Below are 57,443 nucleotides of genomic sequence, written 5' to 3' on the forward strand. Positions count from 1 at the left end.
CTACCACCGGCGCCGACGACAACGGTCGCTGGCCCGGTTGACCCCTATCGAGTACGAGACCATCATGACTCCACCGGCCAGTCAGGCCGCCTGACTAGAACTGTCACCAGTTGGTGCAGCAGACCCTTTTCCGGCTCGGATGTCAAGTAGAGGCGCTGGCAGCCCCAGCCGCGGGCTTGGTCCCCAACCCCTGTGAGCAGTGCTGATGCGATGCCGTGGCGGCGGTGGTCGGGGTGGACCATGACGTCCTGGATGTAGACGTCGGTGGGATCGTCCTGGCTGCGGAAGGCAAAGACCGCGCCGGCCAGCTGGTCGTTGACGAACGCGAGCGGGCAGGTCGAGGAGAACAGCTTCGCGTAGAGCCAGTAGTCAGAGGCCGTGCGAGGCCGGATGTAGGGCTCACCGAGGCTCATCAGCTCGATGACCTCCGCGATGTGCTCCTGACGCATAGGCGAGATCTTCATCGGGCTCCTCGGTGATGGGCGGCGACGTGTTGGGCGAAACGGGCCGCGGCAGCGGCGGGGTCGACGGCCTCGGTGACGCTGCGGCCGACGATCAGGATGTCCCAGTCGGGGCTGGCGAGCGCGGCGTTGTCGGCGGGGCTGAACCCACCGGAAACAGAGACCGGCAGCTGCGTCCATGCTCGTAGCGTTCGGGCGGCGGCGAGCGGGTCGACGCCTCCGACGCCGAGGTCGATGTTCGTGGTCACGGCCAGGCCGTCGACCGCAGCTCGTTCCATGTCTCGGATCCAGGATGAGCTGACGTTCGGTGGGACGTCCAACACGATCGGGACGCCGAGACGCCGGCCGGCGCCGACCGCCGCGGCGACGCTGGCGACACTCGCTGGGCCGATGAGCAGGACCACGTCCGCGCCGGCCTCAGCCGCCAGCACTACCTGGTCCCGGCCCCAATCGGCGGACATCATCTCCACCACCACCGTCGCGTCCCCGGCTGCCTTGATCGCACGGACGGCGGCCATGCCAACCGCCTTGATCAGGGGGTCGCCAACCTCGATGAGCGGCAGGGTTGCGCTGGCGGCGGCACGGGCGACGCGAATCGCGTGGTCCAGGTCCGTGGTGTCAAGCGCCACCTGCACCGCCCGGGCGCCACGAAGTCGTCGGTACGCCGAGCTGCGAGTGCGAAGGTCGCCTCCCAGCAGCTCGGCGGTCTCGCGCGGCGGGTGAACGTCGAGGGCGAGTACCTCGGCCCTGGCCACGGGGTCGGTGCTGGCATGCCCGTGTTGGATTACCTGATCATGAATCGCCGGTGGCAGCGACGTCCATCCGGTGCGGATCTCGCGGAGGAGCCCGAACAGGGCTGCCTCAGTCGGGCCTGACGGATGGCTACCCGCCGCGAGGGCGAGGCGGTTGGCAAGGACGGCGGAATGGAAAGGCGCGTGCCGCCATGACGTGTCGGCGCCGATCGCCGCGAGCACGGCTTCGACAGTTCCGCCGCCACCGGCGGTCATGGTGCTGGTGAGGCCCTGCATGAGCCCGCGAAGCACGCACGAGCGCACATGCCAGTTCTCGTCGCCGACGAGTTCCAGGGCCAGTCCTGGCTCGGCGCTTGCTGCGGCGGCACGCACCTTGTAGTCGGCGTCTCGTGCCAGGGCCAGCATCAGCGCTTGACGGTGTTGGGTGCGGCGAGTCCGGCTGTCGCAGAGGCCGTCGGCGAGCGCTGCCCGGACGCGCCAGGCCGAATGGCCGGCGAGGCCGTCGGCATACGGCGGCAGTTCGTCGGCGGCAAACAGATAGCAGAAGCGGGCGAAGAAGCTGGCCTCGTCGGCGTTGTCGAACTGCGCTGCCCCGAGTAGATCCTGAGATAGGGCAGCGTCCGGGCGACTCTCGATGAGCGTGAGGATGTCGGACCAGATTGCGGTACGGAATCGTCGCAGCAGGCCGAGCAGCCAGCGCGGGAAGTCGCCTCCGAGCGCCTCGATCACGGCCGGGTTCCGCATGAGCGCGTGGACGAGGTCCGGTGCGTCCTCCTGCGCGCATCGCTGGGCGCATCGGCGGAGGACTTCGGCGGTGGTGAAGCCGGACCCCGGCATCGCGGATTCCAGCAGGAGCGGAAGGGCCGTGGTCGTCGAGATCGCGCCAGAGAGCGCGGCATCAACAAGCACGCTGCGCTCCACCGCGTCGAGTTGGTGGACCAGCAGCCCGAAGACGCTGCGGGCGGTCGCTGACGCGGAAGCCGCGTCGGCAAGGCGGTTCAGAAAGTTGATCAGCTCCACCGCACGGTTGGCGGTGACCAGCTCGCGAACCGCGCCGCGCGTGAGGAAGTACTCGCGCATGAGGTCGTGGGCGAAGTCGAGTCTGTCTCCGGGGTTCCGTCGGGTGAGCGGTGGGTGTTCCTCCTCCTCTTCACGCGGCCCGGCGGGCGGCGGACCACCAGGCGTCAGGTCTGGGAGCTGCGACATCGCCAGAGCCGTCAGAGCGTCGAGTTGCCGCGGGGTGTCGTCGGCGGTGCGGCGCAGAATTGCCCGACTGCAGAAGTCGAGCAGCATCGCCGGGTTCGCCGGGTACGGCCCGTCGCGGTCAGCAGCGAGCATGAGGTGTAGGTACAGCGGCAGGCGGGCAAGCTCCTGAATCGGCTTGGGTAGGCGCCTGAAGGCAGGCGCCGTCTCGCTCCTGCTTCTGTCCCACACCTGTGCTGCGTCGTCGAGCCCCCACGAGTCGATACCGTGGCTCGAGGCCCCGCCAGGATTCGACTCGTAGGTCGACGCGGCGAGCACTGGATGCGAGGACAAGTCGATACCCGGCGGGGTGCGTACGAGCAGGAGAAACCGCAGCCTCGGATCGAGCACCTGGCGCAGTATTCGGTCGATCTCGCGGGCGACACCGTCGAGTTCGTCGTGCGTGCCGATGGCGTCCACCACGACCACCATCGGCTGCTCGAGCCGACCGCACTCCGACTCCAGCGTCAGCAGCGCATCGGGCCCGGCGGGGCAGGAGCCGAAGCGAAGGATCTCGACCGCGAGGTCGGTTTCACGGCGGCCCCATGCGTGGGCCGAGTGCAGCTGCACGTCCGCCCGCCCACGCAGATGGGCGGCGGCGTGCCGACCGAACATCGTCTTCCCACATCCTGCTGGCCCCTGGACCACCAGCACCCGCGACGGCGACACGATGAACCCGTCGAGGCTGGCGGTCGCGTGCGTCGGTGCCAGGTAGTGCGGGTGGGGTGTCTCGGCGTTCATCAGGTCCAGCAGCTGTCGGGTCCGGGCGGCCGAACAGGTCCCCAGCGTTTCCTTGCCCACCGTTTGATCGTCGCTCTGCCGGGCCGCCGGCACGGTCGGTGGCCCGGCGGCGTCTAACGCCGCGACAAACCGCCGCTGCACCTCGGCCGGGGCCTGACCGAGGTCTGCGTCCAAGATCTGCTGGGTGTTGTAGCGCAGCCGGGCCTGCGTACCACGGCGTTCCCAGTTCGAAACGGCGGCGTCGTTCACGCCGAGGTGGCCGGCGAACTCGCGGACGCTCATCCGCCGAGCCTGCCGCAGCAGCCGCGCCTCGTGGCCAGACCACTTGATGATCGCGGTCACCGGTCAGCGCCCCTCCGGATGTGTCATCGCTCCGCCACCCGTGACGGCGGCGCCATCAAGACTAGGGCAACAGTAGGTCAGCACTCCGTTTCTAGCCGTCCCGCCAGCCGCGAGGCTCGAAGGCGTCCGGCGGCGCGACCCGCCCGCCGGTTCTGACAGCTCGACGGAGGAGCCAGCATGGCGACACTCGACACGGTGCTAGAGCGGTTCGACGCCTCCAAGGCGAAGGTGCGCAAGGAGATCCGGGAGGGGTTCTTCCACCCGGACGGCAGCCTGGCGATCTCGGAGACTGAGCTGCGGTCCTGGATCGGCGACCGGGCCGTTGACGAGCTGAAGGTCGTTCTGCAGCTCTCGGCGGTCCTGGCGCGGGGCGCGCACCTGATCCCGGCACACATCCTCGCCCAGGTGACCGAGCAGGTCTCGGATGAGGCCCGGCACTTCGACATCCTGCGGGCGCTCGTGCCGGCGGACATGCAGGCCGACATCGACGCCAAGGTCGCCCAGCTGCCCGAGGTGCTCGCCAGCGACGCTCACTGGGCGAGCCTCATGGCGGCGGTCGACGAAGGTAACCCGTTCGCGGCGCTGCTGGACATCAACATCGTGCACGAGGGCTACTCCGCGGCGGCGATCGAGGAGCTGGCGGACATCCCGTTCGGCGACATCCGCGAGGCGTACGCGGGGATCGGCGCCGACGAGGAGAAGCACCACGAGTCGGGCCGTGAGCTTCTGGAGTGGCTGGCCCGCGCCTCGGCAGGCGGAGCGGCCGCCGATTCGGTCGTCGCCGGAGCCCACGAGCGGGCTTCGGGTGGGGCGATGAGCTGGAGCTGGCCCGCCGCGGCGACCGCGGTCGTCTCGGGCGCGCACGAGCGCGCCGCCGGCGGGGCCATGAGCTGGAGCTGGCCCGCCAAGTAACCCCGCCAACCGCCGCTGCTGCGCGTTCGCCCGAGCCTCGGGCGGAAAGGGACTCCACCGTGCCTGGACTGACTGACCAACAGCGGCGCTCGTTCTCTGAGCGCGGATACCTAGCCGTGGGGCGGGTATCCGCGCCGGAGCACGCCCGGATGCTCAAGGAGGTCGCTGGGCGGCTCCTCGGCCTCGACGGCAAGCCGCCCTCGCTTCCGGAGACGCACCTGCTCCGCGCGACTGGCGCCGACCCGCACGTGCGGGTGGCGCTGCACCTGTGCCACATGAACCCGGCGTTCCGGCTCAACGCCACCAGCGCCCGCGTCGCCGGCTTGGTGGCGGACCTGTTCGGCGAGGAGCCGGCGGCCCTGACCAGCCTGTTGTTCCACAAGCCGCCCACGGTGGGGCTGGAACTCGGCCTGCACCAGGACTTGCCCTACTACCCGTACCTCGGGGATCAGCAGCTCATCACCTGCTGGACCGCCCTCGATCCGGTGGACGCCACGAACGGCGGCGTGCAGTACGTGCCCGGCTCGCACCGAGGGCGGCTGCCACACCGCCAGACCGGGCAGCAGCAAGCGTTGGACCTCCCCGAGGACCTGGTCGACGCGTCCGCAGCGCACACGGTGGCCCTGACGCCCGGCGAAGCAGTGCTGCACCACGGCCTGACGGTGCACCGCAGCGCAGCCAACACCAGCGACCTGCCCCGCATGGGCCTGGCAACCCTCTACATCCCGGCCGGCGTCTCGGTGCACCAGGACGACTTCCCATACCCGCCGCTGACCCCGAGGAGCAGATGATGGCCGCCACCGTCACGCTCGCCGACCTGGACGCACTGGCCGCGACGGCATTGGTGCCCCTGCGTGCTCGCGCGGAAGACGCCGCCTCGCCGTCACCGATCCTGGGCGACCGCGCCGCCGCCGACCTGGCGCAGCGGCTGGATGCCGTCATGCCCGGCGGGTCCGTGGACGCCTCGACCCGGGCCGGCTGCTGCATCCGGGGAAAGGTCATCGACACCTGGCTGGCCGCGCTCGCCGAGCGCCTTGGCCAGCCGCTGGGCGCCGTCATCGACCTCGGCGTCGGGCTGAACACCCGCGCCGAACGCCTGCCCAGCCTGGCGCGCCGCTACCTGGAGGTGGACGCGCCCTCGATCATCGACCTGCGTCGCCGATGGCTGCCGAACGACCAGGTCATCCGCGTCGCCGGTGACGCGCTGCGCGTCGAGAACTGGATCGGCGACGCCCTTCCCGCCGACGGGCCAGTCGCGGTGGTGTGCGAGGCGCTCCTGGCCTACCAGCGGCCCGCGGCGGTCGGCGACTTCCTCGACGCGCTCGGATGCGTCCTGCCCGGCGCATACCTGCTCTTCGACAGCCTGTCGCCGCTGGCGGCCCGGCTGGCCAACCGCCCGCCTGCGCTCGCCGGCGGCCGCCCGCCGTACGTCTGGACGACGAACAGAACCCGCAGCCTGCGCGCCAACGGCCGACGCATGGAAGTACTCGCCGAGGTCTCGCTGCTGGATCAGCCGACCGCCTGCACCCGACAATTTCCCGCCGGGCAACGGCTCCTGTTCAGCCTGCCGGGGCTCCGCCGCGCCTTCCGGCTTACCCATGCCCGCCTGCCCGGGGCAACGGCATGAACACCGACGCCGAGCGGCTACTGTCGGCCGCTCAGACCGCTTTGCAGGGTGGCCGCCGAGCCGAGGCTGCGGAGATCTTGCGCGCCGCCGTCCCATCCGCCGAGCAGCGATACGAGGTGGGCGTAGAACTGCTCCGCGCCACCGGCTGCCGGGAAGGCTGGGACCTCTACGACCTGCACCCTTCCCGACCGGTGGACACGCTGCCGGGTGTAACCCGCTGGGAAGGCAGCCGCTGCGAGCAACTGGTCCTCGTCGCCGAGCAGGGATTCGGCGACGCCATCCAGTTCCTGCGCCATGTCCCGGCGGCGGCCGCGCTGGCCGACCGCACCGTGCTCGCCATCCACGACGAGCTACTTCCCGCCGTGCGAAAGGCGCCGCCGCTGGCCGGCGTGACAGTGCTCGCCAAGTCACGCGCGCGGGCCGCCATCTGGGGACCAGGCACGAGGTGGGAACGCCTCATGTCACTCCCGGCACGCCTACCGTCCCTGCGCCCGGAGCCGGCCGACGCGTACCTGGCCGCCCCGGCGGTCGCGCGGGCGCCCGGACGGCTGACCGTGGGCGTGGCCTGGCGCAGCACACCACGTCGCGGATTCCCCGGACGATCCTTTCCCGCTCGGGCATGCCGCCTGCTCACCCGGCTTCCGGGCGCCGACGTGGTCACCATCCACCGTCGCCGAGACATCCGCGCCCTACCGCCAGGCGTCCGCGACCCCGGCATCACCGACTTCACCGACACCGCCACGGTCATCGCCGCCTGCGATGTCGTCGTCACCGCAGACACCGTCACCGCCCACCTGGCGCGCGCTCTCGGCGTGCCCACCCTGATCTGCCTCCGGCACGAACCTGACTGGCGGTGGGGAACATCCCATGCCCCGACCGACTGGTACGCCGCAGCCCACCTGCTGTTCCAACCCGAACCCGACCAGTGGGAACCGGTACTGCGCGCAGCCACCGAACGCATCGCCACCGGTCAGCTCCCCACGCGCCAGGTACCGCCTCCCGAAGGAGCGACCGCATCATGATCCCCACCCAGCCCGCACGGCCGTACGACATCGTCGCCGGCCTCGCCGCCGAGTTCGACCTCGGTCGGCACCTCCTCGCCGACCTGAATACCGTGCACCGGCGCCAGTGGCGGCTGGAGGACGCCAGTCGCGACCGCGACGCCGCACCCGAACGCCTCGCTGTCCTCAAGGCCGAGATCGACAGCAGCAACGCCCGGCGCCACCGCCTCATCACCGCCATCGACACCCGCGTCGACTACCGCCCCGGCGACGGCGCCAGCCGCTACTACAGCGAGACCATCGGCGAACTCTGCGACCGGCTGATCATCCTGGACCTCAAGCACGAGGCCGTCGCCGCCACCGATCCCGGCCACCTCGCGGCGCTCTCCAGCCACCTCGCCGAGACGGCCAACCAGCTCATCGCGCACGCCCGCCGCGGCGTCGCGGTCCTGCCCCCACGCGTGGGCATCAAGGTCTACCGACGCGCTGACCAGGCGGACCTGCCACGCCAGCGCCGCAGGCTGCGCGCCCTCGTCACCTCGACCCGAAGGAGCCAGCCGTGACCACCGCGACGACAGATCCACTCACCGCCTTCGGCGAAGCCTTCCGGGCCGACGGCTTCGGCGTTATCCGCGGCGCCTTGGACCCGGCGGCGGTCGAGCGGCTGCGTCGTGCCCTCGTGGCGCAGCTCCCGCCGCCGAGCGCACCTGTGCCGAACCAGCTCATGGTGGGGCGCCTCGTGCAGCGGGATCCGCTGTTCGCCGACCTCGCCGCCCAGCCCGCCCTCGTCCGCAGCCTGCGCGAGGTCTTCGCCGGCACCACGCCACGCCTGATCTGCTCCTACGGCCACGTCAAGCCGGCCCGCACGGCAGCGCACACCGGCCCGCACTCCGACGTCGCCCATCTGCCCGGCGTCCCTCACCACCAGTCCACCCTGATGGTCAAGGTCACCTTCGCCCTCACGCCGACCCGCGCGGGCAACGGCGCCACCCGCGTCTTCCCCGGAACCCACCGCGCGCACGACGGCGGCGAGCCCGACGGCGTGCCGGTCGAGCTGGATCCTGGCGACATGCTGCTCTTCCACGCCAACCTGCGGCACACCGCGACCGCCAACCCGTCGGTACATCCGCGGCTGGGCCTGTGGTTCGTGTACGCCGTGCCGTGGATGCGCACCTTCCCGGGCGAGGAGTTCTCGCCGGAGTTCCTCCGGTACGTCCGGTCGCGCGCTGCCGCCAGGCCAGAACTCAACGCGATCTTCGGCCTCACCGACCCCTACGCCACCGGCTGACGCCACCCGAGGCGGAACCTGCGCCCGGCCGCCGCCGATTACGATTGCGCTACAGCTCAGCTCCCTGACAATTCCGTCTGACGATGCGGATGTGACACCCGATGACCAGCCCCGACGCCGACCTGCTGACACGGCTCGCCGCCGTGCGCGAGCAGGCCATGGCCGCCGCCGCCGAGGCCACCACCATGGCCGCGCTGGACGACGTGCGCCGGGAGTTTCTGGGCCGCTCGGGCACCCTGCTGGCGTTCAGACGCACCATCGGCTCCCTGGCACCCGCCGAACGCAAGACCATCGGCGCCGCGGTCGGCGCCGCCCAAGGCGAGCTGGAGGAGGCCCTCGCCGCGCGCCAGGAGGCGCTACTGGACTCCGAGCCCGCGCTGACCGAGCCATTCGACGTCACCGTGCCCGGCCTGCTGGTCGCCGGCGGTGAGGGTGGCCTGCACCCGACCGTGCAGCTGATGTACGACCTCAACGACGCCTTCGCCGCGCTCAACTTCGAGGTCTACTCCGGTCCGGAGATCTCCTCCGAGCTGTTCGAGTTCGACTACATGAACTTCCCCGCCGACCATCCCGCGCGCGAGTCCATGGACACGTACTGGCTCGCCGGCTCCGATGGCAAGACCGGCGCCCAGCGGCTCTGTCTGCGCCCGCACCTCACTGGCGCGAGCATCCGCTACATGCGTGAGCACGAGCCGCCGTTCCGGTTTGTCTACCCCGGCCGCGTCTACCGCAATGAGTCGACCGACGCCCGGCACGAGCGTGCGTTCTTCCAGTACGAGGTCCTCATCGTCGACCGGGACATTCCGCTGACGGCCGGCAAGTTCCTGGTCGACACCATCCTCGACACCGTCTTCGGCAAGCCCGTCGAAACCCGCATGCGCACCGGGTTCTTCCCGTTCGTCGAACCCGGCTTCGAGATCGACATGCGCTGCCAGGTCTGCGACGGACAAGGCTGCCGCACCTGCCGACAGGTCGGCTGGCTGGAGGTCATGCCCGGCGGCGCCCCGCACCCCAACGTGCTGCGCGCCGGTGGCCTGGACCCCGACGAGTGGACCGGCTTCTACGTCAACGTCGGCCTCGACCGGCTGGTGATGATGCGCTACGGCATCGACGACGTCCGCCTGTTCCACTCGGCAGACCTGCGCTTCCTGACCCAGTTCGCCTGAGAGAGGCCCTCGTGAAGATCTCCCTGGACTGGGTACGCGACTACGTCGACCTGCCCGCCGACCTCGACATCAAGACCCTCGCCCACGACCTCACCCTCAAGACCGTCGAGGTCGAAGCCTGGACCAACCCCAGCGAACGACTCCACCAGGTCGTCGTCACCCACGTCAGCGATGTCGTCCCGCTGGGCGACAAGGGCGTGCGGCTGACCTGCGACATCGGCACGGGCACGCCGCTGAGCGTGGCCAGCCGGGTCACCGACCTCATGCCGGGTCGGGTCCTGGCCCTCGCGCTGCCCGGCGCCCGCCTGACGCCACGCGGCGGCGACCAGTTCCGCGAGGTCGCCGTCCCCCAGGTGATGGGCATCGACAGTCAGGGCGTGCTCGTCTGTCCCGCAGACCTCGGCGTGCAGAACCTATTCGCCGGCGGCGACACTGCCTTGCTCGACGCCGCCGATCTCGACGTACCGGCCGGCACTGCGCTGGCCGAGGCGATCGGGTACGACGACTGGGTCCTGGAGATCGACAACAAGTCGCTCACCAACCGCCCCGACCTGTGGGGCCACTACGGCATCGCCCGCGAGCTGGCCGCCATCTACGGCCTGTCGCTGAACCCGCTGCCCACCCACGCGCTGCCACCAGCGACCGACGGCCTGCTGGGCGACTTCGACCCTGCACTGTGCCGGCGCTTCCTCGCCGTGTCCTTCGACCTCGACCAGCTCGGACCCGCGCCGCTGTGGATGCGCTCCCGGCTCGCCCGCATCGGCGAGAACCCCCGCAACCTGTGCGTCGACCTGACCAACTACGTCATGCTCGCCGTCGGCCAGCCCACCCACGTCTATGACGCCGACGGCATCACTACCCCGCTGGGTGTTCGGGCCGTTGACGCCCCGATCAAGGTCGACCTCATCGCGGGACACACCCGCGAACTCGACCCTGGCACCCCGATCGTCACCGACGCCAACGGCCCTGTGGCAGTCGCCGGGGTCATCGGCGGCGCCGCCAGCGCCGTCACCGACGACAGCCGCCACTTCGTCCTCGAAGTCGCGAACTTCCTGCCCCAGCCAATCCGGCGCGCATCCCAGCGGCTTGGCATCCGCACCGAAGGCTCGGCGCGCTTCGAGAAGGACCTCGACACCCCGCGCGTTGACGCCGCCACCGGACTGTTCTTGCGCCTGCTCACCGACACCGCACCGGACGTCCGCCTGCACGCCAGCCAGGACGTCGCCCACACCACCACCAACCCCGCCACTGTCGCAACCGACCTCAACTACCTGTCGACCCGCATCGGGCAACCACTGAGCGCCCACGAAGTGGCACGACCGCTGGAGGCACTCGGGTTCCAGGTCCTCGAACTCGACGGACACCTGCAGGTCACCGCCCCCACGTGGCGTTCCACCGGCGACATCAGCGGACCCCACGACATCATCGAAGAGGTCGCCCGGATCCGCGGCTACGACACCATCCCAACCGCCGGCCTAGCTGTCGCCCTGCGACGAGTTCGGGACCTGAACGCCAAGCCACTCGACCGCGTCGTACGCGAGCAGCTCGCCCGCGCCGGCCTGCGCGAGGTCGTCACCTACCCGTGGACCAGCGACGCGCTGCTAGCCGCCACAGGCCACGACAAGCAGGCAACCGTCAGGATCGAGGGTGCTCCAGCTCCGGACCGCGACAGCCTTCGCCCGTCACTAATCCCCGGCCTGCTCGAAGCCGTCGCCAGCAACCTGCGCTACCGCAGCGAGTTCGGCGTGTACGAGGTCGGCACGGTCTTCCGCACTGACAGCGCAACCCAGGACGGCAGGCCGGCCGAACACCTGCCGCCCACGCAGGGCCACGTCGCGGCGGCGCTGACCGGCAGCGACGGCGTGATCCTGTTCCGCCGTGCCAAAGGCATCCTCGATTCCCTCGCTCGGCACGCCCACCTCACCGACCTCGACCTGGACCTGGCTCCCGGTACCGACACCTGGGCCGACCAGTCAGCGCGCCTGGCGATCATGAGCGGTCGCCGTCAGGTCGGCACGCTGGGGCTTCTCACCAATCGGGTTCGCCGCACCGCCGGCATCGACGTCCACGTCGCGGCCTTCGAGATCAACCTCGGTGCCCTGACCGCGTACACCACCCGCGAGAATGCATACCGGCAGCTACCGGAACACCCCGACTCCGAGTTCGACCTTTCCGTCGTCGTCTCAGACACAGTCACCTGGCACGGCATAGCCGCCACGACTCGCGCCGTCGGCCCGCCGGTTCACAGCGTCGCCTACCTCGACGAGTTCCGCGGCGAATGGGTCCCCGCCGATCACCGCTCGCTGAGCCTCCGCGTGGCGATTCAGGTGCCGGACCGTACACCGACCGCTGACGACATCGGGAGAGCCCGTCAGAAGGTCCTCGATGCGCTTGCAACGAACCACGGCGCCCGCCTGCGCGAGAGCTAATTCCCGGTGGCTGTCTCAAGCAAGAGTACGGCGCGCGGCCAACGGCAGAGGCCGGCCGTTGCGCCCGAAAGCTGGAGGTCAGATCACCGCGACATGCTGGCGAGAAAGTCAGCGGCGAGGACGACCGGGGTGCCGCATTTGATGGCGGCTTTGGCCTTACCGGACTGGGTACCAGCCTCGGCGACAACGAGGACGTCACACTTCTTCTTGGTCACTGACTCAACCCAGATCAGGCCACAGGCTTCGGCCAGCTTGCGCAAGTCGTCTTTGGATAGTTTGGTGCCGCTGCGGTCGATGACCGTGCCGGTGAAGCACACCCGGGCGCCAGGCACGAACAGCGTGGCGTGGTCGGCACTGGCGCCCATCCGACCCTCGGCGATGCCCGCGACGGCGGTTCCGAGGAGGCGGTCAACGGCTCTGAGTCGTGTGGCTAGGTCTGATGGGATGCTGACCGCGGCGTTGATCGCCGAGGTCAGCTGCTGTTCGACCGCGTGCCGAATCGGCTCGGGAAGGGCCGCGCCAGCGCTGTCGGGTGCTGGTTCCGCCGTGGTGGCGCCGTCACGGAGGACAGCGCCGACCGCACGTCCGATGTGCAGCAGCGCGGACAGATTCGGCAGGGTGGGTGAGTTCGGTGATGTCACAGCCGAGTCACGGGTCAGGAGGAGACAGCCGCAGGCGTCGCCAGCACCATATTCACCGAAGCCCCCATCGTCGGAATCGGTGTCACCCACCCTCGTGAAGACGGACAGAGCTGCCCTGGCCCGGTCGAGTGCGTTGCCAGCCTGAAGGCCGAGGCGTTCCTGAGATGTGAGGACGCCGGGTGGGAGGTCGATTCCGACCGGGAACGGCTCCACGACGTCGAAATGCTTGAGTTCGCCTTCGAGCGCGGACAGCACCTCGTCCGTGCCGACACCCACTGGGGTGAAGCCTTCCAGCAGCGGACCGAGGGTCGCCCATGCTTGCGCGAGTGTGGGTGCAAGCAGGATGTCGGTGACACCGATGCCGTAGGCCGTGCGCGCGTCGCCGAGGTCGCGTTGGGGGTTGATGAGTGTGCTGATCGCGGTGCCGTCATCGAAGGCAACGGCTACTTCTATCGGGCGGCGCCGGTCGACGATCCCGTCCCGGCCAACCGTGAGGACTCCGATGCCGCAGTACCGCTGCCGGCCGCTCCGATTGGAAGTTTCACGGAGAAAGCGTCGTACTCGGCGGTCTGTCTTCAGGTCCCGGGCGCGCACGGGCCGAGTGAGGACGAGCCCGTCGAGCGAGGTGCAGCGGCTAAGTGCCACATACACCTGCCCGAAGTCGAACGCGCCGCCGGCCAGGTCTACGACCAGGTGGTCGAGCGTCTGGCCTTGACTCTTGTGGATGGTGATGGCCCAGGCGAGCTTGAACGGAAGCTGAGTGAAGGTTCCGACGGTTTCATTGCGCAAGGAGCCAGCGTCGGCGACCGGCCTGGTGACCTCCCACGTGTGCGGCCCGAACTCCGCGGATGTACCGTCGCGAAACTGGGCACTGACGACGAGTTCACCGTTGTGGTAGCTGACGGTTTCGATTCGACCGATGGTGCCGTTGACCCAGCGGCCGCCCGAGTCGTTGTTGAGCATCATGATCTGGGCGCCGACCTTGAAGGACAGCTCCTCGTCGGCGGGTGGTTCGAAGTCGTCCAGGTCTCCGGCCCGGACCGCATGTACGGTGTACTTCTCGCCTTCCAGGCGTACGAGACGTTCGTGGTTACGGGCCCGCACGCTTCGGTTTGTCGGGGCGAGCGTCAACCAGAGGTCGTCATCGGGTGGCTCGAACCCGGGATCGGTTCGTGCGTTGAGCAACGCCTCCACATCCGTCAGCAGGCTGCCTTCGCGGATGGCGTTGAGGGCATCGGTGAGACGCCGGTCGCCCACCTGCCGAAACACAGTCGTCAGGGCGATCGTCGGAAAGGCTTCTCGATCGAAGCTATCAGCGGAAAAGAAGTATGGAGTGGCGTAGCGGGTGGTGAAGTGCTCAGTCTCTGCCTCGAGGACCACCGGTGGTAGCTGCAGCAGGTCACCGACAAGTACGATCTGAACGCCCCCGAAAGGCTCGCCCGGTTGAGGGCCGTACCGTTCCAGTGTCGCTGCCATCATGTCGAAAAGGTCAGCACGCACCATCGAAGCTTCGTCGATGATCAGCGTCTGCAGCGTGTTGATGACCTTGACGTTCCCGCCGGGGCGCGATTTGCCGCTCCGGATCTTGTCCAGCGAGGTAGTCGTGCCGAAGCCGAAAAGGCGGTGGATCGTGTAGCCATCGACGTTCAGTGCGGCAATCCCGGTAGGCGCCGCCACCACGACCCGACGATCGGTATGCGCCATGAAATGACGAATCAGGGTCGACTTTCCCGTACCGGCCTTCCCTGTCAGGAAGAGGTGACCACCACTGTCGAGGACGTGCAGGGCGCGCTCGAACTCATCAGTGCGGACAATGGTGGCTGTGGACAACACATCGCTCCGGTCGGTCTGTGGGGTGACGTTGATGCGCTACGAGGCTCAGCTCGTCCTGACGAGGTAGACGCGCTGCGCGAAGCGGGGCGGGAACTCGGCGATCTCAGCGGCGTTCAGGTCACCGGGCATCATCCACGGTGTCGCGCCGGTAGTTGGATGCACCGTGCGTCGTTGACGCTCGCTCTCGGTAGCCAGCCAGAATGCCCACGCCAGAGCCAAAAAGTTGGCGGTTGCCAACGCGCGTTGCTCGGGCGTGTCTTGGGCGCCAGAAGCCCGGCGCTTCGCCGGAACTACCGGAAAGCTCGGGTCTACGATCTTGCTCTTCACGCGTTTGCGATAGCGATTGACCGCGGCCAAGATATCGGCTTGATGTTCTTGCGTCTCAGCCACGAACTCAGTGATGTCGGCTTCCGTGAGTACTGAGCCGTTCCACGGCAACCCAGTGACGGTTGACCCCGGCGTCAACACCACGGCGCTTCTCATCGTGAGCGAGGCGAGCTTCGCCGTGGCTTCCGGATCTCGCTCTAGATCGACGACAACCGCGTTGCCATGAGACACACCGAAGTCGTCGCCCACCGACCTGTTCGTGTTCCACACTGCCGCCCGCGTCGCGCCGGGCTGGTGGTCGACTGTCGCCATTGCCCTTAGCGCCGGCATGACCGTCACCTCAAACTCCGTTCCGTCGCCGCACCGGAACCAGGAGTCTACCTTCCGCGCGCGACCACAGGCCAGAGTGGAATATCGAGTCTAAGTGCATTCAGACCGAGTCGCCAGCGAATCCAAGCTCTTGTCGTGCAAACACAGCCGACTCTCCGATAACCCGTACTCGGGTCAACGGCGCTCCGCTTGGGGCGCTGGTGAAGTGGTCCGGGCCGGACGGGCTGCAGCAGCGGAGGCCGTGAGTGGTTGGTCACTATGGTGTTGTCGACGGCCGGGACTGCCCCGGCATCGCCAGGGCAGCGTCGTGGATCCGGGGTATGAGCGCAGGCGTAACGCAGCCCGGTGTTGGCTGATGATCGACAGTTGCCGGTCGGCGCCTGTAGCTCGCCGCTGTTGGTGGTGCGGCGAAGGCAAACAGGCCGGCGAGGCCGGCTAGATCGAGGCTGGCTACGCGCACCCCGGCGCTTCGTGGCGCTCGGGCAGGTGGCGTTAGACCTGGCCTGTGATTGATCAGCGTAGCTCGATCACCTACCCTTGGGAAGGCACTGTTTCCGCAGGTCGGCGGGGGTGCGAAGGTCGACTGTCCGATCGCGTCCGGGTGGGTGCGCCTCAGTCCGGGTAGGTACGGGTGGGTCCGGCGATTGAGTGACGCAAGTCACAGCCTGGATGCGGCGAGAGCGGACGCCCAAAGGTGAGCTATCGCCACCGATTGTGACGTCGCGCCGAACTCCAGAGGTACCGATAGCCTTCGAGACGAACCCTCCGGACGGCTCAGTCAACGGCGTCGTGAGAATGCAGAGCTGAATCGTGGGGTGCGTGGGCGGCCAGCAAGCGGCGGGCGTGCCGTTTCGAAACGCCCAACTCGACGGCGACCTCGCCAGCCGTGATCCCGGGACGAGTGCTGATACTTCGTCCCACCCACTGGCTGGGCGACAAGGCCGCCGTCCCGGCAACCGCCGCTTCCGGGGCGGGACGCGTGTCGGGAGCCACCTCGCCGCCGGGCCCGTTGTCGAGGAGGCTGAAGAGCAGCTTTACGGCGAGCAGCAGCGCCAGCGCGGGCCACCCGGCGACCGCCTTGCCCACCCAGTCCGACCCGCCGACCGCCACGTTCGCCGACAGGCTGGCAGCGGTGCCGGCGACCAGCGCCGCCCACGGCAGCCAGCCCGAGCGTCGACCGGCCCTCCGGTCAGCCAGCAGCACGATCGACGCGACGATCTCCAGCCCGTCCACCGACAGCGGGAACATGTGCGCCCGCCAGCCGATCTCACCGTGCCGCTCGGCCAACACCGCCATGTGCCCGTACGAGATCGCCGCGGCGATGCCCGCCAGCCCCACCACCGTGAGACCAGCGGACATCTGCAACCTGTCGCCCTGACGCCGCGACCGCACGGTCGGGCCGCTCACCGGCGACGGTCCTCGGGCGGCAGGAACTGGTTCAGCAGGCGCATCACCCGCACGAACATCGCGTAGCCCTCGTCCGTCGTGTAGACCTCGTCGAGGATCTGGGGGTCCGGACCCGCCAGCGCGAGGTGGAGCTGACGGATCATCTCTGTCACGATCTTGCTGTGCATCGCAATCGCCGGATCGGCGAAGGCCATATGCTTCACTTGTTCGGCAAACAGGTCGATCTTTAGCAATCGGGTGAGAGGGTCGTTCATCGGGCACCACCCCGCCGGGCAGAGCCGACCATAGGTAGGGGAATCGGGTCACCCGTGACCGTGGTGGTGGTGTTCGCATGGCGACGCCTTCGGCCCACATATCGGCAATGTCATGATCAACCCGCGATGTGTCGCGGCGATGGTCATGCCGGCGGGCAGGGGCCCTGTCTGCCTTACGTGCTGATCGGTCTCCAGAGCCTGTCGATGGGCATGACGTGGATGCGGTCTTCGTAAGTGAACGAGCGCTGTCCGGTGCTCAGCGCCACTCCGGCGACGAACCTGTCGCCGAGCGCGTTGCGTAGCGTTCGGAGTCCCTTGAGGTCAGCACCAGGCACGCGCTCGTTCGCTTTGACCTCGAACGCAAGGACGCGGCCGTCATCGAACTCGATGACATAGTCGACCTCGTCGCCGTCGTGGGTGCGCCAGTGCCCGATGGTGACTGCCTGGTCCAGCCAGGATGCCTGCTTGCGGAGCTCGCCGACGACGAAGGTTTCGAGTAGGTGCCCGAACTCGGCCAGGGCCGTGGGGTCGAGGGTGGCGAGTTTGGCGGAGGTGATCCGCATGAGCCTGGCGGCAACTCCAGAGTCGATGACATGCACCTTCGGGGATGCTGTGGCCCGTGCGCGCAGCGTCTTGCCCCAGGCTGGCAGGCGTTCGATGAGGAAGAGGTCTTCGAGAAGTCGGACGTACTGTTCGACGGTCTTGCGTTCACCGGTCAGGCCCTGAGACGCGCTGGTCAAGTTCAGCACCTGGCCGGTGCGCCCTGCTAGACGGCCCAACAGTTGGCGCAGCATGTCTCGTTGGCGTACCCGGACCAGTTCGATGGCGTCTCGCTCCAAGGATTGGCGGATGTAGTCGTCGAACCACCGATCTCGTGCGGCGCCGCTGCGGCGCAGAGCCAGTGGGAATCCTCCGGCGCACAACCAGTCGATGTAATTGGTCCGGGTGGTGGTTGACGACGGGTGGGCGGCGACGGCCGCATCGGGGTCGGCTCGCAAGGCTGGCAGGAGGTCCTCGTCGACGCCGATGGTTTCCCCGCGCGACAGCGGCCAGATGGTCATGGTGTGCAGCCGGCCGGTGAGGGCCTGCGCAGTGCGGGGCAGCGCGTCTTGGCGGGTGGATCCGGTCAGCACGGCGGTGCCTGGCGGTGTGCCTTCACGATTCAGGCGAGCCTTCAGGGCGTCGAGGATCTGCGGGGCGTGCTGGTACTCATCCACGCAGAGCAGGCCTGCCGCCCCTACTGCCGTCTGCGGGTTGGCCGCGACGGCATCGCGAGTCCCTAGATCGTCCAGGTCCAGGACGGGCACGCCGCGGGCAGCGGCCAGCGCCCTCAGTACGGTTGACTTGCCCACGGAACGAGGGCCGTGCAGGGCGATGACCGGCTCGACTTGGAGTAGGCCGTCGAGCAGCGCAGACACGCGCCGGGTCGCGATTTCGTCGAGTGTGCCGCCCACAGTTGCCCTCGCGTCCCTGGAGTACCAAAATCCGAGGAATTAAACTACCAAAATCAGAGACCCAATGACTACCCAAATTCGAGGAGATGCTGTCCGCTATCACTCTCCGGCATTGCCGCGCCGGGCAGGACGCACCACGGGCAGGGAAATGAGGTCACCGTTGACCGTGGTGGTGGTGTTCGCATGGTGACGCCTTCGGCCCACTTCCCACCGTCTGCGAAGCGGCTGTCGACGCCGTGCATGTGCGCGTTCGCAGCGAGCTTCCGTCATCGGTTTCCTGCATTCCTACAGCTGCCCTCACGCCCGTCTGCCGCAAAGGCCGAAAGCCCTCGCCCGTTCCCTGGGTAGACGTCGTCGCCGGCCGATGACGGTCAGGTCGTCGGCTTCGAGGACACCGGTCGCGGGTATCCCATCGGTGGAACCCGCGGCGCGGCCGCGCCGGGACAGCGGCGGCGCGCCGTACCGTGCGCCCATGCCACTGTTCCGTCGCGCCCGCCCGGCGTGCGCCGCCCTCGGCCGGCCGACCAGGATCGCCCTGCGTGCGGCCCTGGTCGGCGTCCTCGTCTCCTCCACCACCCCGCCGGCGCCGGCAGCCGCCACCCCGCCGGCCGCAGGAGACGCCGCCCCGGCGAGCCACTCCGCCGCCGGCGCGCGCCCGATGACCCATCTGCGGGTACTCCAGCGGATCGCCGACGCCCACGGCGGAAACCGCGCCCACGGCAGCCCCGGCTACCGGGCCTCCGTCGCGTACGTGTCGACGGTCCTGCGGCGGGCCGGCTGGACCGTCAACGTGCAGCGGTTCACCTACGACGGCGCCGCGGGCTGGAACGTCGTCGCCGACTGGCCGTACGGCGACCCGACGCAGGTCGTCATGCTCGGCGCCCACCTCGACTCCGTGCCGGCGGGGCCGGGGATCAACGACAACGGGTCCGGTACCGCCGCGGTCCTGGAGGTCGCGCTGGCGGTGGCCCGGGCGCGGCTGCGCCCCGCGGCGCGCCTGCGGCTGGGCTGGTGGGGTGCCGAGGAGGCCGAGGACCTGGTCGGTTCGGCGTACTACGCCCGGCGGCTGGGTCCGCGGCGGCGGGCGGCGATCCGGGCGTACCTCAACTTCGACATGGTCGGCGCGCGGCGCACCGTCCGCTGGGACGTCTACCACCGGCACCCGGTGATCGGGCGCCTCTGGGCCGGGTACTTCGCGGCGCGGCACCTGCCGACCCGCAGGATCGCCAACCCGCACGACACCGACAGTTGGTCGTTCGGGGCGTACGGCATCCCGGTCGGCGGTATCACCTCGGGGCCGGACCCGTGCTACCACCGCAGGTGCGACAGGCTCACCAATGTGGATCCGCGGGTCCTGCGGGTCGCCACCGGCGCGGCCGTCCGGGCCGCCTGGCGGCTCGCCACGGACCGCGGGGCACTCCGCCGCCTGCCAATGGCGTACGTCAAGGGCGACGTACGCCCGGCCCCGTCCACCCTCCGGCCGGCTCCGCCCCGCGCCGCCCCGGGCGCGAGCCCGCCGGCGTAGCCCGCCGCGGCGCGAAGTCGCCGGCCGAGGTCGGCCGAGGGGCCGGACCGGAGGGGGTGGCGGCCGCTACCGTGGAGGGCGTGCCCCTGCTCGGACCGGGCGATCCGCTGCCCCACCGACCCCGCCGCGTCCTAGTCGCCGGGACGACCGGAGCCGGCAAGACGACCCTGGCCGCGCACGTGGCGACCGCCCTGGGCATTGCGCACACCGAGCTGGACGCGCTGTACCACGGCCCCGACTGGGCGCCGAGGGCGTCGTTCGTGGACGACGTGCACCGGTTCAGCGCCGGGCCGGACTGGGTGACCGAGTGGCAGTACCGCGCCGTCCGCGCCCACCTGGCCGCCCGCGCCGACCTGCTCGTCTGGCTCGACGTGTCCCGCGCGCGGGTGCTGCGCCAGGTGGTCACCCGGACGCTCCTGCGGCGGCTCCGCCGGCAGGACCTCTGGCACGGCAACCGCGAGCCGCCGCTGCGCACGTTCTTCACCGACCCCGACCACGTCGTCCGCTGGGCGTGGACCACGCACCACAGGTCGGCGCCGCGCGTCGCGGCGCTGCGCCGCGAGCGCCCCGCCCTCTGCGTGGTCCGGCTGCGGAGCCGCGCCGAGGTCGCGCGGTGGCTGCGCGGCCCGCTCCGCGACGCGGCCGCGCTGACACCGGCCGAGCGGACAGGCCGGCGGTGAGCGCCCCGCCGCCCGAACGCCCGAGGTACCGATAACCGCGCCACCGTCCGCCGCCTGGCCGCCGGCATCCCGATTCGCGGAACCGGCCCCCGGTGGTTCGGCCGGCTGGCAGCATCGGGGGCGTAGGCCGGTCCGGAGTCTCGTGGAGCGCGGGGGGAAGTCGTGCGTCGTCTGCGCCTGGTGTCCGTTGTCCTGACCGGTGCGCTCGCGGCGAGCGTCGGCGTCGCGCCGCCGGCCGCCGCCCTGGACCTCGGCCTGGGCATGCTGCTGCCGGTACTGGCGCCGATGCTGCCCGGGCAGCAGGGCTGGGTCAGCGCGATGTGGACGACCGACGGCGACGTCTGCGACATCAGGATCACGGCGAGCGGCGGCAGCGTCGGGGTGGACTACCCGACGAACACCGACACCTACACGTCGCTGTACATCAACTCGGCGCTCGCCGACGGCAACCTCGACTACAGCGCCTTCCGGTTCGACATCCCCGACAACGCCCTGCTGGCCCAGCTCCTGACCGTGAAGGTGTCCTGGCGCCAGATGAAGAGCAACTCGTTCAAGCGGACCGACGACCTGCGGACGAAGGTGTTCACGTGCGCCGGTACCGCCCGCAGCGACACGGCGCTGGTGACCATCCCGGTCAGCCTGGCGCTGGGGGCCGGGGTGACCCAGAAGACGACCGCGCTGTCGGTGGCCCGGGGGACGCCCGGCTGGATCAAGATCGCGTACGCCGGTACCAGGCCGGGCATGAACAACTTCCGGGTCGCGCTGACGCCGCCCGCCAACCTGACCGTGACCTACCCCAACGGCGCCGGCTCGGCGGGGCTCAACGCCAACAGCGCGTTGCTGGTCGGAACCGAGGACTTCGCCGCCGTGTACCTGGACGCCTCGAAGCTGAACGCGGGGACGTACAAGGTGCCGGTCACGGCGACGTACAGCGGCGGCTCGCTGACCGGCTCCCTCACGCTGACCGTCACCTGAACCCGAAGGGGCCGCCCATGCGTCCGCGCACGCTGATCGTCGCCGCCGGTGCCCTGCTCCTGGCCGCCGGGGCCGGTACCGCCGCCGCCCTGACCCTCGACGACGACGCGCCGCCGGCCGCGGTCGACGTGGAGTCGCGGTTCGTCGCGGCCACGGCGGCGCACCTGTGCCGGGTGCAGTCGACGGTGTACTCCGACCCGGGCGCGATGGCCAGCGCGTACGCGCGCCCGCCGGACTACCCGGACGTCCCCGCCGACCAGGTGGCGGCGCTGCGGGGCCGGTTGAAGTCCGACCCGGCGCTCGCGGACCGGCTGGCCGCCGAGCTGAAGGCGACCTGCCACCCGGGCGGCGCGTCCCCGACCCCGAGCCTGTAGCCGGCTGCCGGGTCCCGGCGCGACACGCTGCGCCGGCCGGGTCGCGGCCACCCTGCCGTGAACGATCGTTCAGGCCGCGGGGACGCCGGCCGCTACCCTGTACCGATGACGTCTGAGCTGGGTACCCGCACCGCGGTACGGCGGTCGCGCCGGGACGAGATCCTCGCCGTGGCCGTGGGGCTGTTCGCCGCCCGCGGGTACCACGGCGTCTCGATGGACGACATCGGCGGCGCCGCGGGTGTCACCGGTCCGGCGCTGTACCACCACTTCGCCGGCAAGGAGGCGATGCTCGCCGCCGCGCTCGCCCCGGTCAGCGAGGCGCTGCTGGCCGGCGGCCGGCAGCGGGTCGGGGCCGCGGCCGACCCGGCCGCGGCGCTGGCGGCCCTCGTGGAGTTCCACGTCGACTTCGCGCTGCGCAACCCGGCCGTCATCGCGCTGCACCTGCACGAGCTGGACCGGCTGCCCGAGGAGCCGCGGCGGGAGATCCGCCGGCTCCAGCGGCAGTACGTGGAGCAGTGGGTCGGCGTCCTCGTCGCGGTGCGGCCGCGGCTGCGCGCCGAGGAGGCCCGGGTGCTGGCGCACGCGGCGTTCGGCCTGATGAACTCGACGCCGTACCACGGCGGCGAGGTCGACGCCGTCGGCCGGTCCGCGCTGCTGCGCGACGCCGCCCTGCGCGCGCTGCGCGGCCCCGAACAGGTGTAACGGCCGCCACTGCCGGCTCGACACCGTGCGGGGCCGGACTGGATGATCGGGGATGCTGCGCGAAACGCACGCGCGTACCGGCGGCGGGCCCGCCGCCCGAAGGAGGGCAAGATGATCGAGTCGGTGCTGGTCGCGAACCGGGGCGAGATCGCCCGGCGGGTGATCCGTACGGCAAAGCGGCTGGGTGTGCGGGCCATCGCCGTGTACTCGGAGGCCGACGCCGGGCTGCCCTTCGTCACCGAGGCCGACGAGGCCGTCTGCATCGGCCCGGCGAACCCGGCCGAGAGCTACCGCAACGTCGACGCCGTGCTGGCCGCCGCGAAGCAGACCAACGCCGCGGCGATCCACCCCGGCTACGGCTTCCTGTCGGAGAACGCCGACTTCGCCCGCGCCGTCGTCGACAACGGCATCGCCTGGATCGGGCCGGACCCCGAGGCGATCACCGCCATGGGCGACAAGATCAACGCTCGGAACCTGATGGCGGCGGCCGGGGTGCCGGTGGCGCCGGGCACCGTCGACCCCGTGGCCACGGTCGAGGAGGCGCTGGCCGCCGCCGAGGGCGTCGGCTTCCCGATCATGGTCAAGGCCGCGGCCGGCGGCGGCGGGATGGGCATGGCCGTCGCCGCGGACGCCGCGGCGCTGGCCACCGAGTTCGAGAAGGTACGCGGGTTCGCCGCGCGGATGTTCGGCGACGGCGCGGTGCTGCTGGAGCGGTACTTCCCGCGGGTCCGGCACATCGAGGTGCAGATCCTGGGCCTGGCCGACGGGCGGGTCGTCGCGCTCGGCGAGCGGGAGTGCTCGGTGCAGCGGCGCAACCAGAAGGTGGCCGAGGAGTCGCCGTCGCCGGCCGTCGACGCGGACCTGCGGTCGCGGCTGTGCGCGGCGGCGGTGCGGGCCGGCGAGGCCGTGAACTACCGCAACGCCGGTACCGTCGAGTGCCTGCTCGACCCCGGCACGGGCGAGTTCTTCTTCCTGGAGATGAACACCCGGCTCCAGGTCGAGCACCCGATCACCGAGCTGACCTACGGCGTGGACCTGGTGGAGGAGCAGTTCCGGGTCGCCGCCGGCCTGGCGCCGGGCTTCGACCCGGCGGCGCTGGCCCCGACCGGCCACGCGATCGAGCTGCGGGTCAACGCCGAGGACCCGAAGCGGTTCCTGCCCGGCCCGGGCGCGGTCCGCACCTGGGTCGAGCCGACCGGCGAGGGCGTCCGCGTCGACTCCGGGTACGCGGCGGACACGACGGTGACGCCGTTCTACGACTCGCTGATGGCCAAGCTGGTCGTCCACGGCGCCGACCGCGCCGAGGCGATCGCCCGCGCCCGCGCGGCGGTGTCGGCCTTCACGATCGAGGGCCCGAAGAACAACCTGCCCTTCTTCGCTGAGCTGCTCGACAACGAGGAGTTCGTCTCGGGCGACTACGACACCGGCATCATCGGCCGGATGCGCTGAGCACCCGCCCGGCCCGTGGGTTCCCGCTGTGCTGACAGCAGGAATCCGCGGGTCGGCGGAATGGACGGCCCGGGGCGGGCCGTTGCACCGGGAGGCGAGGGGAGTCAGCATGGGCGCGATGCCGGAGGCGGTGTCGATCCGGGAGGTCGGGCCGCGCGACGGGCTGCAGAACGAGGAGCCCGTACCGACCGCGGCGAAGGTGCGGCTCATCGACGCGCTGTCGGCCACCGGGGTCGGGCGGATCGAGGCGGTGTCGTTCGTCCACCCGAAGGCCATCCCGCAGATGGCCGACGCCGACGAGGTGTGGCGCCGGGCCGTGAAGAACCCCGCGGTCAGCTACTCGGCGCTCGTGCCGAACTCGCGCGGGGCGCAGCGGGCGCTCGCGGCCGGGTTCCGGGAGATCGAGGTCGTCGTCTCGGCCAGCGACACCCACAACCGCAAGAACGTGAACCGGTCGACGGCGGAGTCGCTGGACGACATCGCCGCGCTGGTCCCGGTGCTGCACGAGGCGGGCGCCCGGGTCGAGGTGATCGTCTCGACGGCGTTCGGCTGCCCGTACGAGGGGGACGTCGCGCCCGAGCGGGTCGCCGCGATCGTCGACCGGGTGCGCGCCGACGGCGCCGACCGGATCGCGTTCGGCGACACCACGGGCATGGGTACGCCGCGACGGGTGCGGGAGCTGCTGTCGCGGGTGCGCGAGCGGCACGCCGACGCCCCGCTGCTGCTGCACTTCCACAACACCCGGGGTACGGCGCTGGCGAACATCCTGACGGCGCTGGAGCTGGGCGTGACGGAGTTCGACGCGGCCGTCGGCGGCCTGGGCGGCTGCCCGTACGCCCCGGGGGCGAGCGGGAACGTGGCGACCGAGGAGGTCGTCCACCTGCTGCACGACATGGGCATCCGGACCGGCATCGACCTGGACGCCCTCATCGGGGCCGCGGAGCTGGCCCGGGAGATCGTCGGCAAGGAGTTGCCGTCCGGGGTCCTGCGGGCAGGACCCCGGACGCGGCTCACGGCAGCCGGTTGACCGCGCGCACCGCCGCCGAGACGGCGCCGACCGGGGCGAGCACGGGGGCGGTGCGCAGCAGCCGCAGTACGCGCGGGAGCAGCTCGCCGCGCAGGTACGGCTTGGTGAGGTAGTCGTCGGCGCCGGCCTCGTAGCCGGCGGCCAGCGAGTCGCAGTCGGCGTACGCGCTGACGATCATGATCGGCAGGTCCCGGGTCTCCGGGTTGGCGCGCAGTTGCCGGCACAGGTCGAGCCCGTCCATGTCCGGCAGCCGGATGTCCAGCAGCACGGCGTCGATCGGGTGGGCGGTGACCTCCCGGAGCGCGGCGCGGCCGCTGCCGGCTTGGCGCACGCGGTAGCCGGCGCGGCCGAGATTCCAGGTCACCAGGTCTCGATTGTCTTGTTCGTCGTCAATCACCAGGATTGTCGGCGTCACGGATTCCCCTCACGTCAAGGTGCGTACACGGCTGTATGGCCGGTCGTCCATGACCGAGGTGCGAGTCCTTGTTTCCGCCCCACCTGTCGGCGGCGGCGGGGGTCGGCTGAGGTTTTCCTGTGGCCGCCCGGCGCGGTTTCCGGGCGCGACGTGCGTCACCGGCGGCGGCCCGGCCGCGGTAACCTGAATGGGTTACCCTAACGATCGTTAAAGGGCGCCTGGTCAGGGGCCCGCGGACGTGCCGGACAGGGAGCCCGACGGTGACGCTCGATCAGGACGCGCTGGAGCAGTTGCGCAAGCGGATGCAGGCCGGCGGCGCGGAGAAGTACCACGCGGCGAACGCGGCCAAGGGCAAGCTGTTCGCCCGGGAGCGGGTGGCGCTGCTGGTGGACGAGGGCTCGTTCGTCGAGGACGGCCGGTACGCCAACGCGATGGCCGAGGGCCTGCCGGCCGACGGCGTGGTCACCGGCACCGCCACCGTCGACGGCCGCCCGGTCGCCCTGATGGCCAACGACTCCACGGTCAAGGCCGGCTCCTGGGGCGCCCGCACGGTCGAGAAGATCATCCGCATCATCGAGCGGGCGTACGACACCGGCGTGCCGATGGTCTACCTCGTCGACTCCGCCGGTGCCCGGATCACCGACCAGGTCGACCTGTTCCCCGGCCGGCGCGGCGCCGGCAAGATCTTCTGGAACCAGGTGCGCGCGTCCGGCTCGATCCCGCAGGCGTGCGCGCTGTTCGGGCCGAGCGCCGCCGGCGGGGCCTACATCCCGGCGTTCTGCGACGTCGTGGCGATGGTCGACGGCAACGCGAGCATGTACCTGGGCAGTGACCGGATGGTCGAGATGGTCACCGGCGAGAAGACCACCCTGGAAGCCATGGGCGGCGCCCGGGTGCACTGCCAGGACAGCGGCGTGGGCCACTTCCTGTGCAAGACCGACGCCGAGGCGATCGACACGATCCGGCGCTACCTGTCGTACCTGCCGAGCAACTGGACCCAGGCCCCGCCCGCGGCCGAGGCGACCGGCCCCGGCAAGGGCGACCTGGCCGCGCTGGTGCCCGCCAGTGAGCGGCAGGCGTTCGACATGCGCCGGTATGTCAAGGCCCTGGTCGACGACGGCAGCTTCTTCGAGACCCAGGCGCTGTTCGCCAAGGAGTTGACCACGGGCTTCGCCCGGCTCAACGGCGAGGTCGTGGGCGTCGTCGCCAACAACTCGATGTTCAAGGGCGGCGTGCTGTTCGTGGACTCCGCGGACAAGGCGGCCCGGTTCGTCCAGCTCTGCGACGCGTTCAACGTGCCGCTGCTGTTCCTCTCCGACGTCCCCGGCTTCATGGTCGGCAGCGCCGTGGAGAAGCAGGGGATCATCCGGCACGGCGCCAAGATGATCACCGCGATCTCCGAGGCCACCGTGCCGAAGATCTGCGTGGTGGTCCGCAAGGCGTACGGCGCGGGCCTGTACGCGATGGCCGGGCCGGGCTTCGAGCCCGAGGCGACCATCGCCCTGCCGACCGCCAAGATCGCGGTGATGGGCGCCGAGGCGGCCGTCAACGCGGTGTACGCCAACAAGATCGCCGCGATCGCGGACGAGGCCGAGCGGGCCGCGTTCGTCGAGGCCCGGCGCGCCGAGTACGAGACCGACATCGACATCGTCCGGCTGGCCAGCGAGCTGGTGGTCGACACGGTCACCCAGCCCCACGAGCTGCGCGACGAGCTGATCGCCCGGTACGCCGCCGCCCGCACCAAGGACCGGCACTTCTCCCGCCGCCGCCACGGCGTCACCCCGGTCTGACCCCACGGACACCGGCACCGCCACGCCGGTCAGCGCAAGGAGGAACCATGGACTTCCGACTCTCCGAGGAGCAGGAGGCGCTGCGGGACACCGTGCGCCAGTTCGCCACCGAGGCCGTCGCGCCGGTGATCGGCAAGCACTACGAGGAGCACGCGTTCCCGTACGAGCTGGTGCGCCAGATGGGCCGGATGGGGCTGTTCGGGCTGCCGTTCGCCGAGGAGTACGGCGGCATGGGCGGCGACTACTTCGCGCTGTCGATCGCGCTGGAGGAGCTGGCCCGGGTCGACTCGTCCGTGGCGATCACCCTGGAGGCCGCCTGCTCGCTGGGCGCGATGCCGATCTACCGGTTCGGTACGCCCGCGCAGAAGCAGCGCTGGCTGCCGGCGCTGCTGGCCGGCGAGGCGCTGGCCGGGTTCGGCCTGACCGAGCCCGGCTGCGGCTCCGACGCGGGCGGTACCACCACGCGCGCGGTGCTGGACGAGAAGACGGGCGAGTGGGTGATCAACGGCGCGAAGGCGTTCATCACCAACTCCGGCACCGACATCACCTCGCTGGTCACCGTCACCGCCGTCACCGGGGTACGCGAGGACGGCGGCAAGGAGATCTCCACGATCATCGTGCCGGCCGGGACGCCCGGGTTCGTCGTGCAGCCGGGGTACTCGAAGGTCGGCTGGTGCGCCTCCGACACCCACGAGCTGGCGTTCGACGACTGCCGGGTGCCGGCGGAGAACCTGCTCGGGGAGCGCGGGCGCGGTTTCGCGCAGTTCCTGCGGATCCTGGACGAGGGCCGGGTCGCCATCGCGGCGCTGTCGGTGGGCCTGGCGCAGGGGTGCGTGGACGAGTCGCTGAAGTACGCGAAGGAGCGGCACGCGTTCGGCCAGCCGATCGGCAACTACCAGGCGATCCAGTTCAAGATCGCCGACATGGAGCTGAAGGCGCACACGGCGCGGCTGGCGTACTACGACGCCGCCGCCCGGATGGTGGCCGGCGAGGACTTCAAGCGCCAGGCGGCGATCGCCAAGCTGTACGCCAGCGAGGTCGCCGTGGACAACGCCCGCCAGGCCGCGCAGGTGCACGGCGGGTACGGGTTCATGAACGAGTTCCCGGTCGGCCGGTTCTACCGCGACGCCAAGATCCTGGAGATCGGCGAGGGCACCTCGGAGGTCCAGCGGATGATCATCGCGCGGGACCTGGGCCTCTGAGCGGCAGCCGGCGGTACCCGGGTCGCTGACCCGCGGCCGCCGGCCGGGGCGGGGGAACAGCGGGACGAGCTGGGTGGACAGCGCGGCGGGCCGTTCCCCCGATACGGCCGGCTCGCGCTGTCCACCCTCGCGCGTGGCCCAGCGATTCCCCCGAGGAAGCTGCCCGCTTCGACACGCCACGCGGATTCGGCGCTTCCGAGAGCACGGTAACCGGACGTACGACCTGTTTGGGAGAATTTCCACTTTTGGGTGCTCATCGAAAGGGTGATGCCGGTCCGGCGACCCGTTGATCTCCGTCTCGGGAGCGGGCGGCCGGCCGCCCGCGGCCGTCAGTCGACGGCGGCCACGCCCGACGTGGCGCCCGGGGCGACGGCGTCGCGCAGGGTCCGCAGCGAGCCGAGCATCCGGGTCAGGTCCTCGGCCGGCAACTGGCCGGTGAACCACTGGGCGATGAGTTCCAGATGCCCCGGCAGCGTGGCCGTCAGGCGGGTCAGGCCGGAGGTGGTGACGGCGGCGTACGACGAGCGGCGGTCGTGCGGACAGGCCCGCCGGCACAGCAGCCCGTCGCGCTCCATCCGGTCCACGACGCGGGTGACGCCGCTGGTCGACAGGGACGTCTGCGCCGCGAGGTCGCTCATCCGCAGTTGCTGGTGCTCCGACCGGCTGAGCCGCAGCAGCACCTCGAACTCGACGACGGACAGGCCGTGCTCGGCGAGCTGGCCGGCGAGCCGGGACATGATCCCGGTGTAGGCCTCGACGAACAGGCCGAAGGCGGTGATGCGGTCGTCGTCGTACAGGTCGGTGGCCATGCTCACATGGTAGCAAAAGTTGACGCCACGATTATTGTTGTGTGTATAGTTGCGTTAACAACATCTTCTCCGAAGGAGCTACCGCCATGAGCCAGGCAGTCGAGACCACCACCCGCCCCTGGAACGGCGTCGCCGTCCCCACCCCGGGCACCTTCGCCATCGACCCCGCGCACTCGCGGGCCGGCTTCGTCGCCCGGCACCTCATGGTGAGCAAGGTGCGCGGGGCGTTCACCGCCGTCAGCGGTACCGTCACCGTGGCCGAGGACCCCGCCGCCTCCCACGTCGCCGCCGACATCGACGCGGCGAGCATCGACACCGGCGTCGCCGACCGCGACGCGCACCTGCGCAGCGCCGACTTCCTCGACGTCGAGACATACCCGCACCTGCGCTTCCGCAGCACCGGCCTGCGCCCGACCGGCGACGGCGAGTTCGTCCTGACCGGCGAGCTGAGCATCCGCGACGTGACCCGCGCGGTCGCGCTGGCCGTGGAGTTCGAGGGGGTGGCGCGCAGCCCGTGGGGCCAGGAGGTCATCGGCTTCACCGCGACCACCGAGATCGACCGCGAGGAGTTCGGGATCACCTGGAACCAGGCCCTGGAGACCGGCGGCGTCCTGGTCGGCAAGCAGGTGAAGATCGAGATCTCCGTCGAGGCCATCCGGCAGTAGCACGGTCCCGTCGTCGGTCGAGGGATTCCCGCTGATTCGGCATCGCCGCCGCGGGGAATCCCTTGATCGCGCGCACCGCGCGGGAGGGGAGGGGCGGACAGGGAGACCCACTGGTCGTCACCGTGTGCAGTCGGTCGCACACCCCGAGGTGGCGTCAGTCCGGCTGTCCCCTGGCTACCGCTCCGCGCCCTCCTACCGTGTAGGACCGACGCGACCCCCCGGTCGCGTCTCCTGGGGGAGGCAGAGGCATGGGCAGGGACGTCACGCGGGACAGTGTCACCCGCGCGGACCGGGCGAAGTACCGGCACAAAGTGCGCCGGTGCCTCGACGTCTTCGCGCTCATGCTGGACGAGTTCCAGTTCGACGCCGACCGGCCCACCACGGGCCTGGAGGTCGAGCTGAACCTCGTGGACGCCCACGCCGAGCCGGCGATGCGCAACGAGGAGATCCTCGACGAGATCGACGACCCGGCGTTCCAGTCCGAGCTGGGCCGGTTCAACATCGAGCTCAACGCCGAGCCCAGGCTCATCGAGGGCGCCGGCTTCGACGCGTACGAGAAGGACCTGACCGAGAGCCTCGGCCGCGCCGCCGAGCGGGCCGCCGAGACCGACTCGCGGATCGTGCTCGTCGGGATCCTGCCGACCCTGACCACCCGGCACACCGTGCGGGACAACCTGTCGGCCAACGACCGGTACCAGGTGCTCAACGAGCAGATCCTCGACACCCGCGGCGAGGACATCCCGCTGGACATCCGCGGCGTCGAGGAGCTGCGCGAGTCGCACGACTCGATCGTGCCCGAGGCGGCCTGCACCAGCGTGCAGTACCACCTCCAGGTTTCCCCCGAGCACTTCGCCGACTACTGGAACGCCGCCCAGGCGATCGCCGCGATCCAGGTGGCGACCGGGGCGAACTCCCCGTACCTGTTCGGCCGGCGGCTGTGGGCCGAGACCCGGATCGCCCTGTTCGAGCAGGCCACCGACACCCGCGCCGACGAGCTGAAGGCGCAGGGGGTACGGCCGCGGGTGTGGTTCGGGGAGCGGTGGATCACGTCCATCTTCGACCTGTTCGAGGAGAACGTGCGGTACTTCACCCCGCTGCTGCCGGTGTGCGACGACGAGGATCCGCAGGAGGTGCTGCGCGCGGGCGGCGTGCCGACCCTGTCGGAGCTGACCCTGCACAACGGCACCGTGTACCGGTGGAACCGTCCGGTGTACGACATCATGGACGGTCGCCCGCACCTGCGGGTCGAGAACCGCGTCCTGCCCGCCGGGCCGACCGTCGTCGACATGCTCGCCAACGCGGCGTTCTACTTCGGGCTGACCCGGTACCTGGCCGAGCAGGACCGGCCGGTCTGGAGCCGGCTCGGCTTCCACACCGCGGAGGACAACTTCCACCTGGCCGCCCGCCGCGGCATCACGGCGACGGTCCGGTGGCCGCGGCACGGCGACGTGCCGGTGACCCGGCTGGTCCTGGACGAACTGCTCGACCAGGCCGCGCAGGGGCTGGACCGGTACGGCGTCGACCTGCCGGTCCGGGACCGGCTGCTCGGCGTGATCGAGGGCCGGTGCCGGGCGGGCCGCAACGGCGCGGTGTGGCAGACCGAGATGGTCTCCCACGGCGAGCGCCACGGCCTGGACCGCGACGCCGCGCTGCGGGCGATGCTCCAGCGCTACAGCGAGCTACAGCGCACCGACATCCCCGTCCACCTCTGGCCGGTCGGCTGAGGCCGGGCGGTCGGCGGGGTCGCCGCGGCGCGACTGCTGCCGCGGCTGCCGGCGGGCCGGCCGGCCCGCGGCTCGTCCGCCGTCGGTATCGCTGTCCGCCGCCTCGGCGGGGGTCGCGCTCCCGTCGGCGGCACCCTTGCCGGCGTTTCTGCCGGCAGCGCCCTTGTCGGCAGCGCTCCTGTCGGGCCGGTTCCGGTCCGCGGTGCTCGCGGCGGCGTTTCTGCCTGCGGCGCCCGGCCCCGCGGTGCTCGCGCCCGCCGGCGGAGGCGCGGCCGCCGCGCGCCCGTCGGGGGCGGTGGCCGGGGCGGCGGCGTCCTGGAACGCGACGGCCGGGGCGAGCGAGGGAGTCTTGCGCGGCGGAGCCTGGCGCTGCTCCTTCTCCCGCGCGTCGTCCTCGCGGGCCCGGCGGTTCGCCTCGCGCACGGACTCCTTCTCGGCCCGCCGCTCGGCGCGCGCGTCCGCACGGGCGGCCTGCGCGGACGCGCGCCGGGTGCGCGCCTGCTCCTGGGCGGTCCGCATCGCCTCGCGGCGGGTCGCCCACCAGGACGGCCCCGTGGCCTCGGTCGGTGCGCCGTCCTCCCCGCCCCTGGCACCCCGGCCCGAGGTGGCGGTGCCCGTCGACCTGGCCGCGCCCGCGGACTTCGCCGGGGTCGACTTCGCGGGGGCTGATTTTGCCCCGGCGGCTTTTGCCCCGGCGGCCGACTTGGCCGGGGCAGCCGACCTGGTGGCCGCCTTGGCGGCGCCGGCCCGGCCGTCGGCCGCGGCCCGGCCCGCGGGCGGCGTCGCCCCACCCGCGGCGGCGGTGCCGCGCAGCGCCGTCACCAGCACCGAACCGGCCAGGCCGGCGAGTACCGCGTAGGGGGCGGTCAGGTACGCCGAGAGCTGCGTCGCCGCGGCGCCGGTGACGCGGGGTCCGGCGAGCAGGTACGCCAGGGCCGCCAGGAGCGGACCGGCCGCGCCGGACAGCGCCGCGCCCAGCCGGCTGCCCGTCCGCCCGGCCGCGGTCGCGGCGACGACGCCGAGCAGCGCGGCGAGGCCGACGGTCAGCCCCACGGCGGGAAGGTGCAGGCCGCGGAACCAGACGCCGCTGCCGACGTGCAGCGGCCAGCTACCGAGCGCCGAGCCGCCCGGACCGAGGTCGAAGGCGCCCAGGACGACGGACAGGACGGTCACCAGCCACACGGCGCCCGCGGTGAGCACGATGTTCGCGGCGACCGCCGCGCTGCGCAGGGCCGCGCCGGCCAGCAGCAGCCCGATGACGAGCCCGGCGAGCGCGTACCCCGCCGCCGCGGTGGCCGGCGCCACGGCACCGGTGGCGGGCGCGTCCCGGGCCGGTACCGCGAGCAGCGCCACCGCGGCCAGCCCGCCGAGCGTCGCGCTGGCGCACAGGACGAGCCCCCACAGCCCCCGCGGGCCGCCGGGCGCGTCGGTGCCCCGGGCGGCGAGCCGGTCGGCCGTCAGCGCGCCGACGATGACCGCGACCGCGGTGACCCACACCGCCCACGTGACGTTGCCCGCCCACACGGCGGCGCTGTCGGCGTCGGCCGGGGGCTGCCAGCTAATGACCCCGAGGCCGTACCCCAGGCCCAGTTGGGCAGCACCCACCCCCGCCGCGACGCCGTTCGCGGTGGCGATGGAGGAAGCCCAGCCTGCGGCCATGGGCGCAGCGTAGCGGCGAAGATCCGTACTGGCTAACGTCGCAAAACCCGCGTCCCGGATGCCGGGTACCACCAGGGGTCATAGTGCTGACCTGCGCGGATCACAACATTGCGGCGCGGCGCGGTCCGGTGGCCGAGCGGGTGCCGGACACTCCATGGAGTGAGGTGGCCGCGCCCCGGTGCCGGTGGCGGCGGTTAGGTTGGAGACGGCGGGTGGGCCCGTCGACAGGCGGCGGGAGGCGGGCCGATGGCGGCGGACGAACCGGGGCGGCGCGACGACGACGCCACCTCCCTCCAGCCGCCGGCCGCCGACGGCGACGCCACAGCGGTGGTACCGCCGGCCGGCGCCGACGCGACGGCCGCGATGCCCGGGCAGCCGCCCCCGCCCGACGCCACCTCGGTGATGCCGGCTGTGGGCGCCGGCGGGTGGTCGGCGCGCGCCGAGGTGCCGCAGTACGTCCGGCCGGCCGCCGAGGAGCCAGCGTGGGGCGGCGTCGACCGGGAGCCGCGCCGCTGGTGGATCGCGGCCGTCCTCGTCGCGGTCTTCCTGCTCGCGGTGCTGGGCTGGGGCGGCTGGCTGCTCCTGCGCGACGACCGGACGCCCGCGGTACCGCAGCCGAGCGCCTCCGCCCCGGCGGTCCGGCGGACGACGGCGGCGCCCACGACGTCCGCCCCGCGCCCGAGCCGGACGGCCCCGGCGACCACCGCCGCGCCGCGGGTGACCGTCCCGGACGTCGTGGGCGAGGACCGCGCCGACGCGCAGCTCCGGCTGGACGCGGCCGGGCTGGCCTACCGGCTGGACTACCGCGCCACCGACGAGGCCCCCTCGGGCGAGGTGCTGGAGATGTCCCCGGACGGCGGCGCGCGCGTCGCCCCGGACACCGTCGTGCTGCTGGTGGTCGCCGAGTCGCCGGCACCGCCGACCGAGGAGCCGGAGGAGTCCGCGGAGCCGGAGTCGAGCTGACCGCCGCCGGCCCCGCCCGGGTCACCAGCGGCGGCGGCGGTACCCGACGACGAGGAGTCCGGTGAGTCCGACGGCCAGGCCGAGCGCGCCGCTGTAGACCAGCGCGGTCGACCCGTCCACGGCGGTGCGCACCAGGTCGGCGCTGGCGGCGCGGGTGCCGGTCGGCGTCGGCGGCGCCGGTCGTGGCGGCGGCGTGCGGCTGGCGGGAGGGCGAAGCCGGGCCGGCGGCGCGGGCCGCGCGGCGGGCGGCACCGCCGACGCGCCGCGCGCGGCACGGGCGGCGACGGTGCGGGGCGCGGCGGCGCCCGCCGAGGCGGTCGGCGTCGGCGGCAGCGGGGGCGGGGTCGGCGACGACGTCGGGGTCGGGGAGGCGCACCGGTACCCGACCGGCGCGACGAGCACGGCCGACGGGCTGGGCTCCGGCACCGGCGCGCTCGCCGTCGGTCCGCAGGTGGCGGCCGCGTACGGCAGGGGCGCGCCGTCGGCGCCCGCCGCGACCGCGGCGACCAGGGCGGCGCCGAGTCCGGCGACCGCGAGCCCGGACGGGAGCGGCCCGCGCCGCGCGCGGGCGCCCCGCCGGAGCGCGGTCTGGACGTGCGGCATGGCGCCTTCCCCCGTACTCGGGGTCCGGTCGTCGCGCGAGGTGGCCGTGGGGGGCTCACCTGTGATCGTAGGGGCGGGCGCCGCCGGTCATGCCGGATATCGGCCGCGATGAACGCCGGTGCGCCGGAGCCGGGTCCGCGGTGGCGCTCAGGTGGCCGCGGTCGGCGACGTCAGTTTAGGCACGCGGTGCGGGCACGGGCGTGGGAGGCGACCGTGCGGGGGCGGCGGGTGGCCCGGCCGCGGGTGTCGACGCAGGCGGTCACCTGTCGCAGACCGTTCACCTGCACGAAGATCGAGCGTCGCTCGACCGCGTCACCGGCGGCGTTGAGACTGTAGCCGTCGAGCCAGGCCCAGCCGTCGTACGTCGGCCAGTCGAGCACGCGGATGACGCGGAACAGCAGAGGGGAGACGAACTGCACGCTCGCCGAACGGGTCACTTCAAGAACGTCGCCGGATCGGGGTAGCACTTGGACTCCTGTCCCGAGCTTGGTCGTCGCATCGCGAAGGTCGAGGGGAACCGGGGTGGTGCGGGGGCGGGGCCGGCCGGGTCGGTCGGCGGCCGCGGCGTCGTGCCGCCGGCCGGCGGGCACCCGTCCGCCCCGCGGCTCACCCGTCGGCGCAGCCGTCACCGCGCGTGCTCCGACGGGGCTTCTTCCACGGGGCGTCCGGGTGTACATCCCTGTCCGAAACCGTCCGTGGCGAGGGCTCGTTGCTGGTGGTGACCCCCGACGCCCGCGAGGCCGGCGGGTACTGCGCCGCGCCAGCGCCAGGTGGATCATTAACCAACAGTGAGTAACCTCTGCCCTACGCACAGCTTGCATCACGAACATGATCAATGCAAGTTGCATCGTGGAGATTCCACGTGTCGAAGGTGACATCTACCCCGTTCGGTGGTTGCTGCCCCTGGACGGACGGCGTAACACTGGGTCGGACTTTCGGGGCAACTCGGCCGGGCGACAGGCGTTCCGCCGGCTCCGCTCGACAGTGGACGGACGCGCCCGGCCGCGCCCGTGGTGCACTGGCGCGGTACCGCGGCGGCGTCGCACCACCGTCGTCGCCGCGCGACCGTGGCCTGAGGAGAGATGGCGTGACCGACCGACCCAGTCCGACGATCCGCCGCCGGCGCCTGGGCGCGGAGCTGCGCCGGTACCGCGAGGGCGCGGGCATCACCATCGAGGGGGCCGCCGCGCAGCTCGCGTGCTCGACCTCGAAGATCTCGCGGATCGAGACCGGACACAACTCGGTTACACCCCGCGATGTAGCCCGTCTGCTGGACTGCTACGGCGTGCCGCGACACGCCAGCGCCGAACTCGTCGACATCGCCCAGCAGGCGCGGCAGAAGGGCTGGTGGCACCCGTACAGCGCCGTGCTGACCGGCGCGTACGTCGGCCTGGAGGCGGCCGCGCAGGCCATCCGGGCGTACGAACAGCAGGTCGTGCCGGGCCTGCTCCAGACCCACGAGTACGCCCGCGCCATGATCCGCAGCGCCCGGCCGGACATCACCGCGGACGAAGTGGAGCGTCGGGTGCGTGTCCGATTGGGACGCCAGTCGTTGCTGAGTCAGGAGGATCCGCTCGATCTGCGGGTGGTACTCGACGAGGCGGTGGTCAGCCGCCCCGTCGGCGGCGACCCGGTGATGCGCGCACAGATCGCGTGCCTGGTCACAGCGGCGGAGCTTCCACACGTGACGCTGCAGTTGCTGCCCTTCGCTGTCGGGGGGCACGCGGGGATGGACGGCACCTTCGCCATCCTCGAATTCGCGGAGAGCCACGATCCGGACGTGGTCTACGCCGAGAACGCGACTGGCGGCCTGTTCCTCGAAAAGTCCGAGGAGCTGCGCAAGTACGAGACCATCTTCAACTCAATCTGTGCGGCGGCGCTCACTCCCCGCGAGTCGGCCGCCCGCCTTGCCCAACTGGCAAAGGAGCCACTGTGGAACTCGTCGAGGCCAAGGGATTCCGCGTCGACCTGAGCGGCGCGCGCTGGTTCAAGAGCGCGCGCAGCGGACCCAACTGCGACAACTGCGTCGAGGTCGCCTTCGTCGGCGGCGCGATCGCCGTGCGCGACTCGAAGAACACGTCCGGTCCCGCCCTCCTGTTCACCCCCGGTGAGTGGGACGCGTTCGTCGGTGGTGCCAAGGACGGGGAGTTCGACCTCCCCTGACCGGCCCGACCCTGCACCGGTGGCGCCCGGGTCCGGCCACCGGTGGGGGGTGCCCGCGACGGCGCACGGCAACCACGAGAAGGGGTCCCAGATGGCGGACGACGTGCCGGACGGCAGCCAGTTCAGCGGTTTCCGCGGGATCGGCGAGGGCGACCCGACCCTCGCCCGCGCGCACCGCGGCGCCCCGGCCGGACCGGGCCGGGCCAGCAACGGCCGGGCCCGCGTACCGGGCCAGGCCGGCGCCGAGGTGGTCGCCGACGGCGAGGCCGACAACGGCGGCGAGACCGCCGCGATGACCCCGAACCCCCTGCCCGAGCTGGACCTGAGCCGGCTCAGCGACCGCGCGCGGGACCTGGCGGGGCGACCGGCCGGCCAGGCGCCGGACATCGCCGACCACCCCCTGCTGCGCGGCCTCCTGCGCGAGTTGCCGCCCCGGGGTACGCCACTGCCGCCGGGCTGGCTGGAGCGCTGGTTCGCCGCCACCCGCTCGGTGCTCGAACTGATCTACGCGGAGCCGCCGCGCGGCTCCTGAACCGATGCCGGACCGGGCGGGTGAGACCCGCGCCCACGCTCTGGGCGGTCCGGCCCCCGAGGGCGCACCTCCCCCCTGTCCGCCCTCCCGCGGCGCCGGCCGGCGATCCCCGTCCCGGCCGGCCGCCGCGGTCTCCCGCGCCGTCCGCGGAGTCGCCGCCGGGCCGCGCCGCTCAGACCGCGAAGGACGCGGGCCGCTCGTCGGCCGGCGGCGGCGGCGTCGCCCGCCACAGGCCGGACTTCTGCGCCGCGAGCCGGGCCAGGTAGGCCGGGTTCAGCAGCAGGTACCGCCGCCAGAGCCGCCCCGGCTCCAGCCCGAGCCGCCACAGCCACTCCAGCGCGTACCGCTGCATCCACGCGGGCGGGTTGCGGAGCTGCCCGGCGTGGTAGTCGAACGCCGCCCCCACCGCCATCAGCGGCATGTCCAGCAGGGGCCGCATCGCGTACGCCCACACCTCCTGGCGCGGGCAGCCGAGCCCGACGAGGACGACGCGCGCGCCCGAGGCCGTGATCCGGTCGGCGATGGCGCGGTCCTCGCCGGGCGCGGCCGCGCGGAACTTCGACGGCTCGGTACCGGCGATCCGCAGGTCCGGGAACAGCCGGCCGAGCGCCGGGACGAGCCGCCCCAGCGTGTCGTCGGTGGAGCCGTACAAGTACACGGGCAGGCCCTCCGCGGCGCACCGGGCGAGCACCCGCAGCGTCAGCTCCGGCCCGTACACCCGGTCGGCGAGCCGGGCGCCGTGCAGCAGGTTGAGCGCCCAGCGCACCGGCTGGCCGTCGGGGGTCACGACGTCGAACGCGTTCAGCCGCGCGTTGTGCGCCGGATCCAGGACGCCGGTCATGACGCCGTGCACGGCCAGCGCCGTCAGCGCCAGCGGGCGCCGCTCGTGGGCGGCGCGGACCACCTGCGCGGCGGCCCCGTCGTAGTCGACCGCGTCGACCAGGACGCCGAGGACGTTGCGCTTGCCCCCCGCGATCACGCCGGCAGCCACTTGTCGGCGTTCGCCTCGTGGATCTCGCGCAGGATCATCGGGACGTCGTACTCCTGCCGCCAGTCCGGGTAGTCGGCCGCGAACGCCGCGTTCGACCCGATCCACCACTGGTGGTCGCCGACCCGGTTGCCCTCGTGGTACTCGGTGATCATCTCGATGCCGGTGATCTCCTGCGCCAGCGCGAACGCCTCCAGGTGGGAGGTGTGCGAGTGCCGGCCGCCGCCGAGGTTGTAGACCGCGGCGCTGCGCGGCGCGCGGAAGAACGCCTCGAACGCGGAGACCACGTCGGAGGAGTGGATGGCGTCGCGCACCATTTTCCCCTTGTACCCGAAGATCTTGTACAGCCGGCGCTCCATGTTGCACCGCATCACGTAGGCGAGGAAGCCGTGCAGCTCGGTGGCGCTGTGCGCCGGGCCGGTCAGGGTGCCGCCGCGGAAGCAGGCCGTCCGCATACCGAAGTACCGGCCGTACTCCTGCACCATTACGTCGGCGGCGACCTTCGAGGCGCCGAACACCGAGTGCAGACAGGCGTCGATGGACATGTCCTCGGTGATGCCCTGGTGGTACGGGTGGTCCTCGGCCAGCTCGTAGCGGGTCTCCTGCTCCACCAGCGGCAGGCTGTTGGGCCGGTCGCCGTACACCTTGTTGGTGGAGCAGTGGATGAACGGCGCGTCCGGGCAGTGCTCGCGGACGTGCTGGAGGAGGTTCAGGGTGCCGGTGGCGTTGACGTCGAAGTCGGTGAACGGGTCGCGGACGGCCCAGTCGTGCGAGGGCTGCGCGGCCGTGTGGATGACGACGGCGATGTCCCGGCCGTACCGGCCGAAGATCCGGGACAGCGCGGGGCGGTCCCGGATGTCGACGTCGTGGTGGGTGTAGCTGTCGCCGAGGTCGCTGGTCAGCCGGACGACGTTCCAGGCGGTCGACGCCTCGGGGCCGAAGAACTCCCGGCGCATGTCGTTGTCCAGGCCGACGACGTCCAGGCCCAGGCCGGCGAAGTGGCGGACGGCCTCCGAACCGATCAGTCCGGCGGAACCGGTCACGAGGGCGACGGCCACATCAGCTCCTTGGCGGCAGACGGCAGCGGGGTCCGCGACAGCGCGTGCCCGGCGGCTGATACCCGGCGGCGGACCGCCGCGGCGGGCGGGGTCGCGGCACGGGCGCAGTCGCGGGGGACGGGCGGGAGTCGCGGGCAGAGTCCAGCCCCTGACGTTACTTCACCGGGGCCACCCGGCCGACCGCCGGGCAGGTCGGTGGGTTCAGGGCAGGGCAGGTGGGTTCAGGGCAGGTCGGTGCCGTCGGCCGAGATCGAGGTGACCGCGACGCGCGCGCCCGGACCCGCCAGCGTGACCGTCACGCGGATCACGAACGTCAGGTTGGCGTCGCGCGGCAGGCGGTGCACGGTGGTCGACACCGCCGTCCACCGGCGCGCCGCCCCGGTCACCCTGGTCTCGGTGTGCCGGGTCGGCCGCTGGCCCCGCATCCCCGAGTCGATGACGACCGTCGCCGCGGCGCCCGGGCCGAGGGCCAGGGTGCCGCTCGCGCTGGCGGCGATGCGTACGTCCCCGTCGAAGTTCCCCGGGTAGGCGGTGACCGGCACCTCCAGCACGCACGTCGCCGCCGGCCTGGTCGAGGCGACCTGGAACCGGCGGTAGAAGTAGGTGGTGGCCAGCCCGGGCGCCGACGAGATCGCGGCGTACGGGGCGCACGCGCCGTAGCCCGCGTGGCGTCCGCGCGGGGTGCCCTGCGCGGGCGCGGCCGCGAGACCTGCGCCGAGGCCCGCGACGAGCACGCCGATCGCTGCTCCCCGGCGGCCGGGTGTGGTGAACATGCTCAGAGGTTAGGGCGGGTGGGGTCGCCGACCCGCACCAGACATCGGACATTCAGGCTTACGGGGGTGTCCCGGCGCCCGGCACAGCGGCGGCGGGCGCTCGGCGCGACCGCCGGGGACGAGAAACGGCCCGGCTGGTGTCAGCCGGGCCGTTCGCTGGTGGGGAAGGGGGGAGTTGAACCCCCACGCCCTTTCGGGCACACGGACCTGAACCGTGCGCGTCTGCCATTCCGCCACTCCCCCAGCGGGGTGTCGCAAGCGCCGCCGGCAATATACGTCGCCGGACCGGTCCGCCGCCGGCATTTGCCGCCGCGCCGTGCGCGGGCGACGGGCAGTCTGCCGGGGCGGGAACCCGTCGCGGGCGGGGACCTGCCACGTACGACAGGAGTGCCCGGCGGGTCACGCTCCGGCAAAGGCTACCGCACCCGGCACGGTCCCACGAAGGTGGGGCCGCCGCGCCCCGGACGCCGCCCTTCAGCTCGCCGGCGCCGACCGACTAGTCTTCCCGCGGGGCATGGCGAGCACCGTCCCGTGGGTACGGCGGACACCGACGGCCGACCCCGGCGCGGGCCGGACGACGGGAGGCGGCCCGTCGCCTGCGGCGCGGCGGTGCCGATGGCGGATACCATGATGCCTCGGGAGCCGAGGAGGAGCCGGTGAGTGTGCTACAGCGCTTCGAGAAGCGCCTGGAGGGGATGGTCGAGGGGGCCTTCGCCAAGGTCTTCAAGGGGGTCGTGCACCCCGTGGAGATCCTCAACGCGATGCAGCGTGAGGCGGAGGCGCACAAGGCGATCCTGGCCGGGGGCCGCACGCTGGTGCCCAATCGCTACGTGATCGACCTGTCGCCGTACGACCACAGCCGACTCGCGCCGTACGCCGCCGCGCTCGCCCAGGAGCTGGCGCAGTCGCAGGCGGAGTTCATCGGCGAGCAGGGCTGGACGGTGTACGGCGACGTCATCGTCGAGGTCGAGCGCGGCGAGGGGCTGGACACCGGCATGTTCCGGGTCACCGCCGAGGTGTACACCGGCGGCGACGTCGCACCGGCCGGCCAGGGCGGGTACCAGTCCGGCCAGTACGACTCCGGCGGCGGCGGGTACCAGCAGTCCGGCGGCGGCGCGCGGCTGATGGCCAGCGACGGCCGCAGCTACCCGCTCCAGGCCGGCTCCACCGTGATCGGCCGCGGCGACCAGGCGACCCTGCGGCTGCCGGACGTCGGCATCTCCCGCCGGCACGCCCGGCTGGACTTCGACGGCGCGCAGGCCGTCCTCACCGACCTGGGCTCCACCAACGGCACGATGGTGAACGGCCAGCGTGTCTCGGCCGTGTCGCTCAATCCCGGTGACATGATCCAGCTCGGCACCACCACCCTGACGTTCCGCGTGGACGGCTAAGGACCTTGCCCGAGATCGTCGTCACGGTCGCCCGCTTCGGCTTCCTCATTCTGCTGTGGATTTTCGTGTTCGCGGTGGTCGGGGTCATCCGGCGGGACCTGTTCGCCGGCGGCCGGCCCAGTCGGCTGGTCGCCGCGCCCAGGGCCAACCTGGCGACGCTCGCCGGGGGTTCGCCGGGCAAGCCGGCCAAGGGCCGGGCGGCACACCAGCTTGTGGTGACGGCGGGCCAGCTCGCCGGTACCCGGATCACCCTCGGGGAGGCGCAGATCACCATCGGCCGGGCGGAGGACTCCACCCTCGTGATCACCGACGACTACGCATCGGCGCGGCACGCCCGGCTCGTGCCGCGCGGCGGCCAGTGGTTCGTGGAGGACCTCGGTTCGACCAACGGCACGTACCTGGACCGGACCAAGGTCTCCGGACCCACTCCCGTACCGTTGGGGGTCCCCATCCGGATCGGCCGGACCTCCCTTGAGCTGCGCCCATGACTCTGACCTTGCGCTACGCCGCCCGCAGTGACCGCGGGCTGATCCGCGACGGCAACCAGGACTCGGTCTACGCCGGGCCGCGGCTGCTCGCCGTCGCCGACGGCATGGGCGGGATGGCGGCCGGCGACGTCGCGAGCAACATCGTGATCGGCGCGATGGCGCCGCTGGACGAGGACGTGCCGGGCGAGGCGCTGGTCGACGCCCTGCGCGCGGCGGTCGACACCGCCAACGGCCAGCTCCGCGAGACCGTCGCCGCCAACCCGCAGATGGAGGGCATGGGCACCACGCTGACCGCGATGCTGTTCACCGGCAGCAAGATCGGCATGGTGCACATCGGGGACTCGCGGGCGTACCTGCTGCGGGGCGGCGAGTTCCACCAGGTCACCAAGGACGACACGTACGTGCAGATGCTGGTGGACGAGGGCCGCATCTCGCCGGAGGAGGCCAGCAGCCACCCGCAGCGCTCGCTGCTGACCCGCGCGCTGGACGGGCGCGACGTCGAGCCGGACTTCTCGGTGCGGCAGGTGCTCCCCGGCGACCGGTACATGATCTGCAGCGACGGCCTGTCCGGGGTCGTCTCGTTCGAGACGATCCAGCAGACGCTGACCGAGATCGCCGACCTCCAGGACTGCGTACACCGGCTGGTCCAGCTCGCCCTGCGCGGCGGCGGCCCCGACAACATCACGGTGATCGTCGCCGACGCCACCGACGCCGACATCGTCGAGTCGACCCCCGTGGTCGGCGGCGCCGCGGCCAGCGACCGCGGCATGACCACCATCGCGGACGACTCGACGCCCGCCTCCCGCGCCTCGGCGCTGACCCCGCCGCGGCCCCCGGCCCCCGAGCCGGAGCCGGAGCCGGCGGTCGAGTACGCGGCGCCGCGCAGGCGCCGCCCCCTGCGCACGGCGAGCCTCGGCCTCCTGGCGATCGGGCTGGTCGGCGCGGCCGTGTGGGGCGGCTGGGCGTGGGCCCAGCGGCAGTTCTACGTCGGCGCCACGCAGGACGGCAAGGTCGCCATCTTCCAGGGCGTCCCGGGCGACATCGCGGGGCTGCGGCTGTCCAGCGTGCACGAGACGACGACGACGTCGGTCGAGGAGTTGACGGCGGTGGCGCAGGGCGAGGTGCGCCGGGGCATCGAGGCGCGCAGCCAGTCCGACGCCGCGGCCACGCTGCGCCGGCTGATCAGCGACGACCCGGCCAACCCCAACCGCAGGCCGTTCTGCCCGCCGACCCCGACACCGTCGCCGACGGTGATCCTGTCGCCGGACCCCACGCCGTCGGCGGGGCCGAGCCGGCCCGGCGGCGGTACGGCGTCGCCGGTGGCCGCCCGCCGGCCCGCGGGGCTGCGGACGACCGCGCCGGTACCGCCGGCCGAGACCCCCGCACCCACCTCCGGGCCGTCCGACGACTGTGTGGTCCGTGACTAGCGCACGGCGGCGGCGCGGCGAGGAGTCCCGGTGACCGCCGGGACGGTGAAGGCTCCCCTGGCGGCACGGCCGACCCGCGGGCGGCGCAACGCCGAGCTGGCGATGCTGCTGTTCGGGATGGCGATCGTCGCGGCCTACGGGGCGATCGTCGAGGGCACCGTGCTGGGCCGGGTCACGCCGGACTTCTGGGTGCCGGCGGCGATCCTGGCCGCGACGTTCCTGGCGCTGCACCTGGCGATCCGGTTCCTCGCGCCGTACGCCGACCCGGTGCTGCTCCCGGCGGTCGCGCTGCTCAACGGCGTCGGCGTCGGCTTCCTGCGCCGGCTCGACCTGTCGCCCGAGGCGGGCGAGGCGGTCCGCGACCTGACGGTCTTCGGCGGGGTCGGCGGGCGGCAGCTCGCCTGGACGCTGGCGGCGGTCGTGGGCGCGATCGTGCTGCTCGCGGTCGTCCGCGACCACCGCACGGTCTCCAAGTACGCGTACACGCTGTGCCTCATCGGCATCGTCCTGGTGATGATCCCGGCGCTGCTGCCCTCGGCGTACTCGGAGATCAACGGCGCGAAGCTGTGGATCATCGTGGGCGGGTTCAGCATCCAGCCGGGCGAGTTCGCCAAGATCATGCTGCTGTCGTTCTACGCGTACTACCTGGTGCGCAAGCGCGAGGTGCTGTCCCTGGCGAGCAAGCGGTTTCTCGGCGTCGACTTCCCGCGCGGGCGCGACCTCGGCCCGGTCATCGTGGTGTGGCTGCTCTCGCTGATGGTGCTCGTCTTCGAGAAGGACCTGGGCACCTCGCTGCTCTACTTCGGCATGTTCGTGGCCACGCTGTACGTGGCGACGGAGCGGGCGAGCTGGCTGATCATCGGCCTCGCCCTGTTCTTCGGCGGCGCCTTCTCGGCGTACTACCTCGGCAAGCTCGTCGGCGGCCCGTTCTCCAACTTCGTCGTGCGCGCCGAGACGTGGCTCGACCCGTTCGCCGACGCGCACGGCGGCGGCTTCCAGCTCACCCAGTCGCTGCTCGGCCTCGGTACCGGCGGGCTGTTCGGGGCGGGACCGGGCGCCGGCCAGCCCGGGGAGATCCCCGAGGTGCACAACGACTTCATCTTCGCGGGGATGGGCGAGGAGATCGGCCTGTTCGGGCTGACCGCGCTGCTCGCCGTGTACCTGCTGATCGTCGTGCGGGGGCTGCGCACCGCGCTGGGCGTGCGCGACTCGTTCGGCAAGCTCGTGGCCGGCGGCCTGGCCTTCACCCTCGGGCTGCAACTGTTCGTGATCATCGGCGGGGTCAGCAAGCTCATCCCGCTGACCGGGCAGACCACGCCGTTCCTGTCCGCGGGCGGCTCCTCGCTGATGGCGAACTGGCTGCTCATCGCGGTCCTGCTGCGGATCTCCGACGCGGCCCGCGCGCCGGCCGACGCCGCCCCCGGCGGGGTGGTCGCGCCGCCGAGCCACATGCACGGCGCCCAGACGGAGGTGATCCGTCCGTGAACGCCCCGCTCCGCAAGATCGGCGTCGTCGTCCTGATCCTGTTCGGCCTGCTGTTCGCCAACCTCAACTGGGTCCAGGCGTACAAGGCCGACGAGTACCGGGAGAGCGAGTTCAACTCCCGCGGCAAGCTGGAGGAGTACCTGCGCCAGCGCGGCGCGATCGAGGCGCAGGGCAAGGCGCTGGCGACCAGCGTGGAGACCGAGGGCCGCTTCCGGTACCTGCGCAAGTACCCGTTCGCCGGCCTGTACGCCCACGTCGTCGGCTACAAGCCGCTCAACCTGGGCGCCATCGACATCGAGCGCTCCGAGAACGCGTTCCTCGCCGGCTCCAGCGACCGCCTCATCGGCGAGCGGATCAAGGAGATGCTGACCGGCAAGAAGACCGGCGGCGGCCACGTCCTGCTGACGGTCTCGCCGCGCACGCAGCAGGCGGCGTTCAACGCGCTGAGCCGCAACTCCGTCGGCGCCCGGCGCGGCGCCGCGGTGGCGATCGACCCGCGCACCGGCGCCGTGCAGGCCCTGGTCAGCGTGCCGACGTACGACCCGAACCCGCTGGTCAGCCACAACACGGTGGCGGCGCAGGCGGCGTACAACCGGCTGCTGGGCCAGCCGGACCGCCCGCTGAACAACCGGGCCACCGCCGAGACGCTGCCGCCCGGCTCGACGTTCAAGGTGATCGTGGCGGCGGCGGCGCTGGAGAGCGGCCTCACGCCGGCCACGGCCATCCCCGCCGGCTCCAGCTACCGCGCGCCGGGCACCACCCAGGAGATCCGCAACGCCGTGCCGAGCATCTGCCCGGAGTCGCAGGTCACCCTCAACGAGGCGCTGACCGAGTCGTGCAACACGGGGTTCGCGCAGCTCGGCGTGCGCCTGGGCGCGGACCGGCTGAAAGAGAAGGCGCGGGCGTTCGGGTTCGGCGACGACGGGCTGACCGTGGGCCGGCTGGACGACGGCGGCATCCCGACGGCGCCGAGTCAGACCGGCGACATGCGCAACCCCAACGGCAGCGACGACACGGCGGCCGTGGCGCAGTCCTCGATCGGCCAGCGGGACGTGCGGATGACGCCGCTGGCGGGCGCCATGGTCGCCGCGGCGATCGCCAACGACGGCCGGCAGATGCGCCCGTACGTGGTGCGCCAGCTCCTCGGGCCGGACCGCGGCAGCCTGTACAACGCCTCGCCGGACACGCTGCGCGAGCCGGTCGGGGCGGCGGTGGCCGCCAGCCTGCGGCAGATGATGGTGTCGGTCGTCCGCTCCGGTACCGGGCGCAACGCGCAGATCAGCGGGTACGAGGTCGGCGGCAAGACCGGTACGGCGCAGAACGGCGACGCGCCCGACCACGGCTGGTTCGTCGGCTTCGTGCGGGACTCCGGCGGTACGCCGATCTCGGCCGTGGCGGTCGTGCTGGAGAACGCGGGCAGCGGCGGCAGCGGCGAGGCGACGCAGATCGCCGGTGAGATCATGCGCGCGGTCATCGCCGACCCGCGCCGAGGGGGCTGACGTGTTCAGCCCTGGGATGGTGCTGGGCGGCCGGTACCGGCTCGACGAGCGGATCGCCGGCGGCGGCATGGGCGACGTCTGGCGCGGCACCGACGACGTCCTGGGCCGGACCGTCGGCGTGAAGATCCTGCTGCCGGCGCTGCTGGACGAGCCCGGCTTCGCCGAGCGCTTCCGCGGCGAGGCGCGGACCATCGCCGCCATCAACCACGCCGGCGTGGTCGACATCTACGACTACGGCAGCGACGACCAGGTGGCGTACCTGGTGATGGAGTTCGTCGAGGGCGACGCCCTGTCCCGGACGCTGTCGCGGGTCCGCCGGCTGACGCCCGCCCGGACCATGGCCCTGGTCGCCCAGGCGGCCGAGGCGCTGCACGCCGCCCACCTCAAGGGCATCATCCACCGGGACGTCAAGCCGGGGAACCTGCTCGTCCGCCCCGACGGCTCGCTGGTGCTGACCGACTTCGGGATCGCCCGGTCGGCGATCGTCGGCCAGCTCACCGCGGCCGGGGCGGTCCTGGGCACCGCGTCGTACATCGCGCCCGAGCAGGCCACCGGCGGCACCGCGACCCCCGCCTCCGACGTGTACTCGCTGGGCATCGTCGCGTACCAGTGCCTGGCCGGCCGGCGGCCGTTCGAGGGCGACAACCCCATCGAGATCGCAATGAAGCACGCGCAGGAGCCGCCCCCGCCGCTGCCCGGGGACATCCCGCCGGGGATCAAGGCGATCGTCGAGCGGGCGATGGCCAAGGAGCCCGAGGGCCGCTGGCCGTCGGCGGCCGCCCTGGCCGGCGTGGCCCGGCAGGCCGTGGCGGCCGCGGCGGCGCTCGCGCGCGGCGCCGCCCCGCCCGGCCAGGGCGGCCGCGCCGCCGCCCCGCCCGGCCAGTCCGCCCGCGGCGCCGCGGCGGCCGGCCCGCCCGCGCGCGGCGCGGCCGCGCCGAACTCCCCGGCCCGGGGCGCGACCGGCACGGGCGCCCGGGGTGCCGCATCGGCGGCGGGCAGCGCCGCCGTGCGCCGGAACCTGCCGCAGCCGGGCGTCCGGCCGCCGGGTGCCGCGCCGCGGTACGAGTCGCCGGCCGCCCTGCCCGGCCAGCAGTCCTCCCGCGGCCAGGCCGGGCGGTACCCGTCCCCGCCGGCCGGCGGCCTGCCCGGGCGGGTGGGTCCGGTCGACGGCGCCGCGCCGTCGTCGGCCGCCGCCCAGGGCGGGTCCCACCGGGCGGGCGGGGCGTCCCCGGCGCCGTACCAGCCCGCTGCGGCGCCCGCCCACCGCGCCCCCGCGGGCGGCGGCCCGCCGCCCGGCTACCGTTACCCCGCCGCGCCGGTCGCGTCGTCGACCGGCCGGTGGCTGCGCCGCGTTCTCATCGCCACCCTGGTGCTGGGGCTGCTGGCGCTGCTCGCCTGCGTCGGTGTCATCACATTCCTGCTGCCCCCGGGCACGGCGAGCGCGCGCGGCGGGGTCGGGCAGGGCATAGTGGGCACGTACGAGTTGAGTGAAGGACGGTCCCGAACATGACGGCGCAGGCCCGCTTGCTGGGCGGCCGCTACCAGGTCGGCGAGCTGCTCGGCTATGGCGGCATGGCCGAGGTGCACCGCGGCCGCGACCTGCGGCTGGGCCGCGATGTCGCGATCAAGATGCTGCGTACCGACCTGGCCCGGGACCGGACCTTCCAGGAGCGCTTCCGGCGCGAGGCGCAGAACGCCGCCGCCCTCAACCACCCGGCCATCGTCGCGGTCTACGACACCGGCGAGGAGCACCCCCCGACCGGCGAGACGCTGCCGTTCATCGTGATGGAGTTCGTCGACGGGCGGACCCTCAAGGAGGTCCTGGCCGCCGAGGGCCGGATCATGCCGCGGCGCGCGCTGGAGATCGTCGCCGACATCTGCGCGGCGCTGGAGTTCAGCCACCGGCACGGGATCATCCACCGCGACATCAAGCCCGGCAACGTGATGCTCAACCGCAACGGCCAGGTCAAGGTCATGGACTTCGGCATCGCGCGGGCCCTGGCCAGCGGCGCCACGACGATGACCCAGACGAGCGCCGTGATCGGTACCGCGCAGTACCTGTCGCCCGAGCAGGCACGGGGCGAGGCCGTGGACGCCCGCTCCGACGTCTACGCCGGCGGCTGCGTGCTGTTCGAGCTGCTGTGCGGGCACCCGCCGTTCACCGGCGACAGCCCGGTCGCGGTGGCGTACCAGCACGTCCGCGAGGACCCCCGGCCGCCCAGCTACCTCAACCCGGAGGTCGGGCCGGACATCGACGCCATCGTCCTCAAGGCGCTGGCGAAGAACCCGCTCAACCGGTACCAGTCCGGCGCCGAGATGCGCGCCGACGTCCTGCGTGCCGCCGCCGGCCGGCCGGTCATGGCCACGCCGGTCATGGGCGAGGACGAGACCGCCCTGATCGGCGGCGCGCACACCGCCGCGACCCAGCAGGTGGCGCAGGTCGGGGACGCGCGGCGGCGCAAGTCCTCGGGCTGGGTCGTCGCGGCCTTCGCCGCGCTGGCGGTCCTGGCCGCGATCGCGCTGGTCATCGGGCTCACCCGGGACGGCGAGAAGCCGGCGCAGACGGTCAACGTTCCCTCGCTGCAGGGGCAGGAGCCGTCGGCGGCCGAGGGCACGCTGCGCGAGCTGGGCCTGGTGTACGCCGTGGGCGACGCGGTCAAGAGCGACGACTGCGTGAAGAACACGGTGGTGCGGCAGGTGCCCAGCGCCGGTACGGCGGTGGACCGCGGCGAGAAGGTGACCGTCAACCTGTGCGCCGGGCCGGACTCCGTGTCCGTGCCGACCGACCTGGTCGGCCTGACCCAGGCCGAGGCCGAGCGCCGGCTCGGCGACCTGAAGCTGAACGCGAGCGTCACCCAGGTCGACAGCGACGCCACCCGGGGCACCGTGGTGAAGGTGCCGAGCGCCGGCAGGTCGGTCGGGGCCAACTCCCGGGTCGAGATCCAGGTGTCACGCGGCAACCTGAGGCCGGTACCCAACGTGATCGGCCAGACCCGCGACGCGGCGGTGAACGCGATCCGGTCGGCGGGCTTCGAGGTGGTCGAGGTTCTCGGCCTGCCGTCGGTGGAGAACGGCGGCCGGGTCCTCAACCAGAACCCCGTCGGCAACCGGATCGCCAAGCAGGGCTCGACCGTGCAGATCCTGGTGGCGCGGCGCCTGGAGCCGTCGGCGACGCCGTCCGCCTCGCCGACGGCCGAGCCGGACCTCACCCGCAGCGGCGGCTGACCGCCGGGCGCCCGACCTGTCGCCGGGTGGCCTCGGGAGCGCGGGTCAGCTCGTGGCGAAGGCGGCGCGGCGGCGGTCCTCGACCTCGGCCGCGAGCGCCGGTGCGCGCTCCAGGGCCGCGGGCAGCCCGCAGGCGGCCAGCCAGTTGGCCAGCATCAGGTGGCCGCCCTCGGTGAGGACGGACTCGGGGTGGAACTGCACCCCCTCCAGCGGCAGGCTGCGGTGCCGCATGGCCATGACCACGCCGGAGTCGGTCCGGCCGGTGACCTCCAGCTCGTCGGGCAGCGTCTCGGGCGAGACCGCGAGCGAGTGGTACCGGGTCGCCGTGAACGGGTCGGGCAGCCCCGCCAGCACCCCGGCGCCGGTGTGCCGCACCAGCGACGTCTTGCCGTGCAGCAGTTCGGGTGCCCGGTCGACCACGCCGCCGTACGCCTCGCCGATCGCCTGGTGGCCCAGGCAGACCCCGAAGATCGGTACTGAGTCGGCGCACTCGCGGACCACGTCGAGGCAGACGCCGGCCCGCGCGGGGGTGCCCGGGCCGGGCGAGAGCAGCACGCCGTCGGCGCCGGAGCGGCCGACCTCGGCCACGGTCACCTCGTCGTTGCGCCGCACGTCGCACTCGGCGCCGAGCTGCCCGAGGTACTGCACGATGTTGTAGACGAACGAGTCGTAGTTGTCGATCACCAGTACGCGCACACGCGTCACCCTAGTCCCGGTCAGCCGTTTTCGGCGACGCCGCCGACCTGCACGTCGTCGAAGGGCAGCAGCGGCTCGGCCCACGGGAAGACCACGTACCAGAGCAGGTAGACCGCGCCGGCCAGCAGCAGCAGCGAGCCGACGACCTTCCCCGGCCGGCCGAAGGGCAGGATCCGCCAGATCAGTCCGTACATCTCACCTCCGCAGTTCGGCCGGGTCGCCCGCGGAGCGGGGCTGGGTGCGCAGCAGGGACGCGTGCACGACGAGCCGCTCGTAGTTGTCCCACTTGGGGTTGCACGTGGTGATGGTGAGCAGCCGCTCGCCGGACCGGAAGCCGGGCGGCACCGGGTCGACGACCTCGACGGCGGTCGGCCGGACGATCCGGCTGCGGGACGTGCGGTACACGTACCAGTTGGTCTTCGTCTCCACGACGATCGGGTCGCCGGGGCGCATGTCGTCCAGGTCCCAGAAGGTCGACTTGACCCGGTGGCCGGCCACCGAGAAGTTGCCGGACTGGCCGGGCATCGCACTCTTGGGGTAGTGCCCGGGGGCCACCTTGATGTCGTCGGGCGCCACCCCTTCGACCACGACCCACTTCTTGGCCAGCCGCGGGATGTGCAGGCGGGCGACCGCGTCGCCGGGCGGCGGCTTGCCGGTGCTGGGCCGGTTGGCGGAGGCGGCGGCCGGGGTCTTGTCGAACGCGCGGTCCAGGTCGCCCTGCGCGGCGTCGACGATGGCCGTCTTGCCGTAGATCTCGTACCCGGCGAACAGCAGCAGCACCACGCCGCAGGTGATCATCAGCTCGCCGAACCCGCGGACGGTGCCGCGGACGACGCCGCCCGCGGTGACCCGGCCACCCCGGCGCGGGGCGGGCGGGTCGGCGCCGGGGCCGCCGGCGGGCGCCGGGGGCGGTGACGGCGGCGGCGACGGCGGGACGACGCCGGTCGGCGGCACGGCGGGCACGGCGGCGGTACCGCGGGCGGTACCGGGGCCGCCGACGGTGGCGGGGCGGGGAACCTCGGCGATCCGGCGGGGCATCCCGGGCTGTTCGGCCGTGGTGTCGACGCGGTGCCGGCCGCCGCCCGCGCCGGTGCCGGGGGGCGGTGGCGTGACCGCGGGGCCGCTGGCCCAGGCGCCGTACGGGGCGTCGACGGACTCGGTACCGGCGACGGCGTGGATCGCCCCGGTGGGGTCGGAATCGGTCGGCGCGGCGCCCGCCCCGGCGGCGCCGAACACCGGGCGCTCGACAGCCGGCGCGGCGGCGGGCGGCACCGCGATAGGCGGCACCTCAGCCGGCGGTACCGCGACGGGCGGTAGCGCGGCGGGCGGCATCGCGACGGGCGGTAGCGCGGCGGGCGGCATCGCGACGGGCGGCGAGTGGTGCGGGTCGGGCCTGGTCAGGTTGGGTGGGGCGGCAGGAGGGGCCGGCGGTCCGGCCGCGCCGGGCAGCTCCGCGACCGGGTGCGGCGGCAGCGCGGCCGGGCCGGGCAGCGGGGTCGGGCCGGGCGGCGGGGGCGCCGGGGCGCCGGTCGTGGGGGCGAGCGCGGTGGGACCGTCCCAGGCCGGCCGGTCGGCGGGCGGCGGGCTGGCCGGGGTGTCGGGCCGGGTCTCCCGGCCGCGGCGCGCGCGGCGCTCGCGGCTGCGCGCCCGGCGGTCCTCGCGTTCGCGGCCGGCGTCCAGGTCGACGTCGAACTCCTCCGTCATTCGACGCTCACCTTCGCCGCCTGGATGACGTCGGCCTGCTCGAAGGCCGGCAGCCGGACGTCGTCGAGCCGCCGCTCCTCGTAGCCCAGGCCGTACTCCTGGGCGTCGGTGCGGAACCGGTCCACCTCGCCGGAGTCGGCCAGCGCCCCGCGCAGCCGCTCGGGCGCGCCGATGGCGGTGATGGTGAACGGCGGCGAGTAGATCCGCCCGTGCAGGACCAGCACGGAGCCCGCGCAGCGCACCGCGCTCGTCGAGATCACCCGTACCCCCATGATCGCCATCGCCTCCGCACCGCCGGCCCACAGCGCGTTGACCACGGCCTGGACGTCCTGCTGGTGCACTACCAGGTCGTCGTTCGTCGCCCCGCGCGGCGGAGCGTCCTGGGTCGAGTGCGGTGCGTCATCCAACTGTACGGTCAGGCCGGGACCGTGCACCGGCGTGAACGCGGCATCCGCTTCGAGTCGTTTCGCCCGCGCCCGCTCCTGTCGTACCGGAACGTCCGTACCGGCCAGCTTCTCCGTCTGCGCCGCGACCTCGCCGCGCAGCGCCGCCGCCCGCGCCTCGGCCCCGGCCAGCCGGACCTTGCGCTCATTGATCAACTGGGCGAGCCGCGGCCGCCGGTCCTCGCGCAGGGCGGTGCCCTCGGCGGTGGTGGCCGACGCGGTGAACAGCAGCCCGGCCGCGAGCGCGATCAGCGGCACCCCGGCCGACCAGCCCGGCCGCCGCCATCCGCCGGGCAGCGGGCGGGGCGACGAGCCCCCGCCGGGCCGCAGGGCGCGGGCCGCGCGGCGGGCCGCGGCGCGCCACGACGACGTCCCCGACGTATCCCCCACAGCAGCCTCCCAGGTCCCGCGCCGGGCTGCCGCACCGCGGGGATGGGTGTCCGCTGGTGCTCAACCGGCCGAATGTGACTACGCTAGCCCTCGAACATTATTCGTCGTCGTCCGTCACCCGGGCGGGACCGCGCTCCGGCAGGGCCGTACCTGGACCCGGCGGAGGGCGACACCCGCAGGTCCGTCGGCGCGGACGGGGCCGACCGGCCCCCATCCGCTCCGCCGGTCGGCCGGGACCGGCCGGCGGGGACAGATGTGCGCCTACCGGCCCCTCAGGAGAGCGTCGTGCCCAAGTCAACGGTTCGTAAGAAGAAGACCTACGCGCCGCCGCCGGACGTGCGTGCGACGTCCGCCGCGGCCAGCAAGAAGCCGAGCCCGATGTGGGTGCCGGCGCTCGCCGTCGGCCTGATCCTCTTCGGCATCGCCTGGCTGGTCGTCTTCTACCTCTCCGAGCAGGCCTACCCGGTCGCCTCCTGGAAGTACTGGAACCTGGCCGTCGGCTTCGGCGCGATGGTCGCCTCCCTGGGCATCCTCTCCCGGTGGCGCTGACCCGCTAGATGCTGACCGCCCTCCTCACCTCGCTCGTCGCGGCGGCGATCACCGCGGTCGCGGTGGCGTACGCCGTGCGGGCGGTCCGCCGGATGCTCGCCGTCATCCGGCTCGGCCAGCCCGACCCCACCCGGACCGGCGACGCGCCGCGCCGGGCGCGGGTCATGCTGGCCGAGACGCTCGGCCACACCCGGATGCTCAAGTGGAGCGTCGTGGGCGCGGCGCACTGGTTCGTCATGGTCGCGTTCATCGTGCTGTCGACGCTGGTGCTGGAGGCGTACTTCGAGGTGGTCAGCCCGGCCGGCCACCTGCCGTGGCTGGGCACGTGGCTGCCCTTCGGGCTGCTCACCGAGTGGGTCGGCGTCCTGGGCGTGGTGGGGATCGCGGTGCTCATCGCGGTCCGGCTCGCCCACCGGCCGACCCGGCCCGGGGGCCGGTCGCGGTTCACCGGCTCGACGATGTGGCAGGGCTACTTCGTCGAGTACGTCATCGTCGCGGTCCTGGCCTGCGGCTTCCTGATCCGCGGCTTCCAGGTGGCCACCGACCACTTCGCGCACCCGTTCTGGGCCACCCCGGTCAGCCACGGGATCGGCGCCGTGCTGCCGGCCTGGCCGGCGGCCATCAGCGTCACCGCCATGGTCAAGATCGTCATCTCGATGACGTGGCTGATCGTGATCAGCCGCAACGTCACCATGGGCGTGGCGTGGCACCGGTTCCTGGCGTTCTTCAACATCTACTTCAAGCGGGACCCGGAGAAGCCGGCCGGCGCCGGCCTGGGCGCCCTGCGGCCGATGGTCTCCGGCGGCAGGCCCCTGGACTTCGAGGAGGCCGACCCCGAGCGGGACCAGTTCGGGGTCGCGCAGGTCGAGCAGTTCTCCTGGAAGGGCCTGCTGGACTTCACCACCTGCACCGAGTGCGGCCGCTGCCAGTCGCAGTGCCCGGCCTGGAACACCGGCAAGCCGCTGTCGCCGAAGCTGCTCGTGCTGAGCCTGCGCGACCACGCGTACGCCAAGGCGCCGTACCTGCTGGCCGGCGGCGGCAAGGACCTCACCGGCGAGGAGAAGGGCACCGCGGAGCAGTTGGCCGGCGTGGACGTGCTCGCCCTCGCCGAGGCCGAGCGGCCGCTCATCGGCGACGCGGCGGCCGGCGGCGTCATCGACCCGGACGTGCTGTGGTCGTGCACCACGTGCGGCGCCTGCGTCGAGCAGTGCCCGGTGGACATCGAGCACGTCGACCACATCGTCGACATGCGCCGGTACCAGGTGATGATCGAGTCGAGCTTCCCGTCCGAGGCCGGCGTCATGCTGCGCAACCTGGAGAACAAGGGCAACCCCTGGGGCGCCCCGCCGACCACCCGCGAGGACTGGACCAAGGGCCTGGACTTCGCGGTACCGAAGGTCGGCGAGGTCGAGGAGTTCGAGTACCTGTTCTGGGTCGGCTGCGCGGGTGCGTTCGAGGACCGGGCGAAGAAGACCACCCGCGCCGTCGCCACGCTGCTGCACCAGGCCGGCGTCTCCTACGCCGTCCTCGGCGCCGGCGAGACCTGCACCGGCGACCCGGCGCGGCGGATCGGCAACGAGTTCGTCTTCCAGATGCTCGCCCAGCAGAACGTCGAGACGCTCAACGAGGCGTTCGGCGACCGGCCGACCAAGAAGATCGTCGCCACCTGCCCGCACTGCTTCAACACCCTGGGCAACGAGTACGGCGAACTGGGCGGGCACTTCGAGGTCGTCCACCACACCGAGCTGCTCGCCCACCTCGTGGCCACCGGCAGGCTGACCCCGGTCACGCCGCTCGACGGCGGCGTCACGTACCACGACCCGTGCTACCTCGGCCGGCACAACCGCGTCTTCGCGCCCCCCCGAGAGGTCCTCGGCGCGGCCGTCGGCGGCGTCACCGAGATGCCCCGCAACAGCGAGCGCTCCTTCTGCTGCGGCGCCGGTGGCGCGCGGATGTGGATGGAGGAGCGGATCGGCAAGCGGATCAACGTGGAGCGGGTCGAGGAGGCCCTGGCCACGGGCGCGAAGACGATCGCGGTCGGCTGCCCGTTCTGCACCACCATGATCAGCGACGGCGTGACGGGCAAGGGCCGGCACGAGGAGGTCGAGGTCGTCGACGTCGCCTCGGTGCTGCTCCGCACCACCCAACCCTCCTGACGGCCCGCCGCGCCGGTCCGGCCAGCACGCCGCCGTCCTGACCACCTTCCGTCCGTCCGCACGCCCCGCCTGCCGCGCCGCCGGGTTTGGCCGCGGGGGGATTTCGGTATGGGCGGCGGGCGGATGGCGGCGCGGCGGGGGCCGGCCCGGGGCCGCGCGGCGTGCGAGAATCTGGGCGAGGTGAGAGCGTCATCGACACGGCACGATCCATCGACACGGCATCGCACGCGGCGGGCGCGGCGGGAGCGCTGGCCGCGGCCCCCGCCCCGTCGGCGGCCGACACCCTGCTCGCCGCGGCGGACGCGGTCCTGCTGACGACCGTGCTCCCGCTGCTCGGCTTCGTCCTGCTGACCGCCGGCAACGCGTTCTTCGTCGCCGCCGAGTTCGCCCTCGTCACCGTCGACCGCCCCGAGATCGACCGGATGGCCGACGCGGGCGACAAGCGGGCGCGGACCGTGCGCCAGGCCCTGCACGCGCTGTCGTTCCAGCTCTCCGGCGCCCAGCTCGGCATCACCCTGACCGCGCTGCTCACCGGCTACCTCGCCGAACCGGCGCTGTCGCACCTTCTGGAACCGCTGGTGGGGCCGGTGGCCGGCGGCGCCACCAGCGCCGTTGTCGGCCTGCTGGCCCTCGTCGTCGCCACCCTGCTCTCGATGCTGTTCGGCGAGCTGGTGCCGAAGAACGCCGCGCTCGCCCACCCGATGCGGGTCGCGCTGCGCACCGCCGCGCCGATGCGCGCGTTCTCCGCCGCCTGCGCGTGGCTGATCCGCGGCCTCAACAACTCGGCGAACGCCCTCGTCCGCCAGCTCGGCATCGAACCGCAGGAGGAGCTGGCCAACGCCCGCTCCCCGGAGGAGCTGGGCCTGGTGGCCGTCATGTCGGCGCAGGCCGGCGCCCTGCCGGCCGACACCGCCCAGCTCCTGCAGCGGACGATCCGGTTCGCCGACAAGCGGGCCGCCGAGGCGATGACGCCGCGCGTCGACATGGTCGCCCTGAAGTCGACCGCGTCGGTGCGCGACCTGCTCGCCGCCGCGCGCGAGTCGGGGCACAGCCGGTTCCCGGTGTACACCGAGACCGTGGACCAGATCACCGGCGTCGCCAGCCTGGCCGACGCCCTCGCGGTACCGCCGGTCCGGCGCGGGCTGGTCACCGTCGCGGCGTTCGCCCGCGAGCCGATCTACGTACCGGAGAGCCTCGACCTGGACGCCGTCCTCGCCGGGCTGCGCAGCGCCGGGGCCGACCTGGCGATCGTCGTCGACGAGTACGGCGGCACCGACGGCCTGGTCACCGTCGAGGACCTGGCCGAGGAGCTGGTCGGCGTCATCGCCGACGAGCACGACGCCGACCCGCCCGCCCTGCCGGACCTGGTGGACGAGCTGACCGCCCCCGGCGGCGAGCGCACCCACCTGGTCGACGGCGTCCTGCGCGAGGACGAGCTGGTCGAGCAGACCGGCTACCGCCTGCCCGACGGCCCGTACGAGACGCTCGCCGGCTTCCTGCTCGCCCGGCTCGGCCGGCTGCCCGCCGCGGGTGAGTCCGTGCTCGTCGACGGCTGGGAGTTCACGGTGGTCGAGGTGGAGCGGCACCGGATCGCCCAGGTGCGCGTCGTGCGCCCGGAGGAGACCGATGACTAACCTCCTGGTCACCGCGGTCCTGCTGCTCGGCAACGCCTTCTTCGTCGGGGCGGAGTTCGCGCTCATCGCCGCC

The 57,443-nt window shown here is 72.6% G+C and carries 53 protein-coding genes and 1 tRNA gene (1 of these 54 running past the window's edge); 34 read left to right on the forward strand and 20 right to left on the reverse strand.

Annotation, left to right across the window (positions count from 1 at the left end; translation table 11 throughout):
• Positions 1-62: 62 nt before the first annotated feature.
• A complete protein-coding gene (locus IEY75_RS14480; RefSeq protein ID WP_189114878.1) occupies positions 63-464 on the reverse strand; it encodes a GNAT family N-acetyltransferase in 402 nt (133 codons plus the stop codon).
• Positions 461-3,538, reverse strand: coding sequence for an orotidine 5'-phosphate decarboxylase / HUMPS family protein (locus tag IEY75_RS14485; protein ID WP_189114879.1), 3,078 nt, complete (start codon positions 3,536-3,538; stop codon positions 461-463). Before IEY75_RS14485 ends, IEY75_RS14480 begins: the two co-directional genes overlap by 4 nt.
• Positions 3,539-3,715: 177 nt before the next feature.
• Between IEY75_RS14485 and IEY75_RS14490 the strand changes: the two genes are divergently transcribed.
• The 8 genes from IEY75_RS14490 to pheT all read left to right on the forward strand — a co-directional run bounded on the left by IEY75_RS14490 (position 3,716) and on the right by pheT (position 11,961).
• Positions 3,716-4,450 (forward strand): hypothetical protein, encoded by a 735-nt coding sequence (locus IEY75_RS14490; protein WP_189114880.1) that lies wholly within the window; start codon positions 3,716-3,718, stop codon positions 4,448-4,450.
• A gap of 59 nt (positions 4,451-4,509) precedes the next feature.
• Positions 4,510-5,241, forward strand: a complete 732-nt coding sequence (locus IEY75_RS14495) for a phytanoyl-CoA dioxygenase family protein (protein WP_268244356.1) — start codon at positions 4,510-4,512, stop codon at positions 5,239-5,241.
• Positions 5,241-6,077 carry a class I SAM-dependent methyltransferase gene (locus tag IEY75_RS14500; protein WP_189114882.1) on the forward strand — a complete coding sequence of 279 codons (837 nt, stop codon included), beginning with the start codon at positions 5,241-5,243 and terminating at the stop codon, positions 6,075-6,077. The genes IEY75_RS14495 and IEY75_RS14500 overlap by 1 nt, the downstream gene beginning before the upstream one ends.
• Before the next feature lie 116 nt (positions 6,078-6,193).
• A complete protein-coding gene (locus IEY75_RS14505; protein WP_189114883.1) occupies positions 6,194-7,099 on the forward strand; it encodes a glycosyltransferase family protein in 906 nt (301 codons plus the stop codon).
• Positions 7,096-7,641 (forward strand): DUF4254 domain-containing protein, encoded by a 546-nt coding sequence (locus tag IEY75_RS14510; protein WP_189114884.1) that lies wholly within the window; start codon positions 7,096-7,098, stop codon positions 7,639-7,641. The genes IEY75_RS14505 and IEY75_RS14510 overlap by 4 nt, the downstream gene beginning before the upstream one ends.
• Positions 7,638-8,366 carry a phytanoyl-CoA dioxygenase family protein gene (locus IEY75_RS14515; RefSeq protein ID WP_189114885.1) on the forward strand — a complete coding sequence of 243 codons (729 nt, stop codon included), beginning with the start codon at positions 7,638-7,640 and terminating at the stop codon, positions 8,364-8,366. Before IEY75_RS14510 ends, IEY75_RS14515 begins: the two co-directional genes overlap by 4 nt.
• Positions 8,367-8,467: 101 nt before the next feature.
• Entirely contained in the window at positions 8,468-9,532 is a 1,065-nt protein-coding gene (locus IEY75_RS14520) for a phenylalanine--tRNA ligase subunit alpha (RefSeq protein ID WP_189114886.1), read from the forward strand.
• An 11-nt stretch (positions 9,533-9,543) separates the two neighbouring features.
• The gene (pheT, locus tag IEY75_RS14525; protein WP_189114887.1) at positions 9,544-11,961 is read left to right on the forward strand and encodes a phenylalanine--tRNA ligase subunit beta; all 2,418 of its coding nucleotides are present in this window, start codon (positions 9,544-9,546) and stop codon (positions 11,959-11,961) included.
• 83 nt (positions 11,962-12,044) lie between these two features.
• Here pheT and IEY75_RS14530 read toward each other — a convergent pair whose 3' ends face one another.
• From IEY75_RS14530 to IEY75_RS14550, 5 genes are all read right to left on the reverse strand, one after another.
• A complete protein-coding gene (locus tag IEY75_RS14530) occupies positions 12,045-14,432 on the reverse strand; it encodes an AAA family ATPase (protein WP_229789713.1) in 2,388 nt (795 codons plus the stop codon).
• A gap of 48 nt (positions 14,433-14,480) precedes the next feature.
• Complete coding sequence (locus IEY75_RS14535) at positions 14,481-15,011, reverse strand: hypothetical protein (protein WP_189114888.1); 531 nt, start codon at positions 15,009-15,011, stop codon at positions 14,481-14,483.
• An 855-nt stretch (positions 15,012-15,866) separates the two neighbouring features.
• Positions 15,867-16,499, reverse strand: a complete 633-nt coding sequence (locus IEY75_RS14540; protein WP_229789715.1) for a DUF2637 domain-containing protein — start codon at positions 16,497-16,499, stop codon at positions 15,867-15,869.
• On the reverse strand, positions 16,496-16,753 hold the full coding sequence (locus IEY75_RS14545; protein ID WP_189114889.1) for a hypothetical protein: 258 nt from the start codon (positions 16,751-16,753) through the stop codon (positions 16,496-16,498). The genes IEY75_RS14540 and IEY75_RS14545 overlap by 4 nt, the downstream gene beginning before the upstream one ends.
• Positions 16,754-16,926: 173 nt before the next feature.
• Positions 16,927-18,207, reverse strand: a complete 1,281-nt coding sequence (locus IEY75_RS14550; RefSeq protein ID WP_229789717.1) for an ATP-binding protein — start codon at positions 18,205-18,207, stop codon at positions 16,927-16,929.
• Between the two features lie 472 nt (positions 18,208-18,679).
• On the opposite strand from IEY75_RS14550, the gene IEY75_RS14555 reads away from it, so the two are divergent.
• The 7 genes from IEY75_RS14555 (at position 18,680) to IEY75_RS14585 (ending at position 24,939) form a co-directional block, all read left to right on the forward strand.
• The gene (locus tag IEY75_RS14555; RefSeq protein ID WP_189114890.1) at positions 18,680-19,732 is read left to right on the forward strand and encodes a M28 family peptidase; all 1,053 of its coding nucleotides are present in this window, start codon (positions 18,680-18,682) and stop codon (positions 19,730-19,732) included.
• A gap of 80 nt (positions 19,733-19,812) precedes the next feature.
• Complete coding sequence (locus IEY75_RS14560; protein WP_229789719.1) at positions 19,813-20,412, forward strand: P-loop NTPase family protein; 600 nt, start codon at positions 19,813-19,815, stop codon at positions 20,410-20,412.
• Positions 20,413-20,574: 162 nt separating this feature from the next.
• Positions 20,575-21,387, forward strand: coding sequence for a hypothetical protein (locus IEY75_RS14565; protein ID WP_189114891.1), 813 nt, complete (start codon positions 20,575-20,577; stop codon positions 21,385-21,387).
• Positions 21,388-21,404: 17 nt separating this feature from the next.
• Positions 21,405-21,761, forward strand: a complete 357-nt coding sequence (locus IEY75_RS14570) for a hypothetical protein (protein WP_189114892.1) — start codon at positions 21,405-21,407, stop codon at positions 21,759-21,761.
• A 105-nt stretch (positions 21,762-21,866) separates the two neighbouring features.
• On the forward strand, positions 21,867-22,463 hold the full coding sequence (locus tag IEY75_RS14575) for a TetR/AcrR family transcriptional regulator (RefSeq protein ID WP_189114893.1): 597 nt from the start codon (positions 21,867-21,869) through the stop codon (positions 22,461-22,463).
• A 111-nt stretch (positions 22,464-22,574) separates the two neighbouring features.
• Positions 22,575-23,912 carry an acetyl-CoA carboxylase biotin carboxylase subunit gene (locus IEY75_RS14580; protein ID WP_189114894.1) on the forward strand — a complete coding sequence of 446 codons (1,338 nt, stop codon included), beginning with the start codon at positions 22,575-22,577 and terminating at the stop codon, positions 23,910-23,912.
• Between the two features lie 109 nt (positions 23,913-24,021).
• Positions 24,022-24,939, forward strand: coding sequence for a hydroxymethylglutaryl-CoA lyase (locus IEY75_RS14585; RefSeq protein WP_189114895.1), 918 nt, complete (start codon positions 24,022-24,024; stop codon positions 24,937-24,939).
• Here the strand turns inward: IEY75_RS14585 and IEY75_RS14590 are convergent.
• On the reverse strand, positions 24,923-25,336 hold the full coding sequence (locus IEY75_RS14590) for a response regulator (protein WP_229789721.1): 414 nt from the start codon (positions 25,334-25,336) through the stop codon (positions 24,923-24,925). The genes IEY75_RS14585 and IEY75_RS14590 overlap by 17 nt on opposite strands.
• Positions 25,337-25,614: 278 nt before the next feature.
• Here IEY75_RS14590 and IEY75_RS14595 point away from each other — a divergent pair, with 278 nt between their 5' ends.
• Together IEY75_RS14595 and IEY75_RS14600 are read left to right on the forward strand one after the other, a co-directional pair.
• Positions 25,615-27,144 carry an acyl-CoA carboxylase subunit beta gene (locus IEY75_RS14595; RefSeq protein WP_189114897.1) on the forward strand — a complete coding sequence of 510 codons (1,530 nt, stop codon included), beginning with the start codon at positions 25,615-25,617 and terminating at the stop codon, positions 27,142-27,144.
• A gap of 47 nt (positions 27,145-27,191) precedes the next feature.
• Complete coding sequence (locus tag IEY75_RS14600; protein ID WP_189114898.1) at positions 27,192-28,346, forward strand: acyl-CoA dehydrogenase family protein; 1,155 nt, start codon at positions 27,192-27,194, stop codon at positions 28,344-28,346.
• Positions 28,347-28,675: 329 nt separating this feature from the next.
• On the opposite strand, the gene IEY75_RS14605 is transcribed toward IEY75_RS14600, so the two are convergent.
• Positions 28,676-29,155 carry a MarR family winged helix-turn-helix transcriptional regulator gene (locus tag IEY75_RS14605; RefSeq protein WP_189114899.1) on the reverse strand — a complete coding sequence of 160 codons (480 nt, stop codon included), beginning with the start codon at positions 29,153-29,155 and terminating at the stop codon, positions 28,676-28,678.
• Positions 29,156-29,241: 86 nt separating this feature from the next.
• On the opposite strand from IEY75_RS14605, the gene IEY75_RS14610 reads away from it, so the two are divergent.
• Together IEY75_RS14610 and IEY75_RS14615 are read left to right on the forward strand one after the other, a co-directional pair.
• Complete coding sequence (locus IEY75_RS14610) at positions 29,242-29,820, forward strand: YceI family protein (protein ID WP_189114900.1); 579 nt, start codon at positions 29,242-29,244, stop codon at positions 29,818-29,820.
• Between the two features lie 248 nt (positions 29,821-30,068).
• Complete coding sequence (locus tag IEY75_RS14615; protein WP_189114901.1) at positions 30,069-31,544, forward strand: glutamate-cysteine ligase family protein; 1,476 nt, start codon at positions 30,069-30,071, stop codon at positions 31,542-31,544.
• Here IEY75_RS14615 and IEY75_RS14620 read toward each other — a convergent pair.
• Complete coding sequence (locus tag IEY75_RS14620; RefSeq protein WP_189114902.1) at positions 31,500-33,203, reverse strand: hypothetical protein; 1,704 nt, start codon at positions 33,201-33,203, stop codon at positions 31,500-31,502. The genes IEY75_RS14615 and IEY75_RS14620 overlap by 45 nt on opposite strands.
• A 246-nt stretch (positions 33,204-33,449) precedes the next feature.
• Here IEY75_RS14620 and IEY75_RS14625 point away from each other — a divergent pair, with 246 nt between their 5' ends.
• Positions 33,450-34,166 carry a PASTA domain-containing protein gene (locus tag IEY75_RS14625; protein WP_189114903.1) on the forward strand — a complete coding sequence of 239 codons (717 nt, stop codon included), beginning with the start codon at positions 33,450-33,452 and terminating at the stop codon, positions 34,164-34,166.
• A 21-nt stretch (positions 34,167-34,187) separates the two neighbouring features.
• On the opposite strand, the gene IEY75_RS14630 is transcribed toward IEY75_RS14625, so the two are convergent.
• Complete coding sequence (locus IEY75_RS14630) at positions 34,188-34,769, reverse strand: hypothetical protein (RefSeq protein WP_189114904.1); 582 nt, start codon at positions 34,767-34,769, stop codon at positions 34,188-34,190.
• Positions 34,770-34,939: 170 nt separating this feature from the next.
• Positions 34,940-35,236 (reverse strand): hypothetical protein, encoded by a 297-nt coding sequence (locus IEY75_RS14635; protein ID WP_229789722.1) that lies wholly within the window; start codon positions 35,234-35,236, stop codon positions 34,940-34,942.
• A 620-nt stretch (positions 35,237-35,856) separates the two neighbouring features.
• Here IEY75_RS14635 and IEY75_RS14640 point away from each other — a divergent pair.
• Genes IEY75_RS14640 through IEY75_RS14650 form a run of 3 tightly spaced genes read left to right on the forward strand, consistent with a single transcriptional unit; the run spans position 35,857 to position 37,464 of the window.
• Positions 35,857-36,741 (forward strand): helix-turn-helix domain-containing protein, encoded by an 885-nt coding sequence (locus IEY75_RS14640; protein WP_189114905.1) that lies wholly within the window; start codon positions 35,857-35,859, stop codon positions 36,739-36,741.
• On the forward strand, positions 36,702-36,932 hold the full coding sequence (locus tag IEY75_RS14645) for a DUF397 domain-containing protein (protein ID WP_189114906.1): 231 nt from the start codon (positions 36,702-36,704) through the stop codon (positions 36,930-36,932). The genes IEY75_RS14640 and IEY75_RS14645 overlap by 40 nt, the downstream gene beginning before the upstream one ends.
• 19 nt (positions 36,933-36,951) lie before the next feature.
• Positions 36,952-37,464: a hypothetical protein gene (locus IEY75_RS14650; RefSeq protein ID WP_189114907.1), complete on the forward strand. Its 513-nt coding sequence runs from the start codon at positions 36,952-36,954 to the stop codon at positions 37,462-37,464.
• A 172-nt stretch (positions 37,465-37,636) separates the two neighbouring features.
• Here IEY75_RS14650 and IEY75_RS14655 read toward each other — a convergent pair whose 3' ends face one another.
• The 4 genes from IEY75_RS14655 to IEY75_RS14670 form a co-directional block, all read right to left on the reverse strand.
• Positions 37,637-38,443, reverse strand: a complete 807-nt coding sequence (locus tag IEY75_RS14655; protein ID WP_189115011.1) for a WecB/TagA/CpsF family glycosyltransferase — start codon at positions 38,441-38,443, stop codon at positions 37,637-37,639.
• Positions 38,440-39,510, reverse strand: a complete 1,071-nt coding sequence (locus IEY75_RS14660) for an NAD-dependent epimerase/dehydratase family protein (protein WP_189114908.1) — start codon at positions 39,508-39,510, stop codon at positions 38,440-38,442. The genes IEY75_RS14655 and IEY75_RS14660 overlap by 4 nt, the downstream gene beginning before the upstream one ends.
• 221 nt (positions 39,511-39,731) lie before the next feature.
• The gene (locus IEY75_RS14665; RefSeq protein WP_189114909.1) at positions 39,732-40,283 is read right to left on the reverse strand and encodes a hypothetical protein; all 552 of its coding nucleotides are present in this window, start codon (positions 40,281-40,283) and stop codon (positions 39,732-39,734) included.
• Positions 40,284-40,440: 157 nt separating this feature from the next.
• Positions 40,441-40,526: transfer RNA gene (locus IEY75_RS14670), tRNA-Leu, on the reverse strand.
• A gap of 413 nt (positions 40,527-40,939) precedes the next feature.
• Between IEY75_RS14670 and IEY75_RS14675 the strand changes: the two genes are divergently transcribed.
• The 7 genes from IEY75_RS14675 (at position 40,940) to pknB (ending at position 49,798) form a co-directional block, all read left to right on the forward strand.
• Positions 40,940-41,674, forward strand: coding sequence for an FHA domain-containing protein (locus IEY75_RS14675; RefSeq protein WP_189114910.1), 735 nt, complete (start codon positions 40,940-40,942; stop codon positions 41,672-41,674).
• A 5-nt stretch (positions 41,675-41,679) separates the two neighbouring features.
• Positions 41,680-42,162, forward strand: a complete 483-nt coding sequence (locus tag IEY75_RS14680) for an FHA domain-containing protein FhaB/FipA (RefSeq protein WP_189114911.1) — start codon at positions 41,680-41,682, stop codon at positions 42,160-42,162.
• The gene (locus IEY75_RS14685; protein ID WP_189114912.1) at positions 42,159-43,589 is read left to right on the forward strand and encodes a PP2C family protein-serine/threonine phosphatase; all 1,431 of its coding nucleotides are present in this window, start codon (positions 42,159-42,161) and stop codon (positions 43,587-43,589) included. Before IEY75_RS14680 ends, IEY75_RS14685 begins: the two co-directional genes overlap by 4 nt.
• A 102-nt stretch (positions 43,590-43,691) precedes the next feature.
• Positions 43,692-45,074 carry an FtsW/RodA/SpoVE family cell cycle protein gene (locus tag IEY75_RS14690; protein ID WP_189115012.1) on the forward strand — a complete coding sequence of 461 codons (1,383 nt, stop codon included), beginning with the start codon at positions 43,692-43,694 and terminating at the stop codon, positions 45,072-45,074.
• Positions 45,071-46,573, forward strand: a complete 1,503-nt coding sequence (locus IEY75_RS14695) for a peptidoglycan D,D-transpeptidase FtsI family protein (protein ID WP_189114913.1) — start codon at positions 45,071-45,073, stop codon at positions 46,571-46,573. Before IEY75_RS14690 ends, IEY75_RS14695 begins: the two co-directional genes overlap by 4 nt.
• A gap of 1 nt (position 46,574) precedes the next feature.
• Positions 46,575-48,083, forward strand: coding sequence for a serine/threonine-protein kinase (locus IEY75_RS14700; RefSeq protein WP_189114914.1), 1,509 nt, complete (start codon positions 46,575-46,577; stop codon positions 48,081-48,083).
• Positions 48,080-49,798, forward strand: a complete 1,719-nt coding sequence (gene pknB / locus IEY75_RS14705) for a Stk1 family PASTA domain-containing Ser/Thr kinase (RefSeq protein ID WP_189114915.1) — start codon at positions 48,080-48,082, stop codon at positions 49,796-49,798. Before IEY75_RS14700 ends, pknB begins: the two co-directional genes overlap by 4 nt.
• A 45-nt stretch (positions 49,799-49,843) precedes the next feature.
• Here the strand turns inward: pknB and IEY75_RS14710 are convergent, their stop codons facing one another.
• Genes IEY75_RS14710 through IEY75_RS14725 form a run of 4 tightly spaced genes read right to left on the reverse strand, consistent with a single transcriptional unit; the run spans position 49,844 to position 53,031 of the window.
• Positions 49,844-50,494, reverse strand: coding sequence for an aminodeoxychorismate/anthranilate synthase component II (locus IEY75_RS14710; protein ID WP_189114916.1), 651 nt, complete (start codon positions 50,492-50,494; stop codon positions 49,844-49,846).
• A 20-nt stretch (positions 50,495-50,514) separates the two neighbouring features.
• Entirely contained in the window at positions 50,515-50,688 is a 174-nt protein-coding gene (locus IEY75_RS14715; protein WP_189115022.1) for a hypothetical protein, read from the reverse strand.
• A gap of 1 nt (position 50,689) precedes the next feature.
• Positions 50,690-52,198, reverse strand: a complete 1,509-nt coding sequence (locus IEY75_RS14720) for a class E sortase (protein WP_189114917.1) — start codon at positions 52,196-52,198, stop codon at positions 50,690-50,692.
• Positions 52,195-53,031, reverse strand: coding sequence for a DUF881 domain-containing protein (locus IEY75_RS14725; protein ID WP_189114918.1), 837 nt, complete (start codon positions 53,029-53,031; stop codon positions 52,195-52,197). The genes IEY75_RS14720 and IEY75_RS14725 overlap by 4 nt, the downstream gene beginning before the upstream one ends.
• 285 nt (positions 53,032-53,316) lie before the next feature.
• On the opposite strand from IEY75_RS14725, the gene IEY75_RS14730 reads away from it, so the two are divergent.
• The 4 genes from IEY75_RS14730 to IEY75_RS14745 form a co-directional block, all read left to right on the forward strand.
• Positions 53,317-53,580 carry a cell division protein CrgA gene (locus IEY75_RS14730; RefSeq protein ID WP_189114919.1) on the forward strand — a complete coding sequence of 88 codons (264 nt, stop codon included), beginning with the start codon at positions 53,317-53,319 and terminating at the stop codon, positions 53,578-53,580.
• Between the two features lie 8 nt (positions 53,581-53,588).
• Entirely contained in the window at positions 53,589-55,736 is a 2,148-nt protein-coding gene (locus IEY75_RS14735; RefSeq protein ID WP_189114920.1) for a (Fe-S)-binding protein, read from the forward strand.
• Positions 55,737-56,047: 311 nt separating this feature from the next.
• Complete coding sequence (locus tag IEY75_RS14740) at positions 56,048-57,370, forward strand: hemolysin family protein (RefSeq protein WP_189115013.1); 1,323 nt, start codon at positions 56,048-56,050, stop codon at positions 57,368-57,370.
• On the forward strand, positions 57,363-57,443 hold the 5' end (the start) of the coding sequence (locus tag IEY75_RS14745; RefSeq protein ID WP_189114921.1) for a hemolysin family protein. 951 nt of this gene lie beyond the right edge of the window; 81 of the gene's 1,032 nt are visible here — the first part of the coding sequence; the start codon lies at positions 57,363-57,365; its stop codon lies off the right edge, out of view. Before IEY75_RS14740 ends, IEY75_RS14745 begins: the two co-directional genes overlap by 8 nt.

Origin of the sequence: Pilimelia terevasa (assembly GCF_014647915.1) — a bacterium.
Taxonomy (GTDB): Bacteria; Actinomycetota; Actinomycetes; order Mycobacteriales; family Micromonosporaceae; genus Pilimelia; species Pilimelia terevasa.

What these genes read in the sequence shown, in the direction of transcription:
- IEY75_RS14610 (WP_189114900.1), top strand. Translation starts at nt 29,242, where the DNA reads ATGAGCCAGGCAGTCGAGACCACCACCCGCCCCTGGAACGGCGTCGCC.
- IEY75_RS14555 (WP_189114890.1), top strand. Translation starts at nt 18,680, where the DNA reads ATGCCACTGTTCCGTCGCGCCCGCCCGGCGTGCGCCGCCCTCGGCCGG.
- IEY75_RS14480 (WP_189114878.1), bottom strand. Translation starts at nt 464, where the DNA reads ATGAAGATCTCGCCTATGCGTCAGGAGCACATCGCGGAGGTCATCGAG.
- IEY75_RS14715 (WP_189115022.1), bottom strand. Translation starts at nt 50,688, where the DNA reads ATGTACGGACTGATCTGGCGGATCCTGCCCTTCGGCCGGCCGGGGAAG.
- IEY75_RS14605 (WP_189114899.1), bottom strand. Translation starts at nt 29,155, where the DNA reads ATGGCCACCGACCTGTACGACGACGACCGCATCACCGCCTTCGGCCTG.
- IEY75_RS14570 (WP_189114892.1), top strand. Translation starts at nt 21,405, where the DNA reads ATGCGTCCGCGCACGCTGATCGTCGCCGCCGGTGCCCTGCTCCTGGCC.
- pknB (WP_189114915.1), top strand. Translation starts at nt 48,080, where the DNA reads ATGACGGCGCAGGCCCGCTTGCTGGGCGGCCGCTACCAGGTCGGCGAG.
- IEY75_RS14685 (WP_189114912.1), top strand. Translation starts at nt 42,159, where the DNA reads ATGACTCTGACCTTGCGCTACGCCGCCCGCAGTGACCGCGGGCTGATC.
- IEY75_RS14720 (WP_189114917.1), bottom strand. Translation starts at nt 52,198, where the DNA reads ATGACGGAGGAGTTCGACGTCGACCTGGACGCCGGCCGCGAACGCGAG.
- IEY75_RS14735 (WP_189114920.1), top strand. Translation starts at nt 53,589, where the DNA reads ATGCTGACCGCCCTCCTCACCTCGCTCGTCGCGGCGGCGATCACCGCG.
- IEY75_RS14625 (WP_189114903.1), top strand. Translation starts at nt 33,450, where the DNA reads ATGGCGGCGGACGAACCGGGGCGGCGCGACGACGACGCCACCTCCCTC.
- IEY75_RS14545 (WP_189114889.1), bottom strand. Translation starts at nt 16,753, where the DNA reads ATGAACGACCCTCTCACCCGATTGCTAAAGATCGACCTGTTTGCCGAA.
- IEY75_RS14580 (WP_189114894.1), top strand. Translation starts at nt 22,575, where the DNA reads ATGATCGAGTCGGTGCTGGTCGCGAACCGGGGCGAGATCGCCCGGCGG.
- IEY75_RS14620 (WP_189114902.1), bottom strand. Translation starts at nt 33,203, where the DNA reads ATGGCCGCAGGCTGGGCTTCCTCCATCGCCACCGCGAACGGCGTCGCG.
- IEY75_RS14575 (WP_189114893.1), top strand. Translation starts at nt 21,867, where the DNA reads ATGACGTCTGAGCTGGGTACCCGCACCGCGGTACGGCGGTCGCGCCGG.
- IEY75_RS14615 (WP_189114901.1), top strand. Translation starts at nt 30,069, where the DNA reads ATGGGCAGGGACGTCACGCGGGACAGTGTCACCCGCGCGGACCGGGCG.
- IEY75_RS14690 (WP_189115012.1), top strand. Translation starts at nt 43,692, where the DNA reads ATGCTGCTGTTCGGGATGGCGATCGTCGCGGCCTACGGGGCGATCGTC.
- IEY75_RS14520 (WP_189114886.1), top strand. Translation starts at nt 8,468, where the DNA reads ATGACCAGCCCCGACGCCGACCTGCTGACACGGCTCGCCGCCGTGCGC.
- IEY75_RS14600 (WP_189114898.1), top strand. Translation starts at nt 27,192, where the DNA reads ATGGACTTCCGACTCTCCGAGGAGCAGGAGGCGCTGCGGGACACCGTG.
- IEY75_RS14585 (WP_189114895.1), top strand. Translation starts at nt 24,022, where the DNA reads ATGGGCGCGATGCCGGAGGCGGTGTCGATCCGGGAGGTCGGGCCGCGC.
- IEY75_RS14630 (WP_189114904.1), bottom strand. Translation starts at nt 34,769, where the DNA reads ATGCCGCACGTCCAGACCGCGCTCCGGCGGGGCGCCCGCGCGCGGCGC.
- IEY75_RS14665 (WP_189114909.1), bottom strand. Translation starts at nt 40,283, where the DNA reads ATGTTCACCACACCCGGCCGCCGGGGAGCAGCGATCGGCGTGCTCGTC.
- IEY75_RS14490 (WP_189114880.1), top strand. Translation starts at nt 3,716, where the DNA reads ATGGCGACACTCGACACGGTGCTAGAGCGGTTCGACGCCTCCAAGGCG.
- IEY75_RS14500 (WP_189114882.1), top strand. Translation starts at nt 5,241, where the DNA reads ATGGCCGCCACCGTCACGCTCGCCGACCTGGACGCACTGGCCGCGACG.
- IEY75_RS14510 (WP_189114884.1), top strand. Translation starts at nt 7,096, where the DNA reads ATGATCCCCACCCAGCCCGCACGGCCGTACGACATCGTCGCCGGCCTC.